The organism is Actinomadura sp. WMMA1423 (assembly GCF_006547145.1).
GTDB lineage: Bacteria > Actinomycetota > Actinomycetes > Streptosporangiales > Streptosporangiaceae > Spirillospora.
Genome location: NZ_CP041244.1, coordinates 1,283,220 through 1,340,890, shown reverse-complemented (window position 1 = coordinate 1,340,890; position 57,671 = coordinate 1,283,220). Strand labels below are relative to the sequence as shown.

The 57,671-nt window shown below is 69.9% G+C and carries 50 protein-coding genes (2 of these 50 cut by a window edge); 24 read left to right on the top strand and 26 right to left on the bottom strand.

Translation table 11 applies throughout. The features are described from left to right. Window positions 1-374 carry the 5' end (the start) of a molecular chaperone DnaK gene (dnaK, locus tag FKD65_RS06510; protein WP_141576621.1) on the bottom strand. 1,504 nt of this gene lie to the left of the window's left edge, so the window shows 374 of its 1,878 coding nt (coding positions 1-374); its start codon is at window positions 372-374; its stop codon lies beyond the left edge, outside the window. A gap of 348 nt (window positions 375-722) precedes the next feature. Here dnaK and FKD65_RS06505 point away from each other — a divergent pair, with 348 nt between their 5' ends. The 10 genes from FKD65_RS06505 to FKD65_RS06460 all read left to right on the top strand — a co-directional run bounded on the left by FKD65_RS06505 (window position 723) and on the right by FKD65_RS06460 (window position 12,772). Further along, on the top strand, window positions 723-1,172 hold the full coding sequence (locus tag FKD65_RS06505; protein ID WP_141576620.1) for a DUF1931 family protein: 450 nt from the start codon (window positions 723-725) through the stop codon (window positions 1,170-1,172). 138 nt (window positions 1,173-1,310) lie between these two features. Further along, entirely contained in the window at window positions 1,311-4,184 is a 2,874-nt protein-coding gene (locus FKD65_RS06500; protein WP_141576619.1) for an AAA family ATPase, read from the top strand. A gap of 257 nt (window positions 4,185-4,441) precedes the next feature. Beyond that, window positions 4,442-6,016, top strand: a complete 1,575-nt coding sequence (locus tag FKD65_RS06495) for a Na+/H+ antiporter (RefSeq protein ID WP_141576618.1) — start codon at window positions 4,442-4,444, stop codon at window positions 6,014-6,016. Between the two features lie 103 nt (window positions 6,017-6,119). Then, a complete protein-coding gene (locus tag FKD65_RS06490; protein ID WP_141576617.1) occupies window positions 6,120-6,569 on the top strand; it encodes an Hsp20/alpha crystallin family protein in 450 nt (149 codons plus the stop codon). Window positions 6,570-6,648: 79 nt separating this feature from the next. After that, window positions 6,649-7,035: a thioredoxin gene (trxA, locus tag FKD65_RS06485; RefSeq protein WP_240809993.1), complete on the top strand. Its 387-nt coding sequence runs from the start codon at window positions 6,649-6,651 to the stop codon at window positions 7,033-7,035. Next, complete coding sequence (locus tag FKD65_RS06480) at window positions 7,019-8,611, top strand: FAD-dependent oxidoreductase (protein ID WP_240809992.1); 1,593 nt, start codon at window positions 7,019-7,021, stop codon at window positions 8,609-8,611. Before trxA ends, FKD65_RS06480 begins: the two co-directional genes overlap by 17 nt. A 19-nt stretch (window positions 8,612-8,630) precedes the next feature. Next, window positions 8,631-9,869: an aromatic acid exporter family protein gene (locus tag FKD65_RS06475; RefSeq protein WP_141576615.1), complete on the top strand. Its 1,239-nt coding sequence runs from the start codon at window positions 8,631-8,633 to the stop codon at window positions 9,867-9,869. A gap of 830 nt (window positions 9,870-10,699) precedes the next feature. Continuing rightward, complete coding sequence (locus FKD65_RS06470) at window positions 10,700-11,914, top strand: pentapeptide repeat-containing protein (RefSeq protein WP_205718570.1); 1,215 nt, start codon at window positions 10,700-10,702, stop codon at window positions 11,912-11,914. A 4-nt stretch (window positions 11,915-11,918) separates the two neighbouring features. Next, on the top strand, window positions 11,919-12,296 hold the full coding sequence (locus tag FKD65_RS06465) for an MMPL family transporter (protein WP_168220880.1): 378 nt from the start codon (window positions 11,919-11,921) through the stop codon (window positions 12,294-12,296). A 275-nt stretch (window positions 12,297-12,571) separates the two neighbouring features. Next, a complete protein-coding gene (locus tag FKD65_RS06460; protein ID WP_141576613.1) occupies window positions 12,572-12,772 on the top strand; it encodes a hypothetical protein in 201 nt (66 codons plus the stop codon). 47 nt (window positions 12,773-12,819) lie between these two features. On the opposite strand, the gene FKD65_RS06455 is transcribed toward FKD65_RS06460, so the two are convergent. Beyond that, entirely contained in the window at window positions 12,820-16,116 is a 3,297-nt protein-coding gene (locus FKD65_RS06455; protein ID WP_168220957.1) for a tetratricopeptide repeat protein, read from the bottom strand. 11 nt (window positions 16,117-16,127) lie between these two features. After that, complete coding sequence (locus tag FKD65_RS06450) at window positions 16,128-16,580, bottom strand: hypothetical protein (RefSeq protein WP_141576611.1); 453 nt, start codon at window positions 16,578-16,580, stop codon at window positions 16,128-16,130. Window positions 16,581-16,771: 191 nt separating this feature from the next. Between FKD65_RS06450 and FKD65_RS06445 the strand changes: the two genes are divergently transcribed. After that, complete coding sequence (locus FKD65_RS06445) at window positions 16,772-17,383, top strand: hypothetical protein (protein ID WP_141576610.1); 612 nt, start codon at window positions 16,772-16,774, stop codon at window positions 17,381-17,383. Window positions 17,384-17,450: 67 nt separating this feature from the next. Here the strand turns inward: FKD65_RS06445 and FKD65_RS06440 are convergent, their stop codons facing one another. Continuing rightward, window positions 17,451-17,645: a hypothetical protein gene (locus tag FKD65_RS06440; protein WP_141576609.1), complete on the bottom strand. Its 195-nt coding sequence runs from the start codon at window positions 17,643-17,645 to the stop codon at window positions 17,451-17,453. 856 nt (window positions 17,646-18,501) lie between these two features. Here FKD65_RS06440 and FKD65_RS06435 point away from each other — a divergent pair. Next, a complete protein-coding gene (locus tag FKD65_RS06435; RefSeq protein ID WP_141576608.1) occupies window positions 18,502-19,092 on the top strand; it encodes a hypothetical protein in 591 nt (196 codons plus the stop codon). Between the two features lie 352 nt (window positions 19,093-19,444). Here FKD65_RS06435 and FKD65_RS06430 read toward each other — a convergent pair whose 3' ends face one another. The 8 genes from FKD65_RS06430 to FKD65_RS06395 form a co-directional block, all read right to left on the bottom strand. Further along, complete coding sequence (locus FKD65_RS06430) at window positions 19,445-19,711, bottom strand: hypothetical protein (RefSeq protein WP_141576607.1); 267 nt, start codon at window positions 19,709-19,711, stop codon at window positions 19,445-19,447. A gap of 53 nt (window positions 19,712-19,764) precedes the next feature. Continuing rightward, on the bottom strand, window positions 19,765-19,875 hold the full coding sequence (locus FKD65_RS46555; protein WP_141586456.1) for a hypothetical protein: 111 nt from the start codon (window positions 19,873-19,875) through the stop codon (window positions 19,765-19,767). A 1,273-nt stretch (window positions 19,876-21,148) separates the two neighbouring features. Beyond that, on the bottom strand, window positions 21,149-22,363 hold the full coding sequence (locus FKD65_RS06420) for a cytochrome P450 (protein WP_141576606.1): 1,215 nt from the start codon (window positions 22,361-22,363) through the stop codon (window positions 21,149-21,151). A gap of 31 nt (window positions 22,364-22,394) precedes the next feature. Then, on the bottom strand, window positions 22,395-22,619 hold the full coding sequence (locus FKD65_RS06415; RefSeq protein ID WP_141576605.1) for a ferredoxin: 225 nt from the start codon (window positions 22,617-22,619) through the stop codon (window positions 22,395-22,397). Further along, window positions 22,616-24,577 (bottom strand): NAD(P)/FAD-dependent oxidoreductase, encoded by a 1,962-nt coding sequence (locus FKD65_RS06410; protein WP_141576604.1) that lies wholly within the window; start codon window positions 24,575-24,577, stop codon window positions 22,616-22,618. Before FKD65_RS06410 ends, FKD65_RS06415 begins: the two co-directional genes overlap by 4 nt. 236 nt (window positions 24,578-24,813) lie before the next feature. Next, window positions 24,814-25,233, bottom strand: coding sequence for a nuclear transport factor 2 family protein (locus tag FKD65_RS06405; RefSeq protein ID WP_141576603.1), 420 nt, complete (start codon window positions 25,231-25,233; stop codon window positions 24,814-24,816). Further along, window positions 25,233-26,393 (bottom strand): serine hydrolase, encoded by a 1,161-nt coding sequence (locus tag FKD65_RS06400; RefSeq protein WP_141576602.1) that lies wholly within the window; start codon window positions 26,391-26,393, stop codon window positions 25,233-25,235. Before FKD65_RS06400 ends, FKD65_RS06405 begins: the two co-directional genes overlap by 1 nt. Window positions 26,394-26,452: 59 nt before the next feature. Continuing rightward, window positions 26,453-27,325 (bottom strand): SDR family NAD(P)-dependent oxidoreductase, encoded by an 873-nt coding sequence (locus FKD65_RS06395; protein ID WP_141576601.1) that lies wholly within the window; start codon window positions 27,323-27,325, stop codon window positions 26,453-26,455. A gap of 219 nt (window positions 27,326-27,544) precedes the next feature. Here FKD65_RS06395 and FKD65_RS06390 point away from each other — a divergent pair, with 219 nt between their 5' ends. Beyond that, window positions 27,545-28,159, top strand: a complete 615-nt coding sequence (locus FKD65_RS06390) for a TetR/AcrR family transcriptional regulator (RefSeq protein WP_141576600.1) — start codon at window positions 27,545-27,547, stop codon at window positions 28,157-28,159. Here the strand turns inward: FKD65_RS06390 and FKD65_RS06385 are convergent. Then, window positions 28,147-29,028 carry an IclR family transcriptional regulator gene (locus FKD65_RS06385; protein WP_205718568.1) on the bottom strand — a complete coding sequence of 294 codons (882 nt, stop codon included), beginning with the start codon at window positions 29,026-29,028 and terminating at the stop codon, window positions 28,147-28,149. The two genes, FKD65_RS06390 and FKD65_RS06385, sit on opposite strands and share 13 nt — an antisense overlap. 153 nt (window positions 29,029-29,181) lie before the next feature. Beyond that, complete coding sequence (locus FKD65_RS06380) at window positions 29,182-29,811, bottom strand: TetR/AcrR family transcriptional regulator (protein ID WP_141576599.1); 630 nt, start codon at window positions 29,809-29,811, stop codon at window positions 29,182-29,184. A gap of 327 nt (window positions 29,812-30,138) precedes the next feature. On the opposite strand from FKD65_RS06380, the gene FKD65_RS06370 reads away from it, so the two are divergent. The 5 genes from FKD65_RS06370 to FKD65_RS06350 all read left to right on the top strand — a co-directional run bounded on the left by FKD65_RS06370 (window position 30,139) and on the right by FKD65_RS06350 (window position 38,615). Then, window positions 30,139-31,440 (top strand): MFS transporter, encoded by a 1,302-nt coding sequence (locus tag FKD65_RS06370; RefSeq protein WP_205718567.1) that lies wholly within the window; start codon window positions 30,139-30,141, stop codon window positions 31,438-31,440. A 21-nt stretch (window positions 31,441-31,461) separates the two neighbouring features. Then, window positions 31,462-33,951: an alpha-L-rhamnosidase gene (locus tag FKD65_RS06365; protein ID WP_141576598.1), complete on the top strand. Its 2,490-nt coding sequence runs from the start codon at window positions 31,462-31,464 to the stop codon at window positions 33,949-33,951. Window positions 33,952-33,982: 31 nt separating this feature from the next. Then, window positions 33,983-36,199, top strand: coding sequence for a glycoside hydrolase family 3 C-terminal domain-containing protein (locus tag FKD65_RS06360; RefSeq protein ID WP_141576597.1), 2,217 nt, complete (start codon window positions 33,983-33,985; stop codon window positions 36,197-36,199). A gap of 194 nt (window positions 36,200-36,393) precedes the next feature. Continuing rightward, complete coding sequence (locus FKD65_RS06355; RefSeq protein ID WP_240809991.1) at window positions 36,394-37,572, top strand: Rieske 2Fe-2S domain-containing protein; 1,179 nt, start codon at window positions 36,394-36,396, stop codon at window positions 37,570-37,572. 2 nt (window positions 37,573-37,574) lie between these two features. After that, window positions 37,575-38,615 carry a ferredoxin--NADP reductase gene (locus FKD65_RS06350; RefSeq protein ID WP_141576596.1) on the top strand — a complete coding sequence of 347 codons (1,041 nt, stop codon included), beginning with the start codon at window positions 37,575-37,577 and terminating at the stop codon, window positions 38,613-38,615. 92 nt (window positions 38,616-38,707) lie between these two features. On the opposite strand, the gene FKD65_RS06345 is transcribed toward FKD65_RS06350, so the two are convergent. From FKD65_RS06345 to FKD65_RS06325, 5 genes are all read right to left on the bottom strand, one after another. Next, complete coding sequence (locus FKD65_RS06345) at window positions 38,708-40,381, bottom strand: FAD-binding protein (RefSeq protein WP_141576595.1); 1,674 nt, start codon at window positions 40,379-40,381, stop codon at window positions 38,708-38,710. Window positions 40,382-40,482: 101 nt separating this feature from the next. After that, on the bottom strand, window positions 40,483-41,334 hold the full coding sequence (locus tag FKD65_RS06340) for an IclR family transcriptional regulator (protein WP_141576594.1): 852 nt from the start codon (window positions 41,332-41,334) through the stop codon (window positions 40,483-40,485). 13 nt (window positions 41,335-41,347) lie between these two features. Further along, entirely contained in the window at window positions 41,348-42,154 is an 807-nt protein-coding gene (locus FKD65_RS06335) for a MaoC/PaaZ C-terminal domain-containing protein (protein ID WP_240809990.1), read from the bottom strand. 47 nt (window positions 42,155-42,201) lie between these two features. Continuing rightward, window positions 42,202-43,422, bottom strand: a complete 1,221-nt coding sequence (locus FKD65_RS06330) for an acetyl-CoA C-acetyltransferase (protein ID WP_141576592.1) — start codon at window positions 43,420-43,422, stop codon at window positions 42,202-42,204. 38 nt (window positions 43,423-43,460) lie between these two features. Continuing rightward, the gene (locus tag FKD65_RS06325) at window positions 43,461-44,369 is read right to left on the bottom strand and encodes an SDR family oxidoreductase (RefSeq protein WP_141576591.1); all 909 of its coding nucleotides are present in this window, start codon (window positions 44,367-44,369) and stop codon (window positions 43,461-43,463) included. A gap of 137 nt (window positions 44,370-44,506) precedes the next feature. On the opposite strand from FKD65_RS06325, the gene FKD65_RS06320 reads away from it, so the two are divergent. Further along, a complete protein-coding gene (locus tag FKD65_RS06320; RefSeq protein WP_141576590.1) occupies window positions 44,507-45,277 on the top strand; it encodes an enoyl-CoA hydratase family protein in 771 nt (256 codons plus the stop codon). A gap of 222 nt (window positions 45,278-45,499) precedes the next feature. Further along, window positions 45,500-46,285, top strand: a complete 786-nt coding sequence (locus tag FKD65_RS06315) for an SDR family oxidoreductase (protein ID WP_141576589.1) — start codon at window positions 45,500-45,502, stop codon at window positions 46,283-46,285. Between the two features lie 26 nt (window positions 46,286-46,311). Here FKD65_RS06315 and FKD65_RS06310 read toward each other — a convergent pair whose 3' ends face one another. Next, window positions 46,312-47,916, bottom strand: coding sequence for an AMP-binding protein (locus tag FKD65_RS06310; protein ID WP_240809989.1), 1,605 nt, complete (start codon window positions 47,914-47,916; stop codon window positions 46,312-46,314). A gap of 137 nt (window positions 47,917-48,053) precedes the next feature. Between FKD65_RS06310 and FKD65_RS06305 the strand changes: the two genes are divergently transcribed. Beyond that, window positions 48,054-48,680: a TetR/AcrR family transcriptional regulator gene (locus FKD65_RS06305; RefSeq protein WP_141576587.1), complete on the top strand. Its 627-nt coding sequence runs from the start codon at window positions 48,054-48,056 to the stop codon at window positions 48,678-48,680. 20 nt (window positions 48,681-48,700) lie between these two features. Here FKD65_RS06305 and FKD65_RS06300 read toward each other — a convergent pair whose 3' ends face one another. Beyond that, the gene (locus FKD65_RS06300) at window positions 48,701-49,456 is read right to left on the bottom strand and encodes a CoA-transferase subunit beta (RefSeq protein ID WP_205718565.1); all 756 of its coding nucleotides are present in this window, start codon (window positions 49,454-49,456) and stop codon (window positions 48,701-48,703) included. A gap of 2 nt (window positions 49,457-49,458) precedes the next feature. Further along, complete coding sequence (locus FKD65_RS06295; RefSeq protein ID WP_141586446.1) at window positions 49,459-50,337, bottom strand: CoA transferase subunit A; 879 nt, start codon at window positions 50,335-50,337, stop codon at window positions 49,459-49,461. A 126-nt stretch (window positions 50,338-50,463) separates the two neighbouring features. Between FKD65_RS06295 and FKD65_RS06290 the strand changes: the two genes are divergently transcribed. After that, complete coding sequence (locus FKD65_RS06290) at window positions 50,464-51,588, top strand: nitronate monooxygenase family protein (protein WP_141576586.1); 1,125 nt, start codon at window positions 50,464-50,466, stop codon at window positions 51,586-51,588. On the opposite strand, the gene FKD65_RS06285 is transcribed toward FKD65_RS06290, so the two are convergent. From FKD65_RS06285 to FKD65_RS06270, 4 genes are read right to left on the bottom strand one after another with little or no spacing between them, the layout of a single operon-like run. After that, complete coding sequence (locus tag FKD65_RS06285; protein WP_141576585.1) at window positions 51,585-52,745, bottom strand: acyl-CoA dehydrogenase family protein; 1,161 nt, start codon at window positions 52,743-52,745, stop codon at window positions 51,585-51,587. The genes FKD65_RS06290 and FKD65_RS06285 overlap by 4 nt on opposite strands. A gap of 10 nt (window positions 52,746-52,755) precedes the next feature. After that, complete coding sequence (locus tag FKD65_RS06280) at window positions 52,756-53,760, bottom strand: acyl-CoA dehydrogenase (protein WP_141576584.1); 1,005 nt, start codon at window positions 53,758-53,760, stop codon at window positions 52,756-52,758. Further along, window positions 53,757-54,941: an acyl-CoA dehydrogenase family protein gene (locus FKD65_RS06275; protein ID WP_141576583.1), complete on the bottom strand. Its 1,185-nt coding sequence runs from the start codon at window positions 54,939-54,941 to the stop codon at window positions 53,757-53,759. Before FKD65_RS06275 ends, FKD65_RS06280 begins: the two co-directional genes overlap by 4 nt. After that, a complete protein-coding gene (locus FKD65_RS06270) occupies window positions 54,938-55,822 on the bottom strand; it encodes an enoyl-CoA hydratase (protein ID WP_141576582.1) in 885 nt (294 codons plus the stop codon). The genes FKD65_RS06275 and FKD65_RS06270 overlap by 4 nt, the downstream gene beginning before the upstream one ends. Window positions 55,823-55,963: 141 nt before the next feature. Between FKD65_RS06270 and FKD65_RS06265 the strand changes: the two genes are divergently transcribed. Both FKD65_RS06265 and FKD65_RS06260 read left to right on the top strand, forming a co-directional pair. Next, the gene (locus tag FKD65_RS06265; RefSeq protein WP_141576581.1) at window positions 55,964-57,142 is read left to right on the top strand and encodes an acyl-CoA dehydrogenase family protein; all 1,179 of its coding nucleotides are present in this window, start codon (window positions 55,964-55,966) and stop codon (window positions 57,140-57,142) included. Further along, window positions 57,139-57,671, top strand: partial view of an SDR family oxidoreductase gene (locus FKD65_RS06260; protein WP_141576580.1) — the 5' portion only. It continues 271 nt past the right edge of the window; only the first 533 of its 804 coding nucleotides appear in the window; the start codon lies at window positions 57,139-57,141; its stop codon lies beyond the right edge, outside the window. Before FKD65_RS06265 ends, FKD65_RS06260 begins: the two co-directional genes overlap by 4 nt.

Genomic DNA, 57,671 nt, shown 5'->3' with positions numbered 1-57,671 from the left:
GCGTCGTCCGCCAGCTTGCGCAGCACCAGCGCCGAGATCTCCTCCGGCGCGTACTGCTTGCCGCGCACTTCGAAGCGTGCCGTCCCGTCGGAACCTTCGACCACGTCGAAGGAGACCGCGTCCTTCTCGGTCTCGATCTCGTCGTAGCGTCGTCCGATGAAGCGCTTCGCCGAGGTGATGGTGCCCTTCGGGTTCATGATCGCCTGCCGCCGGGCCAACTGCCCGACCAATCTCTCCCCCTGTTCGGTGAAGGCCACCACGGACGGGGTCGTCCGTGCCCCCTCCGCGTTGGGGAGGACCCGAGGTTCACCGCCTTCCGTCACCGCGATGACCGAGTTGGTGGTGCCGAGGTCTATGCCGACTGCTCTACCCATCAGGTTCCCTCCGATGGTCCTCACCGCGCACTCCAGTGAGGTGGCGTACATCGTTGCCGGAGATGGCAATGCCTTCACCCCCACGTTGCGCCGTCAGTCGGTCCACCGCATCCACTGACTGGGTAGGTCTGAGCTCGGCGCCCACCACGGGGCGATGGCGAACTCTCCGTGAGCGGATGGCGGTGGGCAGGCGGCACGCACGGACGAATCATCGGACCGGCGCGGGCAGGCGGCCTGGTCGGGGTGAGCCGGGCCTACAAGATCTGACGATGTGACGGTCCCCCGGGGCGGGGAGGCTGCAAGGAGTTCTTCTTCTCCTCCGTCAGGAGATGTCAGGGAGGTGGATCCATGGCTGTGATGGGAATCAGCAGGTTCGAGCGCTTCTTCAGGGCTGCCGCCGGGGTGGACGTCGACAAGAACGATCTGCGGCGCTACCACGAGTTCCTTGACGCCAAGCTGTACGACCTGCTCCTCGCCGGTCAGGCCAAGGCGAAGGCGAACGGGCGCGACATCATCGAGCCGTTCGACCTCCCGATCACGAAGGGCCTGCAGGAGTGCATCCACCGGTTCCGCCGGTTGGACGACGAGATCGACGTCGAGCCGATCCTTGAGCTGCTGGCGAGGCGGCCGCCGCTGGACATCGCGGTAAGCGATGTCACCGATGAGAAGCTTCCCGAGATCGCGGGAGGTCTTTCCTACGCTCTGTCGCAGGCCTTCCGGATCGTGTTCCCGGACCGCCGCAACCCGCAGACCGCGCATTGGGAGCGTGTCCAGCGCATGTTCGACCTGCTCTTGTGAGCAGGACTGCCGCTTTCTGATTCGCGGTAGACGCGCAGACGGTATGGCTTTATTTAATTTTGACCTAATTTGTCCAAGGATGAGACGGTGGTGCGTTGACGGTCGCGTATCCCGCCCGATGATGGGCACGTTGCCTGCATGGATGGCGGGCCGTCGAGGCCGGGGGTGACGTTCGGTCGCCAACGGGAACGGGCGAGCGTTGACGAGTTGCTGACGCGCGTCGACGGCCCGAGGGTCATGCTCGTCGAGGGGGAGACGGGCATCGGGCGGAGCCGCCTGCTTGAGGAGGCAGCGCGGACCGCCGCCGACGAGGGTTTCTCGGTGGTGGTCGCCGATGCAAGCCCCGAACTGCGTCGGCCCGCGGACCTGGAGTTGCTGCTGTCGGTACTCGACGAGCCCGGTCCGCTCTCGCCCGCGCCGTCGGCCGGCGGACGGGACCGTCCGGCTGAGCGGCTGCGGGCAGCGCTGGAACGGCGGGCCCGGTCCACCTCGCTGCTGGTCGTGCTGGACGATCTGGAATGGGCCGATCCCGCGATGCTCCTCGCGCTGCGGACGCTGCCGATGCGACTCGCATCGTCTTCCGTGTGGTGGATTCTCGCACGCCGCCCCGGTTCCGGCGGCGCCGAGCCTGATCGGCTGTTCTCCCGGTTGCAGGAGCGCGGCGCCGTCCTGCTCCAGCTCTCTCCATTGTCGGATGAGGCCGTCCTCGAACTGGTCACCACCACTTTGGGTGCGTGCCCTGACGCCGACCTGCGCGTGCTCGCAGACAAGGCGGGCGGCAATCCGCTGCTGCTCCTCGAGCTGATGAACGGACTGCTCGACGAGGGCGGGGTGGTGATCTCCCGGGGCCACGCCCACCTCATCACCTCGCGGTTGCCGGAGCGGGCCCGTCTCGTCGTCCAGGGCCGCCTGGACGATCTGGATCCGGCGGCTCGGCGGCTCTTCGAGGTGGCTGCGATGCTGGGGCCCGCGTTCCACCCCCTTGTCGCCGCAGACCTGCTTGGCATCACCCCCTCCGAACTCCTGCCGTCACTGGAGGCGATCCTGGCGACCGAGCTGCTGGTAGCGCATGAAGAGGCTCTTGTGTTCCGGCACGAAATGGTGCGCGAAACGGTGATCACGGATATTCCCGGTCCCGTCCGCCAGGCTCTGCATGTGCAGATCGGCAGGACCCTGCTGGAGCACGGTGGCAGGGTGAAGGCCGCGGCGGCCCACCTCATGGCGGGGGCGGTCTCAGGCGTCCCAGAGGTCCTCCAGAGCCTGGACCGGGCAAGCGCGCAGATGCTCGACACCGACCCGGCGGTCGCCGCCGAGCTGACCCAACGGGCGCTCGACCTCACCGAGCCCGCCGATCCGCTGTGGTTCGCGCGCACGATGACGGCGATGCGGACGCTGGTCACCGTCGGTGACCTGATGGGGGCCGCGAAGTTCGCGGAGGCCGCGCTCGACCGATGCGCCTCCGGCTCGCCGACCGCTGAACTGCTGACCGCGCTGTCCTTCGTCCTGGTGCCGATGGGCCAGGCCGCCAGGGCGTCGGACACGGCGAAGGCCGTGCTGGACATGCCTGATCTGACGGACGAGGTGCGCGACCGCGCCGAACTCGCTCTCCTGCAGGCCGGGGCCGGGCTGCAGGAGAGCGGAAGCGTGCTGGACCGGGCCAGCGAGATCATCGAGGCGGGCGACGCGCCTGGCCGTGGCCTGGTGACCGGGGCGCTCATCGTCCTCGCCTTGAACGACTGGGACAAGGGCGATCTGCTCGGCGCGCTCGACCTCACGCGGACCGGTGCGCGGCAGGTGTCCAACGACGGCGTGCATGAGTGCCGGCTCCACCCAGGTCTGATACTGGCCGCATTCCTGGTGGACGTCAGGCTCATGGACGAGGCGCGGCGGACGATGGTGCTGGGGACCGGCGGAGCCGAGGGGATCGGCGGAGCCGAGGGGATCGGGCGGGACGGCTGGGCGGCCGGATCGGCGATCGTGCGATCTCGCATCGACCTCGCTGAGGGGCGCCCAGAGGAGGCGATCCGCGGGGCGAGGGCGGCTCTGGAAGCCGCCGACGCGGTCGGGGCGCGCCTGCTGGGCGCCTGTGCCCGATCCATGCTGTCCATCGCGGCGCTGCGCTCCGGCGATCTCGAGACGGCCGCTGAGCACGGCCTCGGAGGCGAGGACGCGGGCGGCCCGGCGTCCCCTCCCTTCGACCTGACCCGAAGCGAGCTGATCCGGGCGCAGGTGACCGAGGCGTGTGACGGGCCGCGGGCCGCCCTGCCCGGAGTGAGCCGACTCCTCGATGGCCTGGCGGAGCACTATCGGGTGCTGATCTGCGATCCGACCGCGGCGGCCTGGCTGGTCCGAACGGCGGTCGCGGCGGGTGAGCCCGGACAGGCCGAGAAGGCCGTCGCTGCGGCCGACCGGCTCGCCGACATGAACCCGGGGCTGCCCAGTCTGGCCGCCGCCGCCGAGCACGCCCGCGGGCTGCTGCACGGCGATCCGGACCTCCTGCAACACGCCGCGGCGGAGCACGCCGACCATTGGTCATCCGCCTCCGCATACGAGGACCTCGGCATGCTGCTGAGCGGACCGGACGGTGCGCGCGGTCGTACGGTCCAGTGGTTCGACGAGGCTCTCTCCTGCTACGCCGCGGCCGGCGCCGAGCGGGACGCGGCCCGGATCCGTGGGCGCCTGCGGGGAATGGGGGAGCGCCGCAGGCACTGGGAACGCCGCGATCGGCCCGTGACCGGCTGGGACAGCCTCACCGGGACCGAGCAGCGGATCTCCGGGCTCGTCTCCCAAGGGCTCACCAACCAGCGCATAGCCGATCAGCTGTTCGTCAGCGTCCACACCGTCGCGTTCCACCTGCGGCAGGTCTTCCGCAAACTCGCCATCCGCTCGCGCGTCGAACTGGCGCGGCAGGTCCTCGAACACTCCGACGACCCTCCAGACGCGCATACCAGGAAGAGTTCCGGCGACACGGAGGCCGACACTCCCGCCCACAGACGCCCCAGACCGGATTGAGCGCACGCAGGTCCCAAGACATGCGGACTTGAAGTCCTCCCATACTGGCGGGGGCCGGGCGGCTCCAGCTCCGGGCCGAGCAGTGGTTCCCCCGTCACGCCCGCCACACTGCGTGCCGCCGGGTGTCCTGCATCCTCCGGCCGGGTAGCGGTGCCGCTGAGCGTTGACGGCAGTGATCGTCCGCAGATCAGTCCCTCTTGGACATTTCCCTACCTGCGTGTTCGGCTGACCGTGCCCTGCGGGGGAAGGCCGCGATCATGGGCCCGGAATCCGTGTTCATCGTCGTCCTGGCCACCGCGGCCGCGGTCCTACTCTCCCGGGCCCTTTCGGCGCGTATGGGGATGCCCGAAGCGATCCTGCTCGTCGTGCTCGGCGCGGCGATCGCGTTCCTGCCCGGCATGCCCGAGATCGAACTGCCGCCGGAAGTGGTGCTGCTCGGGTTCCTGCCCCCGCTGGTCTACTACGCAGCGTTCTTCAGCGCCCCCCGAGAGGCGAAGGCGGACGCAGTGCCGATCACGGCGCTCGCGATCGGCCTGACGGCGGTGACCACCTTCACCGTCGCCGCGGTCCTGCGGTGGGTTCTGCCCGACCTGGGCTGGGCGGCGGCCATCGCCCTCGGTGCCGCCGTCGCCCCCACCGACCCCGTCGCCGCAATCTCGATCATGAAGCGGCTGAACGCGCCGGTTCGGATCGTGACCATCATCGAAGGGGAGAACCTCATCAATGACGCCGTCGCGCTCACAGCCTTCGTGCTGGCCGTCGAGGCGCTGACGACGCCCTTCACCCTCGGCCACGGCATAGCGCGGCTGGCCGGAGTGGTCGCCGGCGGTGTGGCGTACGGCCTGGCAGTGGGGTTCATCGCGTCCCGCCTGCGCCGCCGGATCCGCGATCCCGGCAGCCAGATCATCGTCTCCCTGCTGACGCCGTACCTCGCGTTCGTCCCGGCCGACGAGCTCGGCTTCTCCGGGGTACTCGCCACCGTCTGCGCGGGCTTCTACCTCGGCACGCGCGGAGAGGGCGTGCTCCAACCGGCGTCCCGGCTGCCCGGTCATCTGTTCTGGCAGGTGCTGGTCTTCCTCCTGGAGTCGGCACTGTTCGTGTTGCTCGGCCTCGAGATACGCGTGATCGTGCGCGAGGTGACCGGCACCGCATGGCCGTCGGCATTTCTCGGCGCGGCCGCGGTCACGGCCGTCATCGTGGCCCTTAGGCTGGCCTGGACGCAGTTCGTGTTCCCGCTCTCCCGGTATCTGCCCGGCCGGCACATCGCCTTCGATCATCTGCCCTGGCGCGACCGGCTCGCCATCGGCTGGAGCGGCATGCGAGGCGCGATCTCACTGGCGATCGTGCTGTCCCTGCCGGTCTCCGCGCCGGGCCTGCCGCCGGAACGGCGCGGCGAGCGGCTCTTCGTGACCGGCGCCGTCGTGTTCATCACCCTGATCGGATGTGCGACCACGATGCCCGGGCTGCTGAGACGGCTCGGCCTGGCTGAGTCCGACCGCGTCCGGATCGAGTACCAGGAGGCGAAGAAGGCCGTGGTGGAAGAGGCCCTGGCCCGGCTCGACGAGCTCATCGAGAACGGCGAGGTCGATGGTCGCACCGGCAGGACCTTCCGCCAGTTGTACGAGGACCTCCTGGACCAGATCCGCACGGAGTTCGACGAGGACCTCGACGAGGAGGTGACCGACTCCCTCGGCCTCCGCCGCGAACTGGTGCGGACGCAGCGAGAGAAGCTGCGCAGGCTCTACTCCAAAGGCAAGATCAGCGCCGAGGGTCTCCGGGCCGTAGACCGATGGCTCGATCTAGAGGACCCCGACATCCGGGAAGTCGGATGACCGGGGGACCTGCCCACACCTGTCAACTCTGAGGATGTGCCGGACCGGACGGCGGAGCAACCCTCGGTCTAGGGAACGTCCCGACGATACGAGAGGTCAGAACATGACACTGCCCAGTGTCCGCCGCTCCGGAGACACGATGCTCACACCGAGGCCGCGGGCGTTCGACGCCCTCTACGAGCAGATGGAACAACTGGTCAACGCGGCCTTCGCCGGCACCCCCACGGAGTTGCCCTGGGTGCCCGCGGCGGACGTCGGCGAGACCGACGACGCTTACATGATCGAGGCCGAACTACCCGGCCTGAAGAAGAACGAGGTCGACGTGTCGCTGCACGACCGGGAACTGACGATCACGGGGGAGGTCAAGGAGCGGGAGCGCCGTGGACTGCGGCATCGCAAGCAGCGGCGCACCGGCCGGTTCGAGTACCGAGTGTTCCTTCCCGGCGACATCGATGCCGACCGGGTCGACGCGAACCTCGCCGACGGCGTGCTGACCGTGACGGTCCCCAAGGCCACAACCGAAAAGGACCGCCACGTCGAGGTCAAGGACTGACCCCGACAAGGCGCTTCGACCACATCCGCTGGAGGAGCCGGTGATCGTCCGTTGTGAACACTGCGGAAAGAAGAACCGTGTGCCGGCAGCCGCCGACGGCGGTCCGGTCTGCGGGAACTGTCACCGGCCGCTCCCGTGGATCGCAGAAGCCGGAGACGAAGACTTCGCCGAGGTCGCCGAGCGCTCCGCGGTGCCGGTGATCGTCGACCTGTGGGCGACCTGGTGCGCGCCATGCCGGACGGTCAGCCCGGTACTGGAGCGCCTCGCCCACGAACTGGCGGGGCGGATCAAGCTCGTGAAGATCGACATCGACCGGGCGCCGAAGATACAGGAGCGTTTCGCCGTTCGTGCCGTTCCCACGCTGCTGCTGATGCGGCACGGGAAGGTGATCGACCAGAGAGCGGGCGCCGTGCCCGCTGGTCCGCTCCGAACGTGGGTGGAGGAGACCCTTGGAAGAGACACCTGATCTGAACGGCGCCTACCCCCGGCTCGACCGCGAGCAGATGGGGCTGGTCGCGGCATACGGCGAACAACGCCCGACTCGCCGCGGCGATGTCCTCTTCTCGGAAGGGGACCGGGACTACGGGTTCTTCCTGATCCTGGCCGGGACGGTCGAGATGCTGGACAAGGGCGAAGTCAACAGCGTGCATGGCCCAGGACGCTTTCTCGGCGAACTGGGCCTGCTGACGGGTCAGCCCACGTTCCTCACAGCCCGCGTCGCCGAGCCGGGCGCGGTGATCGCGGTGCCGCCCTGGCGCCTGCGCGAGTTGGCCGGCCGGGAACCCTGGTTCGGCGATCTCGTCCTGCGCGCGTTCCTCATCCGCCGTTCGCTGCTCATCGCGCAGGGCGCCGGGCTGCGGATCATCGGCTCGCGGTTCTCTACCCGCTGCCGGCGACTGCGCGACTTCGCCGTGCGCAACCGACTGCCGCATCGATGGATCGACGTCGAGGACGACGAGGACGCCGAAACGCTGCTCAGGGGGCTCAGCATCCCGGTGTCGGAGACACCCGTCGTGATCCTGGACGGTCAACGGGTGCTGCGCAATCCGGGGGACGACGAACTCCCCAGGCTTCTCGGGCTACCGCCACCGGCACCGGCCTCCTCGGCGCACGACCTTCTCGTGATCGGCGCGGGTCCGGCCGGGTTGGCCGCGGCCGTGTACGCCTCCTCAGAGGGCCTGGACACGATGGTCGTCGATGCCGTCGCCACCGGAGGACAGGCCGGGACGTCATCCAAGATCGAGAATTACCTCGGTTTCCCCGCTGGCATCTCGGGCGCGGAGTTGACCGATCGGGCGGTCATCCAAGCCGAGAAATTCGGGGCGAGGCTGCAGGTGCCCGGCGACGCCACGGGACTTCGGGCACGCAACGAGCGGTATGCCGTCGACCTCGGCGGAGGCGGCGAAGTTTCGGGCCGCACGGTCGTCATCGCGACCGGTGCCCGCTATCGCCGGTTGGACGTCCCGCACCTGGAGGACTACGACGGCGCCGGGGTGTACTACGCGGCAACCCAGGTCGAGGCGCTGCAATGTCGGCACGTGCCGGTGGCCATCGTCGGCGGTGGCAACTCGGCGGGTCAGGCGGCCGTATTCCTGGCTCGGCACGCCACCCGGGTCCTGCTCTTCGTCCGGGGTGCGGAGCTTGGCGAGAACATGTCGCGCTACCTGGTCGACCGGATCGAACACTGCCCCGAGATAGAGGTGTTCCTTCACACGGAGATCCGTGAGGTGCACGGACACGGATTTCTGGAGGAGGCCGTGGCGGAGAACAACAGGACCGGTGAAGTCCGCCGATTCGACGTGCGCGCGCTGTTCGTCTTCATCGGAGCCGTCCCTTGTGTCGACTGGTTGGCGGACACGGTCGAACTCGATGACAAGGGATACATACGCACCGGCGGCCCTCAAGCCCTGCCACTGGAGACAAACCTGCCCAGCGTGCTGGCCGTTGGAGACGTGCGGAGCGGTTCGGTCAAGCGGGTCGCCTCGGCGGTGGGGGAGGGGGCGATGGCCGTCCGCCTGGCATTCGTGCGCCTGAACCGATAATCGGCTGTGGGGGCATGAGATGAGCAGTGACCAGCGAATACGCGCAGCGGCGCAGAGCGCCGTCACGCCGGCGCGAGTGGGCCTGAGGCGGCTTCAAACGCAGCCAAGGGGCTTCGAGATCGCTCGCCTGGTCGTGGCAGCGGTTCTCTCGTTCGAGTTCGCGTCGTGGTTGCCCGACACCAGCCCAAGGCCCGTACTCGCACCTCTGACGGCAATCCTCGTCCTCCAAGTCACGCTGTTCCAGACCATTCGCCATGTCTGGCAGCGCGTCGTCAGCGTCGTGGTCGGTGTGATAGTCGCGGCGCTACTGTCGAGCCAGGTGGGATTCAGTTGGTGGAGCCTGGGCCTGGCCATCACTGCAGCTCTGATCTGCGGATTCTTGATGCGGCTGGGCAACTACATCCTCGAGGTGCCGATCAGCGCCATGCTCATACTGTCCCTCGGAACCGGTGCTGCGGCCACGGGGCGGATCGTGGAGACCCTCGTCGGCGCGCTCACTGGCCTGGTCGCCGGAATCCTGACCTCACCCGTCAAGATACAAACAGCAGAGGAGGCTCTAGAGGGCCTTAGCGGCACCATGGCCCGCCACCTCCATGACATCGCCGAAGCGGTGGAAAAGCGCCCCGAGCCGCGCACGTTCGGCGAATTGCTCTCCCAGGCCCGCTCCCTCAGCCGGGATGTCCAACACGTCGACGGCGAACTCGCACAAGCTGAGGAGAGCATCCGCCTCAACCCGCAAGGCATCGGAATGTTCCGGGCAATGGTGGCGCTACGGGAGACCCTGGCCGCCTTGGAGCACTGCGGGATCACCATCCGCGGCCTGGCGCGCTGTCTCGCCGATCACGCCAACGAGCCTGAGCCAGACCGTGAGGACCCACTGTCCAAGAGCGAGGCTCGTAGCCGGCTGGCCACGGCACTTGGACATCTGGCCTCGGCGCTGGGCACCTACGGGCGGATGCGGCGCCAGCAGTTCGCCACAGGAACGACCGACCTCGAGGACCCGCTCACCTATCACCTGGGCGCCGCGCACGAAGAGCGCGTGAAACTGGGCGAGTTGTTGTGGGCCGACAGCCCCGATTGGCCGCTCCATGGTGAGGTCCTCGTTCATCTCGACCGCCTGAGAACCGAACTGGAGGCCGGGCGGCGAATGCGAACGCAAGGGCGCCCGACTCGCCGACTCCGCATTCCCAAGCCTTCGCCGCCCGCCACGCTCAGCCCGATCCGGCGGCGAACGGACCTACGCCGAGCACGCTCCTGACCGACCAGCCAACCGGGTCAGCCACGAAAGATCGAAGCTAGACCGTGGGCGAAGAGGACTTCTTGACCGGTGGCACAGCAGACCAGTCGATCAAGGTCGATGGAAGTCGATCGGGGGGCCTCTCACCTGCGGAAACGTCCGGGGGAGTCGTGGCAGATCTAGATGGGGCCGACCACGGTGGCTCCCTGATTGGCTCCCCGACGCCCCAGCCTACTGGGCTCCTACTACCAACAAGATCACAGGCCGAGGCCTCTCCGCCTCTGAAGGAACACGGTGTTCGTCGGTGCGTGTCGATGGAGTTTGGATGCTGCAGTCCCATTACCATGGTCTCCGGGAGGCGGACGCTGTGGGTGAGGAGGTCCCGACGGCTCTACACCCCGCGGATTAAAAGTCCGAGATTGTCATATCAGTATGGTGCTATCGATGCCGTTCCATACCCGGCCTGTCCGTATCGAGTTCGATTTTCACGGCGGACAATGCCGCCGCGTGCCGATCTGTTTCGGAGCCACAGAGCCGCCAACGAGTCGCCATAGGCCGTGGAAGCCCCTGCGATGTCCTGGTTCAGCCGTCGGTCCCCTCGTGACGTGCGTGGACGGAGTTTTAGAGAAGACCTCATCTTGCTGGCTGACGACAAGCGGTGTTCGAGAAACTCAGGCCGCGATCCGCAAAGGTTCCTGCCCCGATGTGGCCATCCGGTGGCGAGGGAGTGGATCGGTCTCGTTGACTGATCGGCTGTGAACGGACGAGCGGGACGCGGGGTGGAGCCGGTATCGCGGCACTGGGCCCGGGCGCGGGAGGCACGCGAGCGCAACCCTCCGCGGGTGCGGCCGTTGGCAGCCGGATTCTGGATGCTGGCGGCCGCCTGTGCGGCTGCGCTGGCGGTCTGGCTGACCACTGCCTGGCTTCTGGACGTCGCTGACGGTGCCCCGGCTGCCGACAAGGCGAAGATCCGAGTGGACGCGGTCCGGACCGGGCTGGCCGCCGGCGCCGGGGCGGGCGCGGCGGTCGGGTTGATGCTGGCGTTTCGCCGGCAACGGCACGCCGAGCTTGCCACCGCGCTCGATGAACTGGACGCCGCTGAGCGCCGCCGCGATGCTGCCGAGCGGCGGATCACCGAGCTGTACAACGCCGCCGCCGAGCAACTCGGTTCCGACAAGGCCCCCGTCCGGCTCACAGCGCTGTACACCCTGGAACGCCTGGCCAACGACAACCCGCGACACCAGCAGACGATCGTCAACATCATTTGTGCCTACCTGCGCATGCCCTACACCCCGCCCCCGGCCGATCGCCCCGGCCCAGAGGAGGAACACCGGGAACGGACCCGCCGCAACGCAGCCCGCTACCGCGCCGCCCGCGATAACCGACCCATCCCCGCCGCCCCCCTACCTCACGGCCCGGATCCGCACGAGGAACACCAGGTTCGCCTCACCGCCCAACGCCTTCTGCAAACCCACCTGCATCCCACCGCCGAACACCATTGGGCCGATATCGACCTGGACCTGACCGGCGCCACTCTCACCGACTTCTTCCTCATTGGCTGCACTATCCACCACGTCGACTTCACCAACACAACGTTCTCCGGGGATGCCGTGTTCGGCGGGGCGACCTTCACTAGGTATGCCATATTCCGTGGGGCGACCTTTTCCGGGGACGCCGTGTTCGGCGGGGCGACCTTTCCTGGATCCGCCGTCTTCACCGAGGCGACCTTTTCCGGGGACGCCGTGTTCCTTGAGGCGACCTTCACGGGGCACGCCGTGTTCTTTTGGGCGTCTTTCTCCGGAGATGCCGAGTTCGACGCGGTGAGCATTTCAGGGGACGCCAGGTTCAGTTGGGCGACCTTCTCCGGCTTGGCCGATTTCGGCGGGGCGATCTTCTCCGGGCATGCTGAGTTCGAGGATGTGCGGTTCGAGGCCGTGGTCGAATTGGAGTCGGCCACGGTGGCCGATGCTGCCAGAGTGCATGTACCGCCACCGGGCTGGAAGATCGAGACTGTTGAAGGAGGGACGGGCCGCTTCGTACCAGCGCCCTCACCAGGCAGCGGGTGACGCCATGCTCGACGACGTTGCCGGGCTGCCCAAGGTCGGCCAGGTCCGCAGCCCGTACCAGGACACGGCCGCCATCAGCGAAGACGGCACGATCGGCTACGCCACCGTGGTGCTGGACGTTCCGTCGCAGGAGATGCCTGAGGCCGACACCCAGCGCATCTTCGACGCCGCCCGGAAGGTCGAGGGCGGCGGACTGAGGGTCGAGTTGGGGGGGCGACGCGGCCCGGCCGCTGGGCCAGGGCGGGACGAACGCGGCGGAGGGCGAGGCCTGGTGAAAGCCGCGGGCGCCTGCCGGGCGCAATGGCCCGGCAGGGTGTCCCGGTCCCGGTCCTGGAAATCGAACCCGAGTGGCTCGCCCCCTGGCACGGCTGCTCAGCGGTAGTGCGCTGGGCGGTATCGACGGCATGGTCGTCTGGACGCGCCCGGCAAGGTCGGGCACCGCGTCTCCGGACGCTCCCGCGGGACGGGCCGGAGCCCGTCCCGCTTCCCGGTGACTAGGACGCCGAACCGGCCGAGAGGGTCGCGGCGTTCCGCACTGCATCCCCGCAGGCGTACCGGCTGGTCGGCTACCTGTCGGCCGTCCCGCTGCCCTCCCGATCATGCGTCTGGTCCAGCAGTTGATTGCTTCCGGGCAGTCGGCCGTCCCATCTGGCGGAGGTGTTCGACAGCGGGCTGCTGCGGATAGTCGGTGAACCGGCGGCTGACCCCGAGGAGACCTGCTACGCGGTCAACGACGGCGTCGCCGAGGTGCTGCAAGGGACCCTCCGCCGCTCCGAGGCCGTCCGGATCGGCGAGGAGGTCAAGGCGTTCGTCGAGGCGAACGGTTTCGTCGCTGGTCGCTGGAGTGCAGAAAAGTAGAAGTTTCCCGACGGCGGCCCTAAGGAAACGGACTGGCCAATGCTCCCTCAGTCCTTTGGAACTGCGGGGGGTTGTTTCAACCAATCTGGTACATCATGGTTGGTGACCGCCCGGTAAGTTCTAGCTGTTGCAGCGGCATCCTCGGCATGACACTCGCGCAGAAGATCAATGATCGTGCCGAGGATTCCCTGGGCGTACTCGGGAAGCTCTTGCCCCGCCTTTAACGCCTTGATCAGGAGAGCGACCGCCTCACCCCACCGAGCATCCTGCACCAGCAAATGCCCCATCGTCGTGAGACTCTTGGTGTAGCCGGAGAGATAGGCGGCGCGGTTTGCCACCGCCAGGTCCCGATAGGCGTCGACGGCTTCTCGGGAGATCGAGACGGCCTCCTTGCGACGCCCCATCTTCGCCAGGAAGAGCGCGTGGTTGTTCAACGAGCCGGCCAGGCGGGGCAGGTAGGCGGCGCGGTTTGCCACCGCCAGGTCCCGATAGGCGTCGACGGCTTCTCGGGAGATCGAGACGGCCTCCTTGCGACGCCCCATCTTCGCCAGGAAGAGCGCGTGGTTGTTCAACGAGCCGGCCAGGCCGGGCAGGTAGGCGGCGCGGTTGGTCGCTGCTAGGCCTCGGCGTAACTCGAGCGCTTCCTGGGAGATTGAGACGGCTTCCTCTAGACGCCCCACCTGTGCCAGAAGGGTGGCGTTGTTGCTCAACGACATAGCTAGGTCGGGTATATGGGCGGCGCGGTTGGTCGCTGTCAGCTCCCGGCGCATCTCGACGGCTTGTTGGGAGATGGGGACGGCTTCGTCCTGTCGGCCTACCTCCGCCAGCCGTACCGCATGGTTGCTCAACGACATCGCCAGGTCGGGTAGATGGGCGGCGCGGTTGGTCGCCGCTAGGTCCCGATAGGCGTCGACGGCTTGTTGGGAGATGGGGACGGCTTCGTCCCGGCGTCCTACCTCTGCCAGCCGAAGGGCGTGGTTGTTCAACGAGGCGGCCAGGTCGGGCAAATAGGCGGCGCGGTTGGTCGCTGCCAGCTCCCGGCGCATCTCGACGGCTTGTTGGGAGATGGGGACGGCTTCGTCCCGGCGTCCAACCTCCGCCAACCGAAGGGCGTGGTTGTTCAACGACATCGCCAGGTCGGGTAGATGGGCGGCGCGGTTAGCCGCCGCTAGGTCCCGGTGCATCTTGACGGCTTGTTGGGAGATGGGGACGGCTTCGTCCCGGCGTCCTACCTCTGCCAGGAGGTCGGCGTGGTTGTTCAACGACATCGCCAGGTCGGGTAGATGGGCGGCGCGGTTGGTCGCCGCTAGGTCCCGATAGGTGTCGACGGCTTGTTGGGAGATGGGGACGGCTTCGTCCTGTCGGCCTACCTCCGCCAGCCGTACCGCATGGTTGCTCAACGACATCGCCAGGTCGGGTAGATGAGCGGCGCGGTTGGTCGCCGCTAGGTCCCGATAGGCGTCGACGGCTTGCTGGGAGATGGGGACGGCTTCGTCCCGGCGTCCTACCTCCGCCAACCGAAGGGCGTGGTTGTTCAACGACATCGCCAGGTCGGGCAAATAGGCGGCGCCGTCCGGGGCAGCCGTGAGTTCTCGGCGTATGTGCAGGGCAGTACTGCTCTGGGTTAGGGCGTGGTCGTGTTGGCCAGCGTAGGAAAGGCGGATTGCGAGGACGTCGTGGATGCGGGCGCGTTGGGCGGGGGCGGTGGTGGCGGCCAGGCGGTGTTCTGCGAGCCGTTTGGCCAGGGCGGCAGCAGCGATGTCCAGATCGATGTGCCGGTTGGGTAGGAGGTTCTCGATGGCCTCCAGCAGTGCCGGATCCGCATCCTCCAAGCTGGCAAGGGCGGCCAAGGCAGTGCCTCCGGCCTCCAACGCCAGATAAGGACGAGCCCTCAGCAGTGGGTAAAGCTGCAGGTGGGCCAGATGCGGCCACCGGGCTGCGGCCTCGATCAGGGTGGTCAAGGCGTGCCGAGCCCATACTGGCGGGGTTGGACGCCTGGTGGAAGGTGGCAGCGCCGACCTCCCGGGCTCGGTCCCGGCTGGTGCTGCGAGGAGCCGCGAGAGCGCGTTGTCCGCCCACATGTCACAGGGGAAGTCGTGGGCGTGGCCGCAGGTGAGCAAGGCGAGGTAGTCCTCGCCGAGCCGGTCGGGATACAGCGGTTCCAGCATCCTGGTTGCCAGCGCTGTGGCTCTCGGCACCGTCGTAATGCCCTCAACGGCTGCGTCGTCGGCGGGGGGCGGATAGCACAGCGCGTGGTCTTTGAGGAGTTGGCCAGGGTGTTCCCGGGACTCGATGGCGGCCCATTCCAGGGCGTTGATGGCGTCGGTGTGGCTGAGCGGACCAGCCAAAGTGGCAATATAGACCACTTGTGCCATTGCGTCGGGGGTTGTCGCTAACGGGGCGTCAGTGCGGGCGTGCAGGTCCTGCCAAAAAGCGCGTTCACGGCCCAGCAAGAACTCCGACACCTCTACCGGATCAGCGGGCGGGGCACCGGAACGGTCATGGCCCAGCACGGTGGCCAGCGCGGCCATGTGCACGGCCAGCACCAGCCGGTAATCTTCGTGATCGGCCAACGCCGTCGGCGGAGCAATGCCTTTGGCGGCGGGGACCTTCAGCAGGTCGGCGAACCGGTCCCGCGCCGCGGTGAACAACCCCTCCCGCGTAACCGCTGGATCGTTCTCCAAAGGTCTCAACTCGGTCCGGGTGGCTGTCAGATCTAAATCATGCTTGATGCGGTACTGCAGGGTCTGCCACCAGGTCCCCGCTGGCCGCGCCAGCAGCAGCACCCGCACGGCTACGCCCGCACCGGCACTGATCCGGGTGTCGTGCAGCAAAGTCAACAGATCGGCGATGTCCCACCGTTCCGCGTAGTCCACCGCCACCAGCACCCCTGCCGCACCCTCTAGCCGCGGCGCCTGAAACACAGTGGGGCCCTGACGGTCGCGGCGGTGGTAGGCGCCCATCACGACCCACCCCTGCGCCGCCCACTCACCAGCGACCTGCCCGGCCAGCCGGGTCTTGCCTTGCCCGCCCGGTCCGTGCACCAACCGCACCGCCAACCCTGCTGGCCCGTCCCGCCACTGCAGCAACCGCTGTCGCTCATCGGCGCGGCCAGTGAATCCGACCAGCGCGTTGGACGCTTGCAGCAGCACGCTCGGCTGCTCCCACGCATCCACCCCTGTGGGCGTGCCCACCTGCGCGCTGGCGGGCGCATTGATGCCCTGAGCGGGCCAGCATCCGAGGCGGTAACACTCAGCGGCCTCGTAGACGATCAAGTTCCCGGCGGCCTGGAACACCCGCGCGAACCCCGAGGCGACCGCATGCTGGTTGACGCCGTCCCCCATCCCCCGGCCTGTCATCGCCCGCTGATCGTCTGATCCTGGCCCGCTTGGTAAACCCGACCCGGCCCCAACGCGGTGGCGTGCTGAGACACACTGGTCGTGCCGTCGCCAGTGGAGACGGTCGCGGAGTTGTTGCCACCGATAGCCACCAAGCACTCGCCCGACGCCGTCGATCCGCCTTCGTGGTGCTGCAGATCCCCTACCAGGAGGCGCAGCCGCTCGCCGAAAGCGGGATCGGTCTCGACCGCGTCGGTAACCCGACGTACCGCCTGGTCACCTACCTGTCTGCCCGGGGACTGTTCAGCCAACGCCGCAAATGCCGGATCGGCGCCAAGCTTGCCGGTCACCAGGTCGTGTACCGCATCCATCCCAGCGTCTAACGCACGGTCCACCTCGGCGTCCGCACGGCCAGCTACCCGCCGCAGATACCCGACCGCCGCCTTTGCAACCAACTCGTTCCCGGTCACCGATCGCCTCCCTCACCGCCGACTGCCCAGATTGGACAGAACCCCTTGGACGCACACCCCAACTTGTCAGACGCGCGGCAGCACACCAAGGATTCATGCCGGAACCCGGTAGGTGTCAGTCCCTATCCCGTCTTCGCCAGCGCTGGGCCTCGCCTGTCGCGCACTGTCAGCCGACCGCTGGCCGGGATGAGTTGACGCCGGAGGAGCGCCAGGCGTTCTACGACGATGCGGCCCGTCCCGCGGCCTTCGCCACCGCCCAGATTCGGCGGCACCTTGTCACCAACCCGCATGCTGCGCAGGACGCCTGCTGGGCGGCCTCCGATGCCCTTCACGTCGCAGCCCGAGTTACCGGTAACCGTCACCTCCACCGCGCCGCCAATGCCTACGACCGCGCGGCCCGCGCCCCCTACGGCCGTATCCCCACCCCGACTCCGGCAGGCAACGCGCTGCGCACCACAGCCCGCCTGCTCGCGCTCACCGGCACGGCGAAGGACCGAACGGTGGTATCGATGATGCTGCTCGTCGCCAACTTCATCAGCCTGCTCGACACCGTTGCTCAGCTGCGCAGCCTCCAGGAGCGTCACGCCCAGGCCGACGCTGCTCGAAGAGCCGTCGTGCACACGCGAGAAGCACGCCCAGCGGGCGGCGCTCCCTCACCCCCACCGGCTGGCCCGAGCCCGCAAGCGCGCCTGGCCATGGCCGCCTTCCCGAACGCGTGGGCTCCGCTGCCGCAGGATGCACAGAGCAGATCAGCGCCGTCGGCTCCTACGGGTCCAGTGCGCTCTGGTCGTCGACGTCCGTGATCGAACGGCTCTTGATCGCGCGGCCTGCCAGCACTTGCCGCACGGAGGGGTTGCTCTCACCAGTCGCTCATTTCCGCCCTTCGAGCTGGCGGAAGGCGCGCTCGAAGGCTTCTGGGTCGGCGGTGTGGAGCAGGTCCATCAACCCGTCCAGGTCGGACGCCGAGATCAGGACGCGCCCCGTCGCCCTCCAGATCCCTTCTCGATCCAGCGTGATCGACCATTCAGGGAAGAGATACGGCAGTAGCAGCAACGTGACTCGCATCGTTTCCTCACACGAAGCGTGGCCTCTGGCTCCTCGTGCCGGGGACATCGCAGCGTCAGGGCAGCGCGAGGTGAGCCGTCGGCGAGGTGCCAGCGTGGGGCTGGTCCTTTTCCGACGACCTCCTCCCGAACCCGCCGTGCAGCTTTCACTGCAACGGGCTCTCCGGTGGCTGCTGCATGGTTGCGGTGGACTATCCGGTGTGGACGAGGTCGTGGCAGGATTGGCAGACGATCAGTGTTTTTTCCTCAGCTCAGGCACCGTCTATGACGAACAGATCATCGGCTCGGCGGCTCGATGTGGCGCCAGGCGTGGTTTGCGTCGAGGAGAAGGCTACCGACTGGTCCGGCCGAGCGGACCGGGTGCTGGCTACCGTCGGCACTTACTCCCAGGCGTTACTGGCACGACCTTCGGAGTGCCGCGTCCATGACATCAGCAAGAGGGAGTGGCCCCGAACTCGCGTAACCAAGCCGAGGGGCTCCTGAACGGTATCCCCAACATTTCCGCCCTTGTCCGACAGCGGCCGTTCCAATTTTACTACATGAATTCGGCAGTCATTCATTGAAACGCGACGTTTCGGAATCGTGCGGTAGTTTCATTTTTCCACGTGCCCCGGCAGGTCAGGGGATATCGCCGGAGCCCCCGCCGCAGTCGGGCGCGACAGGTACCTCCAGTCGCCCCTTCGCGCCTTCGGCCCAGTGGCCGGCCGTCCGAGCCGGGCTCTTACCCTCGATCAGGCCCCCCGCCGTGCTGTAAGCGGCCCAGCATCTCGACCGCACGCCCGCGCTGGCTCAATCTGGTGCTACCGTTGACGGCTCCCAGTTCAGGGGTGGTCCCAAGGACTCGCCTTGGAGGATGTTTGGGTGCCATTGAAGTCACGCATGAGGCGCTCAACGCACGCTTGCGGGACGCGACTCCGGACTCGGCCCTGGCCTTCGGCGCGAGCTGCCTGTACCGGGTCCTGCCACTGATAGACGCGTGTTCCACCAGCCGGGTGGACCCTGCGTCGAAAGAACGGCTTCTGGCGCCGGGGCTGGACGAGAAAGGCATGCATGGCTGCCTGCGCGAGCTGGGGAACACGGTGCAGGAGCCGTCCTTCCCGGTGGGATGCGAAGAACTCGGCGACGCTCCAGCCATGGCCGGTGAAATCGTCTTGCGCGGGCTGGCGCCCGGGTTCGTTCTCAGGGAGTGGGCTGATTGGGCCTCGACGCTCACTCTGGATATCAGCCAGGAATTCGATGCGATGCTAGACGAATCGGATTCCCATGGTGTCGTTTTCCGTCCGGCGGGAGAAAACGCGGATCTCACACCCATGGAATTCGCGGAACTGCACGAGCAGGTGCGGACACTGTCCCTTCTCGCCGAGCGGCCGCGGGACGAACCCGAGTTGGACGAACTGATCCGCGCCGGCGCCCGCCGCACCGCCGACACGCTCACGCATCTGACGTAGCCGGTACGCGTGGCGGCGGACGCGCGGGCCCGGTAGCGGATAGAGGCGTTGGTTCCTTCGCGGCACGCTGTGTCCCGGGTTTCGAGCGTGCGGAGGTGGGCGGCGGTCATGCGGCGAGCCTGCAGGACTTGTTTAGCCGGTGGCGCCAGGTGAGGTCCCCAGGGAGATGGGGTGGAGGGAGGAGCCCCATCGCCTCGGCAAGGTGTTACGTGGTGGCTGGTGCTTGCCGACTCCATCAATGCGTTGCCGAACGCGTTGCCGACGGTGCCGGTGGAGGCGTCGATCCCGACGTCGATCAGGTGGGTGGTGAACCGGGAAGACGTGTGTTGCGACCTGGCGTCGCTGTGGTGCATCAGGCCGGGCCGCCGGGTGTTTCGGCCCGGTCGAGCCGCCACAGCGTCATGTCCAGGGCGTCCAGGACCAGCCGGGTGCGCTTGTGGGACGCGTCCGCCCATCCGACGATCGGACGCGAGAAGATGACGATTACGAACCCGACGTAGACGACGGCGGCCCAGGTGGTCACGTGCGTGAAGTCGGCCACCGCTTGGCGGTTCGGCGGGGTCGCGGTGAAGTCTCGGCGCAGCAGGTCGGTCGCACGTTCGTGCCCATCAGCGCGCACGGTGGCGCGAATCTTGCGGCCGCAGCGGGCGCGGTGCAGGCCGGGTTAGCGCATCAGGCGCTCCTCACCGGGCAGCCTGCCACCTGGTAGCCCTCGCGCTGTAACTGCCGCCAGACCTTCCGTGCGCCATAGACCCGATAGTCGGCCTCGAAGGTGAGGGTGATCTCGGTCCTGGGCCACCGTCACGGACCGCCTGGGCGATGCCAGACGAGACTTGGCGGCGCGGTAGGTGAGCGGCGATCTTGGTGCCTTGCGGAGACAGCACCCGGCAGATCGGCTCGGCCCCGAACAGCTTCTTGAATGCGTCGACGAACGCGATCAGTACTTGTGCGGCCGGTCGAGCTCGACCGCGAAGACGCCCGCCGCGGCCTTGAGCCTCTCGTTCGCTCGCCGCACTGCGCACCGTCTCGGTCGAGAGATGACTCCCAGCTTGGCTGCGACGGCCTCATCGCCGACCACTCACTCGGGTAGTCCGGACGGACCTCGGCCATCATGCGGACCGCACGCCTGCGCAGCTCAGGGGGATATGGGGGCGCACGTGCCATGACTCGCTCTACGCAGGGAGAACGAGCCTCCATCCCATCCGGGGCGTTTCATATTCCTCGTCCCGGGCGCCTGTCGACGGCTGGGAGGCTCGGCTGGCTCAGCGAAGGATCTTTGGATGTTCACCTGGGCGGACAGCGAGGACTTCTTGACCGGTGTCATGTGCCTGACACGCATTTCCGGCCAACGTGATCTATCCACTGAGACGAAAGCCGCTTTCTGGGCCCGAGCCTGCGGGCGTTGGCTCCCTCTGTGGCTCCCCACCGCCGTTGGGGGAGCCACGGAGCGACTCAGGTTTAGCCCTCTGACCTGCATAAACTCTGTCGGGACGGCGGGATTTGAACCCACGACCCCTTGACCCCCAGGCACAGCAGACCAGTCGATCAAGGTCGATGGAAGTCGACAGGGGAGCCTCTCACCTGCGGAAACGTCCTGGGGAGTCGCGGCAGGTCCGGGGGAGCCCGACCACGGTGGCTCCCTGATTGGCTCCCCGCGGCTCGCCTCAACTCGTGGGGCTTCCTCGGAGACCGCCTGATCGAGCATCCGGCTCGATCAGGCGTCAGTCGTTGGTTCGCGTCGAGGAGTGAACTACTCAAGGAGTAGCGCGCCACACTCCCGCCTGGGATTGGGCGGCACCCACAGCCCTGCACACTCCGAGGCTGGGACACGGCGTATGGTTCTTCCCCCGAGAACGTGCGCACCTGTAGGGGGCGGTGTCGTAGCCGATCAGGATGACTCGGTCGCCGCTGACCGGCTCCTTGCCCGCCCTATCGCCTTCTTCACCGCCTTGACGCGCCGCTCTGTTTCGGCCTGGAACGCCTTGGCGTCCGCGCATAACCCCGTCCCCTGCGTGGGTGGCCGAGCCGCTGGTCAGGTGTGCGGCGGATCCTGGAGTTACCAGCTGATGGGGAGGTCGGTCATGCCGCCGGTGAGGACGCCGTCCAGGTAGACGGGTTCGCCGGCGAGTTTCAGTTCGGGCAGCCGGCGGAAGAGGGTGGCGATGCCGACCTGAAGCTCCAAGCGGGCGAGCGGGGCGCCGAGGCAGTGGTGGATTCCGTGGCTGAGGGTCAGGTGGGGGTTGCGAGCCCGCGTCACGTCGAACGCGTCGGAGCCGGTGAAGACGTCGTCATCGTGGTTGGCGGTCGCCAGGTCGACGGCGACCGCGTCGCCGGCTTTGATAAGGACGCCGTGGAGTTCGACGTCCTCGGAGGCGACGAAGGGGACGAGGCCGGCGAAGCCGCTCATCTCGCGGCCGAGCGCGAAGCCGCCGTGCCGCAGGATCTCCTCGACCGCGGTCGGGATGACGCCGTCGATGTCGGCCATCAGGGCGGCATGCTGGGCGGGATCGGCCAGCAGTGCCTGCACGCCCAGTTCGATGAAGTTCGCGGTGTTGTCGAAACCGCCGCCGACCAGGAGCATCGCGATCTGGATGATCTCGTCGTCGGTGAGCCGGTCGTCGGCGTCGCGGGCGGCCACCAAGGCACTGAGCAGATCGTCCTGCGGGTCGGTTCGCTTCCGCGCCATGAGCTCCTGCAGGTAGAGGTAGAGCGAGGTCATCGCGTCGGTGACCTCCTCCGTGGTCATGCCGGACGTGGCCAGCATCGCGTGACTCCACTGGACGAAGTTCGCCCGGCCCTCTTCCGGTACCCCGAGCATGTCGCCGATGACGCGGATGGGGAGCCGGAGGGCGAAGGAGTCGACGAGGTTTGCGGGCGGACCCGTGTCGACCATCGCGTCGACCAGGTCGTCGGCGACTTCCCGTACCTTTCCGCGCAGCTGCTCGACGCGCCGCAGCGTGAACGCCTTCGAGACCAGGCGCCGGAACCGCGTATGGTCGGGCGGGTCCATGAACTGCAGCGTCTGCGTGAGGAATGCAGGGAACTCGAAGGCGTAGGGGACCGGACGGCCGTCGGTGAACGGCTTGCGTACGAAGCGGCGGTCCTCGAGAACGGCCCGGCATGTCTCGTGCCGGTGGATCATCCAGCAGTCACCGCCGATGGGGAAGGAGACCTTCGTCATCGGACGATCGCTGCGGATCGCCCGCATGATCTGCAGGGCCTCGGCCGGGGGAACCGGGCCGAAGGGGAACTCGGCTTTGGCGGCGCTCATGGTGGTGTTTCTCCTGGTTCTGATGCGAGGGTCAGCTGGGCTCGACGGGAGCGCCGCTCTCGTCACGGATGGTGATGGCCGAGTTCGGGCACAGTTCGAGGGCTTCGAGGACGCCGTCGGAGGGCGCGATCCATGCGGCGACCGGCCGGGACTTGCCCTCGTCGAGGGCGAAGTAGTCGCCGGCGACGTTCACGCACATCTGGTTGCCGATGCAGCGCTGCCGATCGACCTCGACGGTCCACCGTGGCTCGCTCATGACGGCTCCTCGGTAGTCGTGTCGAAGAAGATGTGGTCTTCGGGGACGGGGGAGCGGAGCATCGCCCAGTAGTCCACGAGCCGCCACGGGCAGCTGATCCACGCGCGGCCGGACTCGTTGCGGTAGTAGCCGTTGGCCGTGCCGCCGTGACGCCAGACCGTCTTGTCGAGTGCCTCGTCGACCCTCCGGTTGTACTCGTCCGTCACGTCGCGCCGGGGCTCCATCGCGGAACGGGAGTTCTCGATGAGGTACTGCAGGCACTCGATGACGTAGTGGACGTGCCCTTCGCTGACCGAGTTGTGCCCGCCGCCGTGGTTCGGAGCGGAGTTCGGGCCCGCCGTGACGAAGAAGTTCGGGAATCCGGGAACGGTGATGCCGAGATGGGCGCGGGGGTCGTTTCCGGCCCACTCGTCGGCGAGCTTTCGCCCGTCCCGGCCGATCACGTCCATGAAGGAGAGGAATTCGAGTTTGAATCCGGTCGCGAAGATGATGACGTCGGCCTCGATGAAGTCGCCCTCGGTGGTCACCACGCCGTTCGGTTCGATGCGCCGGAACGAAGCACGGTGCAGGGAGACGTTGTCGCGGGCCAAGGCTGCAAGGAACCCCGGGTCCTTGACGATGCGCTTGGCGTACGGGGGGAAGTCGGGAGTGAGGGCCGCTCGGATGTCCGGACGGTCGGGGAATGTGCGTTCCAGGTGGTCCAGGCATGCGCGCAGGACGATGTCGTTGGCGGCGGAGACGGACGGACGGTCCGCGTCCCAATCGGGATCGATGCGCGGCTTGTCCCATCCCTTGTCGCCCGCGTACCAGTACGTCTTCACACGGAACCACTGTTGGTAGTACGGGATGTTGGCCATGGCCCAGCGCGCTGCCTCGGGCACGGCCTTGTCCACCATGGGCTCGGCGACCATCCAGTGCGGCTGGCGAAACACGACGTGCAGGTCTCCGACCTCACTGGCCAGGCTCGCGGCGACCTGGACGGCAGTGCAGCCAGTGCCGAGCATGACGACTCTCTTGCCTGTCAGGTCCACGGCCGGATCCCACTCGGCCGTGTGCATGACGGTGCCCGTGAAGGAGTCGCGGCCGTCGATGTCGGGCTCCGAAGGTGCGTTGAGCATGCCCGTGGCGGTCACGACCGCGTTCGCCTCGTGCACCTGGACGGAGCCGTCGGCGGCCTGGACCGTTACCCGCCAGCGGCAGGACTCCTCGACCCATTCGCAGCTCAGGACCTTGGTCCGGAATGCGATGTTGCGGCGGAGGTGGTACTTGTCGACGACGTGTCGCATGTACTCCAGGTACTCGGGCCCGGTCGGGTAGTACATCGACCAGTCCGGGTTCAGTTCGAAGGAGTACGAGTAGAAATGGCTGGGGGTGTCGACGGCCGCCCCGGGGTAGACGTTGCGCGACCAGGTGCCGCCGATGTCGTCGCGCTTTTCGAAGATCAGATAGTCGAAACCGGCCTCCGCCAGTTTGACGCCCGCATTCAGCCCGACCATTCCCGCGCCTATGACGATGACGCGGAAACCGTCCGGGGGTGCCTTTGTGACGGGCACGTGCCGCCGGGCCGGCTCGAAGCCGCACATTTCCCGCAGGTGCGCCGCGAACTCCTCCCCGACGGCGTCGTCCACGCACACCTCGGCCATGCGGCGGAAGAGATCGTCGTCGGGAACCGTCAGCCGAGGTGCCATTCCGCCTTCGAGCAGCGCGAGCGCCCGCGCGCGGACCTCGGCGGCGACCGCCTCCGGGTACCGGCCCGCGACCGTCCGAGCCTCGCCGCGCTCGGCGTCGAGCATGGCCCGGAACTCCGTCAGCAGCGAGACATCGCCGGTGGTGTGGACCAGGGCCATCAGGAGCGGGCCGGGTTCGGCGGCGGCCACCGCCGCCCGCAGCCGGCCGCGGTCCACATCCGGCACCGGCTGCACGACGTAGGTGGGATCGGTCGGTGAAATGACGGTCATGGGCACCGGTTCCTTCATTCATTCGGTGAGCCGCGCGTGCACCACCGGCGTTGCGGTGTGCGGTGGGGCGCTGACCATCAGGAAAACGCCTTCGGGCGTGGCTGCGCCCCTCTGCCGCCCAGTGAGTGGAACACTTCACCTGGGCGTTCGCCGAAAAGCTCGGATCCCTTGGAAATGATGTGGGAACGCCTTTAGCCCTCGGATTTCGTTCCGAGGGCTGAAAGAGCCGGATCAGTTCAGACGACCACGCGACGGCGGGCCAGGCGCCAGCCCTCGCCGTCACGATGCAGGTCGTCGTGGTACTGCCCGAAGGCGAGCAGCCGGCCGGCGCCGTCCTCGCCGCGGCCGATCAGGGTCCAGTAGCAGCGGGACCGCGCCGAATCGGGGCCGTCGAAGTCGACCTCGATGTTCGTGATCATGTGCCGGGTCCCCGATTCGGGCCCGGCCACGCCCTTCTCGCGGTAGCCGGTCAGCGCCCGGGTGATCTCCTCCGGCCCGTGGAAGGTGCTGTCATGGGTCTCCCACATGCCGTCCGGTGTGAACAGCGCTCCCGCGTCGGCCGGGTCCCCCTCGTCGGCGAGAAAGGCGAAACGGGACAGCAGGTCGGAGATCTCCGCGCGGTCGTCGCCGCGGCCGGTTCGGTTCGACACGGTCATCAGCTCCCCTTCTTGAAGTCGGCGGCGACGGCTCGGACCGCCTCCGCGATCGGGACGAACGGGTGCCCGGACGCCTCGAACGGGCCCTCGTGCATGCGGTTGTGGCAGATCGACACGGCGAGGCCGGTGTCGAGCTCCGCCCAGGAGATGGACCCGCCCGCTCCGGGGTGGTGCAGGATGCGCGGATCCGGGCCGATGGCGGGGTTCGCCGCGGGGCTGGAGCCGCCCAGCCAGTAGCCGAACGCGCTCACGTGCGCGACGCCGCCGAGATAGCGGTCGGGGACGCCGGCCTCGTCGCGCGGTTCGGCGAATCCGTCCACGCGGTCCGCGGGCAGGAGCCGGACGCCGTCCAGCTCGCCGTGCCCGGCGAGCATGGCGAAGAACCGGGCGAACGACCGCGCGTTTCCGATCGCGCCGGCACCCGGGTTGACCGTTCGCCGCGCCAGTTCGGTGTTGTAGATCGTCGAGCCTGGGAACACCTGGCGCGGCATGCCGCGCAGGTAGTCGGCGGGCGCGTCGGGTCCTGGATCGCCGCCGATCAGGCGGGCGACGCGTGCGTCCTCCGATTCCGGCAGGGGCAGAAAGAGGTCGGTGATGCCGAGGGGCTCGATGATCTCCTCGCGGATCAGCGCGTCGATGGTCCGGTTCGCCGGGTCGGCGCGCCGCGCGATCTCCCCGACGATCCAGCCCCAGATCAGCGCGTGGTAGGCGTTGGTCCGGCCGGGTTCGAACGCCGGCTCCATGTCGGCGATGGCACGGACCATCCAGTCCCAGTCGGCCTGTCTTTCGGGGGTCACCGCTTCGGGCATCCAGGGGATGCCCGCTCGATGGCTGAGGACGTCCCGGACGGTGGTGGCCTCCTTGCCGTTGCGGGCGAACTCGGGCCAGTAGCGTCCGACCGGCGAGTTGTACTCGACCAGTCCGCGCGCGGCCAGGATGTGCAGCGCCGTCGCGGTGACGGCCTTGGTCACCGAGAAGACGTTGAACAGGGTCGAACCGTCGACATCGCGTCCGGTATCCGGGTCGGCCGACCCTGCCCACGCGTCGACGATGAGTTCGCCGTCCAGGTAGGCGGCGATCTGAAGGCCCTCTTCGCCTAGCTCGCGTGCCCGGTCGAGGGCGTCGGCGATCCTCGGATCCCAGGCTGGTGCGGCACCCATGCTGTGCCCCTTTCTCGGTGGAGGATGACGGAGGGCGGGCCGGAGCACGCCCGCCGGAGTCAGTAGGAGCGATCGCCCGTCAGGACCTCGAACATCTCCCGGGGGTCCTGCGGCTCGGTTCGCCGTGTGAGATGGTCCGCGCGCTCCCGCAGCGCGTCCGCTCCGCGTGCGTCGTCGGAGAAGACCCAGAAATGGCCGGCTGCGATCTGGTCGAGCATGTGCCGGGCGGCGGCGACCGGGTCGAGCCCGCTCGCGACATTGGCCTCCTGCATCCAGGCGAAGAGGCGGTCGGAGTCGGGATCCCCGGCCGGCGCCGCCCGCTGCGCGTCGACGAAGATGCGGCTGCGCACCGAGTGCGGCAGGACGGCGCAGACCTGGACGGGCGCGTCGGCCACGCGCAGTTCCTGATGCAGGCATTCGGTCATCGCGAGGACGGCGTGCTTGCTGACGATGTAGGGGGCCTGGAACGGCACGGTCCGCACTCCGCCCACCGACGACAGGTTGGCCACGACTGCCGGGCGTCCGGCGGCGAGCATGCGCGGGACGAACGACCGCACGCAGTGGTACACCCCGTCGACGTTGACGGACATCACCTGCCGCCAACGCGCGACCGGGACGTCCCACAGCCGGCCGGCGGTCTCGATCCCGGCGTTGTTGATGAGCAGCTCCAGGCAGCCGAACTCCGCGAAGACGTGCGCCGCCATTCGCTCGACGGCATCGTCGTCGGTGACGTCCACCTCGTAGGGGAGGGCTCGGCCGCCGGCCTCGCGGACATCATCCGCGACGGCTTCCGCGCGAGAGCGATCGAGGTCCGCGACGACGACCCGCGTGCCGAGCGCGGCCAGACGGCGGACGAATCCCTCTCCGATGCCGGCGCCGCCGCCCGTCACCAGCGCCGTTCCGTTCCCGAACCGTTCGGCTGCACTCGCCATGCGTCCTCCTGCGGGCTCTCCGGTGTCGCGGCGCCCGGATCGGCCGGCCGCGCACCGGCCCACGCTGGCCGATCGGCCCAGGCGGCGGGGAGTGTGTCTCCCACTGGGCGGACGGTTCGTCCCGGTGTTCCGGTCGGTGGACACCGTGGGCACGGCGATTAGGCTGGTTGCCTAAGCTCGGAACCGCGTTCAAGGTGCACGACAGGAGAGGGGACCGGTGTGAAGACCCCGGTGCGGCGGACGCTGACCGAGCGCCGATCCGATGAACTGCGGATGTCCGTGGCGCTGGCGGCGCGGGACCTGTTCGTGCTCGACGGCGGGACCGGGCCCACGGTCGACGACATATGCCGGCAGGCCGGGATCTCTCAGCGGACCTTCTACCGGCACTTCGCCGTCAAGGAGGACGTCGTCGTGCCGCTGTTCGAACGGGCGGCGGAGCTGATCGCCGAAGCGCTGGAGGCGACCCCCGAGGGGGGCGACGTCATTACCGACCTGGCCCGGGCGTTCTGCTGGGGCGTGTTCGAGGAGAGCGCCCCCGGAGAGCCGTGGAGCGGGTTCCTTTCCGTGCTCATGGACTCGTCGGAGTACCGGCTCCGCTGGCACGCGATCGACGAGCCGCTGACCGAGCCGGTCGCCGCGTTCTTGCGGCGCCGCGGACTGGGCGGCGACGGGCAGTTCGAGGGCACTTTGCAGGCTGGGCTCATCCTGCAAGGCGTCCGGCTCGCCTACCACTACTGGATTCGCACGGACGCCTCACAGGATCTGGACAAGCTGCTGGAGCAGGCGCTGACGACCGTGGTGTCGGCCTGGGAGGGCATCGATCAGCCGCGCTGAGGGGCGCCCGCGGCCCGATGGGCCCCAGCCCGGACGGCGTTTCTGGAGCGGCCCCCGGTCGCGGCCGCCCAGATTTCGGCCGCGGTGCCGCGGAGCGCGCCTCCCAGCCGCTCCGGCTTCAGCACGCTGATCGGGCCGGTGATCGACAGTGCAGCTGACGCGCGGTCGATCGGACCGATCGCGGCGGCGATCGAGGCGAATCCGGGAACCGTGCCATGCGCGTCCACGGCGACGCCGAAGTCGCGGACTTTGTCCAGTTCTCGTTCGAGTTCAGTGAGCGAACGCGGTCCGTAGGCGGTGGGCGGCGCCGATAGCTCGGTGTCGGGCCGGGCCGCCGGTGCGAGCCCGGCGAGCAGGATCCGACCGGCAGCGGTGTGCTGGGCGGGCTGGCGGGCGCCGATCTGCCAGCACTCGCGATCGTCCGGACGCCCGCCGATCCGCTCGATGTGCAGAATGTCGGCCTCGCGCAGGACGCTCAGATGGACCGTGAGCCCGGTTTGCAGATGCAGTTCCTGCATGAAGGGGACGGCGACGCGACGTACTCCGTCTTGCCGGACGACCAGCGAGCCGAGTTCGAAGATCCGCAGCCCGAGCCCGTATTCGAACCCGTGCCGCTCCACCCAGCCGAGCTCGACGAGCCGCTGCAGGATCCGGTGCGCCGACGATCGGGGCAGGCTCGACCTGCGGGAGATCTGGGCCAGCGTCAGCCGCCGCGAACCGTCGAACACTCCGAGGAGCGACGAGACACGGTCGATCATCGCCGCCGGCGCCTGTTCGGCCTGCGATGTGGTCATGGCACCTCCCAGCACATGCTGTGGCAGATACTGCTGACGTGGCAGATTCTGCCATGATGCTGTGATGCTATTCACCGTTCACATGGCTGTAAAGGCATCCGAGCACGCGATATCGCCTGGTGACGGTGGGATCGCGCCCGTTGGCGGGCGGCAACCGCGCCGAGGATGCGTTATGGCTGGGCGGTCAGGCGGAGTGGCGCAGTCGGGCGCGCCCTGAGGAAATCCCGGTCACCGGGATGCTTCCGGCTCCCCGGAGTCTTCGGTGTTGTCGCCGGCGGTGGCCAGGCACATCCGGTTGAAGGTCTCGATCACGTCCGCCATGTCCAGTGAGGGGTCCAGCATCCACTGGAGTTGGAGGCCGTCCATGACGGCCAGCAGGAGGCGGGCCATGTGCTCGGCGGGCTCGTCGGGACGGACCCGGCCGTCCTGCTGACCCTCGCGGAACCCCTGGGTGATGAGGTCGGTGAGATTGCGGTAGCGATCAGTGAAGAAGTCGTGTGCGTGATTGCCGCGTTCGGTGGCCGCCGAGGACAGTGCGATGAACAGCTTGACGAGCCCCGGCTGCTCCATGTTGTGGCGAACCGTCTGCAGCACCGCATCGCCGGGGGTGCGGGCCTCGCCGGTCATCTCGGTGTCCAGCCTGTCCCGGCGTGACAGGACCGCGAGCAGAAGCTCTTCGCGGGATCCGAAGTAGTGCAGGACACCCGCCTGGGTCAGTCCCACCTGGTCCGCGATCTCCTGCAGGGAGGAGCCCCGCTCCCCGTGCCGAGCGAACACCTCGAGCGCCGTGTCGAGGATCTGCTCCCGTCGCTCGATCCCCTTGCGGTAGGGGCCTCGGGGCTTCCGTGGGCTCGTCACCTGCAGAACCGTACTCCAGGCCGGATGATCTCCGGAAACCCGGTACGGACCGCATGCGGCCGAGCCGCTCGAGCGGGCGCGGGCGACGCGGCCTGGACATGAAAACCAAGTATCGCTAGGTTTTGGCGTGAAACGCTCCCCGTCCGGAAGACGAGCCGCTGCGGCCGCCGGGCGGACGAGGCACGCCGGCCTGCGAGCCGAGTCGATCCGGAAGGCCGTCCATGACCCGATTTCCCGAAGGCTTCCTGTGGGGCGCCGCGACCGCCGGTCATCAGCTTGAGGGCAACAACACGCTCAGCGACCACTGGCCGATGGAGCATGCGCCCCGTGCCGGCTAGCGGCCGGGTGCGCAAGCCGCTCCCAGCACACGCGGCAGACCTCGACGCGGAGGAGTTGCCACCGGTCGGCGCCTCCTACATCTGGCTGATGGTGCTCGCCCAGTTCGGCGTCTGGGTCGCGTTCATCACCCCGCTGGCGATCTCGCTTTCCGTCAGGATCGACAAGCTGGCACCGGGGCACGAGGAGTACCTGGGGTACGTCACCGGTGCGGGCGCCGCCTTCTCCGTCCTGACCGCGCCGCTGCTCGGGGTGCTCAGCGACCGGACCCGCTGCCGGCTGGGACGGCGCCGCCCGTTCATGATCGGGGGGATGGTCGTCGGCGTCGTCTCCCTGGTGGTCATGGCGCTCGCCGCGAACGTCCCACTCCTCGGGCTCGGATGGATCCTGGCGCAGCTCGGATGGGGCTCGGTGGTGGGAGCCCTGGTCAACTCCCAGGCCGACCGCCTCCCCGAGTCGCAGCGCGGCAAGGTCGCGGGCCTCGTCGGATTCACTCAGCAGATCGGGCCCGTCCTGGGCGTGGTCATGGCGGGAGCCATCACAGGCAACGCCCTGCTGCTGTTCCTGGTGCCGGGGATCTTCGGCGTCGTCCTGGCGACGTTGTTCGTCGTCTTCGTCCACGAGGAGGACAGCCGGACGATGGAGGCCGGCGAGCCGTTGACGGCCCTGTCGCTCGCCCGCAAGTACGTCTTCGATCCGCGCAGGTACCCCGACTACTTCTGGAACTGGCTCGGCCGGTTCCTGTTCTACTTCGGGCTCACCTTCAACACGACGTTCACGGCGTTCTTCTTCGCGTCGCGGCTCGGGGTGAGTGTGGAGGAGGTAGCGGGCACCATCGCGGCCCTCGCCGGCCTGGGGGTGGTCGCCACCGCGCTGGGGGCGGTCGGAGGCGGTTTCCTCTCGGACCGGCTGCGGCGCCGCCGCGTGTTCGTGCTGGCCGGGGCCCTGGTGTTCTCGGTCGGCGCCGTGACGATGGCGTTGGCCACCGCCGTTCCGGCGCTGTTCGCCGGCTCGCTCGCCTGTTCGCTGGGGATCGGGGCGTTCGCCGCGGTCGACCAGGCGCTCCTGCTGGACGTGCTGCCCGAGCGCGGCACCGAGGCCGGGCGATACACGAGCATCTTCAACTTCGCCGCGACGATCCCGCAGGCCGTCGCTCCGCTCATCGCGCCGGTGTTCCTCGGGATCGGCGTGGCGGCGGGGGAGGGCAAGAACTATTCGCTGCTGTACATCGTCGCGGCCGCTTGCACCCTGGCCGGCGGCCTGATCGTCCTGCGCGTCCGGGCCGTCCGCTGATCCGAAGAGGGGAACGTCTCCATGTCACGAACCTGGTCGGCAGCCTTCATCACATCCCCGGCGCCTGGAGCGCCCGGCGGACCGGCGCCCTATTTCCGCCGCGAGTTCACCGTGGACGCCCGCCCGCACCGCGCCATGCTGTACGCGACGGCGCTCGGTATCGTGGAGCCGCACCTCAACGGAACCCGTGTCGGTGATGAGGTCCTCGCGCCCGGATGGACGTCGTACCGTCATCGGCTGAACATCGACCGTCACGATGTCACGGACCTGATCGAACCGGGAGCGAACGCGCTCGGCGCGATCGTCGGCGAGGGCTGGGCGGCCGGCCGTCTCGGGTTCGAGGGAAGATGCGCGCACTACACCGACCGTCCGGCGCTCTTCCTGCAACTCGAACTCGAGTTCCGCGACCGTACCGAAGTGATCGGGACGGACCGGTCGTTCACCGCCGGAACCGGTGCGGTCCTGGCCAACGGCCTTTACGACGGCGAAACCCATGACGCGCGCCTGGAGCCCGAGGGCTGGAGCCGTCCGGGTTTCGACGACGGCTCCTGGATGCCGGCGGAGCTCTTCGACTGGGACACGGGCACGCTCGTCACCCCGGTCGGTCCGCCCATCCGCCGGATTGAAGAGCTGTCTCCCGTCGCCGTCTCGACGAGCCCTTCCGGCAAGACGATCGTCGACTTCGGGCAGAACGTCTCCGGGTGGACCCGGCTGACCGTGTCCGGCGAGGCCGGCCGCATGGTGACGCTCCGCCACGCGGAAGTGCTGGCCGGCGGCGAACTGGAGACGGAGACGCTGCGCACGGCGGAAGCGACGGACCGCTACATCCTGCGCGGAGACGGTCCCGAGGTGTGGGAACCGCGCTTCACCTTCCACGGATTCCGGTACGTCGAGGTCGACGGGTATCCCGGCGAACTGCTCCCCGGCGCGCTGACGGCGATCGTCGTGCACAGCGACATGGTCCGCACCGGATGGTTCGAGACCTCCGACGAGCGCGTGAACCGGCTGCACTCCAACGTCGTGTGGTCCATGCGGGACAACTTCGTCGGCGTGCCGACCGACTGCCCCCAACGGGACGAGCGGCTGGGGTGGACCGGCGACATCAACGCCTTCGCCCCGACCGCAGCCTTCCTGTACGACGTCCGCGGCGTTCTGGGCTCCTGGCTGGCGGACCTGGCCGCCGAGCAGAACGAGAAGGGCCACGTGCCATGGGTGGTGCCCGACGTGCTGTCCACGCCGTCACCGCCGACGGCGCTGTGGAGTGACGCGGCCGTGGGTGTCCCCTGGAGCTTGTACCGGGAGTACGGCGACCTGGAGATCCTGCGGCGGAGCTACGCGTCGATGACGGCGTTCGTCCGCAGCGTGGAGGCGCTGCTGGACGAGAACTCCCTGTGGAGCAGCGGGTTCCAGTTCGGCGACTGGCTCGACCCCGACGCGCCCGCGGACAACCCGGCAGGCGGAAAGACCGACCGGCACCTGGTCGCGGCGGCCTACCTGTGCCGGACCGCGCGGCGCCTGGCCGACACCGCCGCCCTGCTCGGCGACGAGCAGGATGCGGCGCACTTCGCCCCGCTCGCCGACCGGGTACGGGAGGCGTTCCGCCGCGAGTACGTCACACCGGCCGGCCGGGTCGCCGGCGAGACGGTCACGGCCTACTCCCTGGCGATCCTTTTCGGCCTTCTGGACGCCGGCCAGCGCGAGCGGGCCGGGAGGCGGCTGGCGGCGCTCGTGGCCGAGGCGGGATACCGGATCTCGACCGGCTTCGCAGGGACGCCGCTCGTCCTGCACGCGCTCAGCGACACCGGCCACCTGGACGAGGCGTATCTGCTGCTGCTCGAGACCGGCTGCCCGTCCTTCCTCTATCCGGTGACGATGGGAGCGACGACGATCTGGGAACGGTGGGACTCGATCGGTCCGGACGGGACCGTCAATCCCTCGGGGATGACGTCGCTCAACCATTACGCGCTCGGTGCCGTCGCCGACTGGCTGCACCGTGTCGTGGGCGGGTTGACCCCCCTTGAACCCGGCTACCGGACCATGCGCATCGCGCCGCGACCGGGTGGCGGCCTCACCTACGCGACCGTCCGCCACGAGACGGCGCAAGGCCGGGTCGAGGTCGCCTGGCGGACGGCCGACCGCCGCATGCACGTCGACGTCGTCGTACCCGACGGTACGGAGGCGACGGTGGTCCTGCCGCTGCATCCGGCCTCCCTCGTCGAGACCGTGCGGGCGGGGAGCCACTCCTGGAGGTACGACCTGCCGGATGAGCCCGGCGGCGGCGCCGACTACGACCTCGACACTCCGCTCCGGACCCTGGCCGGCGACCCGGCCGTCTGGCGCCGCCTCACCGGCGTCTTCGCCAAGCACTTTCCCGGTGTCCCGATCGACGGCACCGCGCCGGAGGCCGCCGCCGTCTCCCTCAACGTCCTCATGGAGTACGTCCCCGGCGCATCCGGCGAGCTGAAGGCGGACCTGGAGGCCGCGATCGCACCCGCCGCCCGGCGGCCCTGACCATTCGACCGCTCATGAAAGGAACGTGGTAGTGCCGCGCATCGACCCTCGCGACCTCACCCTGGAGCAGAAGGCTTCCCTGCTCTCCGGACGGGACTTCTGGACCACCGAGCCGCTCGACGAGGCGGGCGTCCCGTCGCTGGTGCTCACCGACGGCCCGCATGGAATCCGCAGGCAGCCCGGTGACGCCGACCACCTCGGCATCAACGAGAGTCTGCCCGCGACCTGCTTCCCGCCCGCGGTGGCCGTCGGCTCCAGCTGGGACGCCGACGTGGCCGCACGCGTCGGAGCCGCCGTCGGACGGGAGGCGCGTGCCTTCGGCGTGTCCGTCGTCCTCGGCCCGGGAGTGAACATCAAGCGGTCGCCGCTGTGCGGCCGCAACTTCGAGTACTACTCCGAGGACCCTCTGATCTCCGGCATCCTGGGCGCCGCGCACGTCCGCGCCGTGCAGGCCGAGGGACCGGGCGCCTCGGTCAAGCACTTCGCGGCCAACAACCAGGAGACCGAGCGCATGCGGATCAGCGCGGACGTCGACGAGCGGACGCTGCGCGAGATCTACCTGCCCGCTTTCGAGCGCGTGGTGACCGAGGCGGCTCCCGCGACCGTGATGTGCTCCTACAACAGCGTCAACGGCGTCCCCGCGGCGGAGCACCGGTGGCTGCTCACCGACCTGCTGCGCGCCGAGTGGGGATTCGGCGGCGCCGTCGTCTCCGACTGGGGCGCGGTCGCGGACCGGGTCGCCTCGCTGGCCGCCGGTCTGGACCTGGAGATGCCCGGTACCGGCGGCGCCGGAGACCGGGCCATCGTGGCGGCCGTGCGCGACGGCGACCTCGACGAGGCCGCCGTCGACGAGGCGGTCCGCCGTGTGCTGGCCCTCGCCGACCGTGCGGTCACGGCGACCGGGGACGTCGACCTGCACGGGCATCACGCCCTGGCACGGACCCTTGCGGCGGACTGCGCCGTGCTCCTGAAGAACGACGGGCCGGTCCTGCCCTTCGCGTCGTCGGTGCGGCGCATCGCGGTCATCGGAGAGTCCGCGACCTCGCCCCGGTACCAGGGCGGCGGCAGCTCGCACGTACACGCCGCGCGCGTCGACACGGCGCTCAAGGCGATGCAGGATCTCGCGGATGCCCGGGGACAGACGGTGGCCCATGCTCGCGGGGTAGGCTCCGGCGGGCGTGAGGAGGCGGTGCGGGTCGCAGCGGACGCCGACATCGCGATCGTCTTCGCGGCCTCCGAACCCGAGACCGAGGGCATCGACCGCGAGACCCTTGAGCTGCCCGCAGACCAGGTGGAGCTCATCCGCGCCGTCGCGGCCACAGCCCTGCGCACCGTCGTCGTGCTGTCCAACGGCGGTGTCGTATCCCTGGAGGGCTGGCACGACGGTGTCGACGCGATTCTCGAAGGATGGCTGCTCGGACAGGCGGGCGGGAGCGCCATCGCCGACCTGCTGTTCGGTGTCGCCAACCCTTCGGGACGGCTCGCGGAGACGATTCCGCTGCGGCTTCAGGACAACCCCAGCCACCTCAACTTCCCGGGCGAGCAGGGGCACGTCCGGTACGGCGAAGGAGTCATGGTCGGCTACCGCTACTACGAGACCGTGGACGTCCCCGTCCGCTACCCGTTCGGTCACGGCCTCTCCTATACGTCCTTCCAAACCCGGGACCTTGCCGTCACGCGCACCGGTGACGACACCGCCACCGTCTCCCTCACGGTCACGAACATCGGAGAGCGAGTAGGCAAGCACGTCATCCAGGTCTACGTCGCCACCGATGCGGGACCCGTGCGGCGGCCCGCTCGCGAGTTGCGGGCCTTCAGCAAGGTCGCCCTCGAACCGGGGGAGTCCCGCCGCGTCGAGTTGGAGCTGGACCGCCGGGCGTTCGCGTACTACGACATCGAGCTCGGGCGCTGGACGGTCGCCGCCGGCGAGTACACCGTTCAGATCGGCGAGAACGCGGCGCGCACCATCACGGAACAGACGATCACCCTGCCCGGCGACACCGTCGCCACGGTGCTCTCATTGGACTCGACCGTCGACGAGTGGTTCTCCCACTCCGCGGTCGGTCCGGCGCTTCTGGAACTCCTCAGCGCGGGAATGACGGAGGAGCAGGCCGGTGCGTCCGAAGAGAACGCCGATCAGCTGCGCATGATCGCCTCCATGCCCATGCGGCGCTTCCTGAGCTTCACCGGCTTCGCGATCGACGATGACCGGCTGGCCGAGCTGATCGAACTGAGCCGGACCGTGTGACCACAACCCCTCGCTCTCCGCAGCGGTGAACACCCCCGACGATGGAGCCTCCCGCCCATTGGGAGGTTCCATGGCCGCCCGCCGCACCGCGACCTAGCGTCGTTCTCCAGGAGATGCACGTCACAACCGGACGGTGATCGCACCGCATTCCCGCCCTGTCCGGCTCCGCCGGGCCCCGATCCTGGAGTTCTCCCGTGACCACATCCCAGCACGCCCTGGACGACGAGGTTCGCGTGATCGAGGCGGCCGCACCGCCCACCCGGTACGCGCGCGGCTGGCACTGCCTCGGCCTGAGGGACCGGTTCGACGACGGCAAGCCCCACGCGGTGGAGGCGTTCGGAACCATGCTAGTCGTCTTCGCCGACAGCACCGGCAAGCTCAACGCGCTGAACGCCTACTGCCCGCACATGGGCGGGGACCTCACTCAGGGCGAGATCAAGGGTGACGCGATCGCCTGTCCCTTCCATGACTGGCGCTGGGCCGGCAACGGCCGGTGCGCCGGAATCCCCTACTCCCGCCGGGTGCCGCCGCGGGCGCGGACCAAGGCCTGGACAACGCTGGAACGCAACGGCCAGTTGTTCGTGTGGAACGATCCGCAGGGCAATCCGCCGCCGCCCGAGGTGACCATCCCGGAGATCGCGGAGGTGGGCTCGGACGAATGGACCTCCTGGACGTGGGACAGCGTCCTGATCGAGGGCTCCCACTGCCGGGAGATCGTCGACAACGTGGTGGACATGGCCCACTTCTTCTATGTCCACTACTCGTTCCCGACCTATTTCAAAAACGTCTTCGAGGGCCACATCGCCAGCCAGTACATGAACGGCAAGTCCCGTCCGGACGTGGACCTGGGGACGCACTACTCGGGCGATGAGCGGACGAACCTCTCGGAGGCCTCCTACTACGGGCCGTCCTACATGATCAATCCGATGACGGGCACCGGCGGCGGTGTGACCACCGAGTCCATTCTGATCAACTGCCACTACCCCGTTTCGCCGACCAGCTTCGTCCTCCAGTGGGGCGTGATGGTCAAGAAGCAGGAGGGCGTGACGATGGACGAGGCCGAGCAGATGGCGGAGGGGTTCGCCGCCGGCGTGGAGAAGGGCTTCCTCCAGGACGTGGAGATCTGGCGGAACAAGGCCAAGATCGACAATCCGCTGCTGTGCGAGGAGGACGGGCCGGTCTACCAACTGCGCCGCTGGTACGAGCAGTTCTACGTCGACGTCGAGGACGTCACCGCTGAGATGACACGGCGGTTCGAGTACGAGATCGACACCGAGCGGGCCAACGAGTTCTGGGAGCGGCAGGTGCAGGAGAACATCGCCGCCGGTCGCACCGTCAAGGTCGAGCCCAAGCCCGTGAAGGCCGAGAGTTGACCGTGACCGATATCGGGGCCTGCACGGTGACGGTCCTGGACGTCATCGACGAGACCCGGGACGCCCGGTCCCTGGTGCTCGAAGCGCCCGAGGAAGTACGCGACCGGTTCGACCACCGGCCGGGCCAGTTCCTGACGGTGCGGATACCGGCCGCCGACGGCTCGGGGACCGCCCGCTGCTACTCGCTGTCCAGCGCACCGGGTGTGGACCCGCACATGAAGATCACGGTGAAGCGGGTCTCCGGCGGAACCGGGTCGAACTGGATCTGCGACCACGTCCGCCCGGGCGACACTCTCCAGGTGCTGCCCCCGGCGGGCCTGTTCACGCCGGAGCGGCTGGACGGCCGCCTCCTCCTCTTCGCCGGCGGCAGCGGCATCACACCGGTGATGTCCATCATCAAGGCGGTACTGGCGCGCCCCGAGGGGAGCGCGGTGCTGTGCTACGCCAACCGCGACGAGTCATCGGTGATCTTCGCCGCCGAACTGCGCCGGCTGGTGGAGCGCCATCCCGGGCGGCTCCAGGTCGTCCACTGGCTGGAGAGCGTCCAGGGGCTGCCCACGGCCCCCGCCCTGGCCGCTCTCGCCGCCCCGCACGCGGACCGGGACGCCGCGTTCGTCTGCGGTCCGGAACCGTTCATGGACGCGGTCGCGGACGCGATGCGGGTCGTCGGCCTACCACGGGAAAGAGTGATCGTGGAGCGCTTCCACTCACTCACCGGCGACCCGTTCGCCGAGCCTGCACCGCTCCCCGCGGCGTCCAGCGGCGACGCGGACGCACGGATGACGGTCACCATCGACGGCGAGCGGCACTCCCTTGCCTGGCCGTCCGGGACCCGGCTGCTCGACGTTCTGCTGGCCAACGGCGTGAGGGCGCCGTTCTCCTGCCGCGAGGGCGCGTGCAGCGCATGCGCCTGCCAGGTGGTCTCCGGCGAGGTGAAGATGCTGCGCAACGACGTCCTCGAAGAGGAGGACCTCGCCGAGGGCTGGGTACTGGGCTGCCAGTCCCTGCCCGTGACCGAGGACGTCGAAGTCACCTACGACTGAACGAGACCGACGAACGCAATCTCCCGGGCGGGGGAGTGGGGAAGGGCTCGGCGGCACTGCCGCCGAGCCCTTCTGTTCCGGGGAGCGGGCCGCTACCGCGTCACGGCGGGACGAGCCGCAGCGTGGCGGGCGGCGACGTAGCCGAAGGTGATTGCGGGACCGATCGTGGCGCCGGCTCCGGCGTACTCGTTTCCCATCACCGCGGCGGACGCGTTGCCGGTGGCGTAGAGCCCCTCGACGGCCCTGCCGTCCGCGCGCAGCACTCGGGCATGCTCGTCGGTAACGAGGCCGCCCTTGGTACCCAGGTCGCCGACCTCGATGCGGACCGCGTAGTACGGGCCGCCGCCGATCTCGTCGAGGTTGGGGTTCGGCAGTGTCGGGTCACCGTAGTAGTGGTCGTAGGCGCTGTCGCCGCGCCCGAAGTCCTCGTCGCGGCCGTTGCGGGCAAGAGCATTGAAGCGCCGCACGGTCGCCTTGAGGGCGTCCGCCGGCACGCCGATGCGCCGGGCGAGGTCGCCGAGGTCGTCGGCCTTGGTGACCAGGCCGCTGGTGTACCAGTCGCGGGGGAACGGCTGCCCCGGCATGATCCCGGCGAACTGGTAGCGGCTGCGCGCCTTCGCGTCGAAGATCTCGTATGCGGGGACGTGGCCTCCCTCCAACTGCGCGTGCACGAAGTTGACGTAGGGCGCCGCCTCGTTCGTGAACCGCTCACCCTTCTGGTCCACGATCACCATTCGGGGAATGCACCGCTCGGTGACCAGTGGGAAGACCGAACCGCCGGGCAGCCTGACGGAGGGCATCCACCACGCGTCGTCCATGAGGTCCAGCGCGGCTCCGGCCCGATGCCCGATGCGGATGCCGTCGCCGACGTTGCTGCCGGCCCCCGCGCTGAAGTCCTCCCGGCCCAGTTCCGGGAGGTGCTCCTTACGCAGGTCGGCGTCGTGGTCGAAGCCGCCGGTGGCGATGACGACACCGCACCTGGCCCGGACGCGCAAGGGGCGGCCGTCGCGCTCGACCACGGCGCCGATCACCTGGCCGTCCTCGACGACCAGGTCGGTGAGCGGAGTGTTCAGCCACAGCGGTATCCGCAGGTCCTGCATCGTCAGCCGGAGCCGGACGACGAGCGAGGCACCGAGGGTCTTCATGTGGCGGCGACGCACGAGATTGCTCAGCACCCGCCAGGCGGCGATGCGCAGCATCCACTTGCCGGACCAGGTGCGCCGGAACATCATCAGCTGCCGGCCCTCGTACCCGGTGAACCACAGGCCCATCGGGGACGGCAGGTCCGCCTCCAGTAGGAACTCCTCGTCCGGGCCGAGCCGCCGCGCGTCGATCGGCCGCGGCTCGATGGTCCGCCCGAGCGGCCGCCCGCCCGGCGCCTCCGGATGGTAGTCGGAGTAGCCGGGACACCAACTGAAGTCCATATGCCGGCTCACCCGATGGAGCGCCTCCATCGCCGCGGGGCCCTGGTCCACGTAGGCGTCCAGCCGGGCGGCGGGCACGCGGCCCCCGATGATCGCCCGCAGGTACCGGCGGACGTCCTCGGGGTCGTCCTCGCGGCCCAGCCGCTTCAGCGTGGGGTTGTTGGGGATCCAGATCCCGCCGCCGGACAGGGCGGTCGATCCGCCGTAGCGGGGCGCCTTCTCGACGACGAGCGCGGACAGTCCCGCGTCGTGGGCGGCGATGGCACCGGCCATCCCGCCGGCGCCGCTGCCGGCCAGCAGGATGTCGACCTCGTGGTCCCAGCCCGGGGGACTGGACGTCATGGGGGTGCCTCCGATCAGGCGTCGCGAGAATCCGGCTCACCATCGATTCTTCGCAGGTGAGAGCACGGGGACGATGCGCTCTCCCGATCATTGGAACGCCGTCAGAACCAGTCGGTCAGCCGCGGCCAGGTGGCCCACGCGTCCAGCGCTCCGGTCGGCCAGCCGCCGGCGCGGGGGCGTTCGGCGGCGTGCGGTCGGTCCTGCACCGGGAGGGCACCGGCCGCACGCCAGACCCGCTGCGCCGCGTGCTGCACCGCCGGGGTGAGCCGGCCGAAGTCCATCCGGCGGATCGGCCCGCACACCGACAGCGCCGCCACGGGAGCACCGGGCCCGCGCACGGCCGCGGCGACGCAGCCCACACCCCGGACCGCCTCCTCCCGGTCGAAGGCGGCCCCGCTCTCGCGCACCCGCCGCAGTTCCCGCCGCAGCCGGACGGGGTCGGTGACCGTGAACGGCGTCCGCGCCCGCAACCCGCCGTCGATGACCCGCTGCACGGCCTCGTCGTCGGCGTACGCGAGCAGCGCCTTCCCCACGGCGGTGCAGTAGGCCGGGGCGCGGCCGCCCGTCCGCGAGGGCAGACCCGCTCCGTGCGAAGCGCCGATCTTCTCCAGATAGACGATCTCCGTTCCGTCCAGGACGGCCAGATGCACGACGTTGCGGCTGGCGGCGGCCAGCTGATGCATGAAGGGCGTCGCGGCGTCCCGGATGCGGTCCTGCTGGAGGACCAGCGACCCGAGCTCGAGCATGCGGAGCCCGAGCCGGTACCGGTTCCCCTCCCGGACCAGCCAGCGGACGGCCACCAGGCGTTCGAGGATGCGGTGGACGGATGAGCGCGGCAGGTCGGTCCGCCGCACCACCTCGGCGAGCGACAGGTGGGCCGGGCCGTCGAAGGCGTCGATGACGCACACCACACGGTCGATCATGGACGCCGGAGTCGCGCTGCCGGTTCTCATCCGCTCCGCCCCCTCATCCGTCGCCGAACCGGGCCAGACCGGAGCCGAGCACGATCGCGGCGCCCATGCCGACCTCGAAGGCCGCGGTCGCTCCCGACGTGTCGGCCGTGAGCTCCAGAACGTCCCCCGGGACGACCGGGGAGGTGAAGCGGCAGCTCGCGGCGCGCAGGTCGGCCGGGTGCGCGCCGATGCCGCGCGCGAGGACGAGCAGGCTTGCGGCCATGGTGCACAGGCCGTGCAGGATCGGACGCTCCCCGCCGATCGCGCGGGCGGCGTCCGGATCGATGTGGATCGCGTGCCGGTCGCCGCACAACCGGTACAGCGCCGCCTGCTCGGCGAACGTCTCGACCGGCAGGGTGTGGGTCGCGTCTCGCATCGGGACGCGCGAACCGCCGGGCCCGCGTTCCCCTCCGAAGCCCCCCGCGCCGGGAGCGAAGATGGACCAATGGGCGACGAAGCACTCGCTGTCCACCCGGACCTCGAAGACCGCGGCCGAGCCCTTGTCCCAGACGGCCTCCACACAGGCCGACATCGTCAGCTCGCCGCGCGGCGGCAGCGGCGCCAGCACCTCCAGTCGCTGGGCGCCGTGCAACCCGCGTGAGGTGTCGAACGCCCCTGCCTCGCCCAGCGCGTCCGGCCCCCACTGGGCGAGCGTCAACCCGAAGGTGGGCAGCGTGCGGAGCCGGTCCTCGTAGACGAGGTCGAGTTCCGTCGCCTTGGCCCCGACCGCGAGCGCGTACAGAACGGCGTCCCGCTCGGTCCACGCGACCGTGCGCTCGCCGAGTGATCGCCCCACCCAAGCGTCCGCGTTCTCGGTCAACGGGTCCTCCCTCACCGTGCCGGGCCCGGTTCCGTCCACGGCGGCCATCAGGACATCCGCTGCAGGATCAGTGCCATGCCCTGGCCGCCCGCCGCGCACATGGTGACGGCGCCGAACTCCCCATCGCGCCGGCGCAGCCCGTTGACGAGCGTGGTGATCATGCGTGCCCCGGTCATGCCGAACGGATGGCCGAGCGCGATCGCACCGCCGTGCGGGTTGACCGCGTCCAGGTCCAGGCCGAGGTCGTCGCACACCGGGAGCACCTGCGCGGCGAAAGCCTCGTTGATCTCGACGAGATCAAGGTCGGACGCGCGCAGGGCGGCGTGGCCGAGCGCCCGGGTCATCGCCTCGGTCGGGCCGAGCCCCATGATCTCCGGAGACAGGGCCGACACCCCGGTGGACACGATCCGGGCCAGCGGTGCCAGCCCGAGGTCGCGGGCCCGCTCGGCGGACACGACCACGAGCGCGGCGGCGCCGTCGTTCAGCGGGCAGCAGTTCGCCGCGGTGACCGTCCCGTCCGGGCGGAACACCGGAGTGAGCGCCGACACCGATTCGATGGTCACTCCCGCGCGCGGGCAGTCGTCACGAGCCACGACCGTGCCGTCGGGAAGGGTCACGGGCGTGATGTCGGTGTCGAAGAAGCCGTCGGCGATCGCCTTCTCGGCCAGGTTCTGGCTCCGGACCGCGAACTCGTCCTGGCGCTCTCGGCTCACACCGCGCAGCACCGCGACGTTCTCCGCCGTCTGCCCCATGGCGATGTAGGGGTCGGGGAGCTCGCCGTTGCCGCGCGGGTCCGTCCACGGCGGTGCGCCGGCGCCGGACCGGGCTTCGGTCCGGGCCGACGCGTCGGCGTACCGGGGGTTGCGGGTGCCGTCCATCCCGTCCGCCTTGCCCCTGCCGAACCGGGAGACGCACTCGACGCCGGCGGCGACGAAGGCGTGCCCCTCGCCCGACCTGATCGCGTGCAGTGCCATCCGCGTCGCCTGCACGCTCGACGCGCAGTACCGCTGCACGACGGTCCCGGGGACCTCGTCGAGCCCCGCGCCGACGGCGGCCTGCCGGGCGATGTTGTAGCCCTGCTCACCGGCGGGCTGGGCGCACCCGACCACCAGGTCGTCCAGGGACGCAGGGTCCAGCGCGGGGGCCTGGGCGAACGCGGCGGCGAGCATCTGACCGAGCAGGTCGTCGGCGCGCATGTCCTTCAGCGAGCCCTTGAACGCCCGGCCGATCGGCGACCGGGCCATGGCGACGATGACGGCGTCGGACATGACTACCTCCCTGGTAGAACCTGCGATGGCGGAACGGGTCACTTGGCGCCGTAGACCGGCTCGGGGGCGGGGGAGCCGTCGATGAGGCCGCGCAGCGCGGCCCCGACGCCGGCCGCGTCCCACCGGCGGTCGAGCGCGGCGGCCGGGCCGTGCCGCCACCCGTCCTCCAGGCAGATCCGGCCGCCCTCGACCTCGATCACCCGGCCGGTCACGTCCGCGGACTCCTCGGTCGCGAGCCAGGCCACGACCGGTGAGACGTTCTCGGGGGTCATGGCGTCGAACCCGGTGTCCGATGCGGCCATCTTCTCGGCGAACGCGGTCTCGGTCATCCGGGTCCGCGCCGACGGGGCGAGCGCGTTGACGGTGACGCCGTACCGGCCGAGCTCCTCCGCCGCGACCAGGGTGAGCGCCGCGATCCCGGCCTTGGCCGCGCTGTAGGCCGCCTGGCCGACGCTGCCCTGCAGGCCCGCGCCGGATGTCGTGGCGATGACGCGCGCGCTGCGGGCCCGTCCGGCCTTGGACTCGGCGCGCCAGTACTCGGCCGCGTGCCGCAGGGTGGCGAAATGCCCCTTGAGGTGCACCCTGACGACGGCGTCCCACTCCTCCTCGGAGGTGTTGACCAGCATCCGGTCGCGCAGGAACCCGGCGTTGGCGACGAGGACGTCCAGCCCGCCGAACGTGTCGATCGCCTGCCGGACGAGCCGCCGGGCGCCGTCGAAGTCGGCGACGTCCTCGCCGTTGGCGACGGCCTCACCGCCCAGGGCCCGGATCTCCTCGACGACCTCCTGCGCGGGCCCCGCCGACCGCCCGCCGCCGTCCAGTTCGGCCCCCAGGTCGTTGACGACCACCCGGGCGCCCTGCCGGGCGAGTTCGAGCGCGTGCGCCCGCCCCAGCCCGCGTCCGGCGCCGGTGACGATGGCGATCCTGCCGGTGCATATTCCGCTCACAATCTCTCCTCATCCGTGGGGCGCGCCGGCGATCGCTCGCGTGCCCGGGGGTGGTGGTGCACCGCGATGCTAAGTTACCTAACAAACATTTGGCCAACAAGAGCGCCCGCAGGTCGGCGCGCCGAGAGGGGCGGAACATGGGCATCACGTCGGTCGCGCAGGGCGGCATCCGCGTCATCACGATGGACTTCCCGCCGGTCAACGCACTGCCGGTGGCGGGCTGGCGCGACCTGGCCGCCGCCGTGGCGGAGGCGGGCCGGGACGAGGACGCGCGGGTCGTCGTGCTCCGGGCCGAGGGGCGCGGATTCAACGCCGGGGTGGACATCAAGGAACTGCAGCGGACGCCCGGTTTCGAGGCGCTCGTGGGAGTCAACCGGCAGTGCTACGCGGCGTTCAAGGCCATCTACGAGTGCGCGGTCCCGGTCGTCGCCGCGGTCCACGGCTTCTGCCTCGGCGGCGGCGTCGGCCTGGTCGGTAACGCCGACACCATCGTCGCTTCCGAGGACGCCTACTTCGGGGTGCCCGAGGTCGACCGCGGAGCGCTGGGCGCCGCCACGCACCTCGCCCGGCTGGTGCCCGTCCACCTGCTCCGCACGCTGTACTACACGAGCCGGACGATTCCGGCCCGGCAGCTCCTGCAGTACGGGTCGGTCCTGGACGTGGTGCCGCGCGAGCGGCTCGACGACGCGGCCATCGCGGTGGCCCAGGAGATCGCCGCGAAGGACACGACCGTCGTCCGGGCGGCGAAAGAGGCGCTGAACGGCATCGATCCCGTGGACGTCAACCGCTCCTACCGGTTCGAGCAGGGCTTCACGTTCGAGCTCTCGCTCGCCGGCGTGGCCGATCGGCACCGGGACGCCTTCGTCGCCACCGGCGAGCCGCTGAAGGGCGATCAAGCGCACTCCTGACACGGGATCCCGGCCCCGGCCGCCCTAGGGCGGCCGGGGCTTCCCTTGACGATGTGATCCAGGTCATCCTAGCCTCCCGAGGCTAACAAATGTTTGTTTTAGCCGCAGCCGCAGCGGACGGGCGGAGGCAGAAGCGCGCCGTGCTCTGCCGGCGACATGTCCGGCGGGCAGCAGCAGATGCCGGCCATCGGGCAGGCGCTGATGCTTAGGAGGGAATGAGAGTTGGCGCTGACGATCGATTTCGCGGGCCGGGTCGTCCTGGTGACCGGCGGAACCCGCGGCGTCGGGGCGGGAATCGCCCGGACCTTCATGGAGGCCGGGGCGGCCGTGGAGGTCTGCGGCCGTACCGACCCCGGTGGGGACGCGTCTGGACCCGCGTTCACCCGTGTCGACGTCCGGGACGAGGAACAGGTCGCCCGGTGGGTGGACGCGGCGGCGGGACGGCACGGCAGGATCGACGTCGTCGTGAACAACGCCGGGGGAGCGCCCTTCACCGCGTTCGCCTCCGCCTCCCCGCGCTTCCACCGCCGGGTCACCGACCTGAACTTCCTCGCAGGCGTGTTCCTGGCGCAGGCGGCGCATCCGGTGATGAACGCGCAGGAGTCCGGCGGCGTGGTCCTCAACATCACATCCGTCAGCGCGCGCCGTCCCAGCCCCGGCACGGCGGTGTACGGGGCGGCGAAGGCGGCGCTGGAGAGCCTGACCCGGAGCCTCGCCGTCGAGTGGGCGCCGCGGGTCAGGGTCAACGCCGTCAGTTGCGGCCTCGTCGAGACGGAGGGGGCGGCGGACCACTACGGGGACCCCGCGCGGATGGAGCGCGTGGCCGCGACGATCCCCCGCGGCGTGTTCGCCGCGCCGGCCGACGTCGGGCATGCCTGCGCTCTGCTCGCGTCGCCGCTCGCCGCCCACGTCACCGGCGCCGTCCTCAATGTGGACGGCGGCGGTGAGTGGCCGGCCTTCCTGCAGTACGCGCCGGGCGTCGAGATGCTCCGGGAATCGGCGCCCTGAGCACCGGCCCGGCGCGGACGCGGGCCTCAGCCGCCGGCCGGTCGGCCGCCGTCCCGGCTGGCGGCGGCCCGCAGTTCCGTCTTGAGTATCTTGCCGGCGGCGTTGCGCGGCAGGCTCCCGGTGAGGACGATCTCGCGGGGCGCCTTGAAACCGGCCAGCCGGGACCGGCAGTGCGCGATGAGTTCGCCGGGATCGGGGACCGCCCCCGGACGCGCCACGACGTGGGCGACCGCGACGGACCCCATGCGCGCGTCGGGCCGGGCCACGACGGCGGCCTCCGCGACGTCGGGGTGCGCTGCCAGCACGTTCTCCACCTCGGCCGGATAGACGTTGAACCCGCCGACCGTGAACATGTCCTTCAACCGGTCGGTGATCTTGAGACAGCCGTGCTCGTCGAGACGCCCGACATCACCGGTGCGCAGCCAGCCGTCCGGGCCGACCGCGTCGCGGGTGGCCTCCTCGTCCTCGAAGTAGCCGAGCATGGTGTTGCGCCCGCGGACCAGGATCTCGCCGTCCTCGCCGGGCGGCACTTCGGTGCCGTCGCCGCCCACCAGGCGGAGCTCCACTCCCGCGACCGGCGGTCCGGTCGTCTCGGCGACGTGCCGCGGGTCCTCGTTCGGCCGGGACTGGGTGACCATCATGCACTCTGTCAGGCCGTACGCCTGCGCCACCTGGGCGAACCCGAGCTCCTCCCGCATCCGGGTGAAGAGGGTCTCGGGGACGGTGGCCGCGCCGGCGGTGGCGAAGCGCAGCGAGGAGAGGTCGTGTTCCTTGAGGCGGGGATGGGCCAGCAGGGACAGGAACAGAGTCGGCGTCCCGGGCAGCACCGTGATGCGCTCGCGCTCGATCAGTTCGAGCAGGCGGTCGCCGTCGAACACTGGCACCGGGTGGACGGACGCTCCTGCGGTGAGGGACGTGATCACCCCGGCCTTGTACCCGAACCCGTGGAAGAAGGGGTTGACCACCGCGTAGCGGTCCTCAGGGGACAGACCCGCGCCCGCGGCCCAGATGCGGGCGACGTCGACCGTCTGGCGGTGGGCGCTCATCACGCCCTTCGGCCGTCCGGTCGTTCCCGACGTGTACAGGATGTCGCACAGGTCGTCGGGCCGCACGCGGTCGGCGGCCTCCTGGGCGGCCTCCGCCGGCACCTCGTCCCCGCCCGCGAGGAAGTCCGGCCAGGGCAGCGCATCGGCGGGCGCCCGCCCGGCGGGCACGTCGACGACGGTGCGCAGGTGCGGCAGGCCCGGGACGGGACCCGCGCCGCGCGGGCCGTCGGCTTCGGCGGCCGCCGTTCGCAGCATGCCGGTGAGGCCGAGGTCCAGGAAGCCGTTCGAGGCGACCAGTGCGCAGGCGCGGGACCGCGCCAGGATCGCGGCGGCCTCGTGGCCCCGGTAGCGTGTGTTCATCGGCACGACCACCGCGCCGAGGGACTGCGCGCCGAGCATCGCGACGATGAACTCGTACCGGTTCGGCATCCAGATCGCCACGCGGTCACCCGGCCGTACGCCGAGCCGCAGGAACGCGCGGGCGGCGCGTTCGGCGAGCCCGGCGAGGTCCCGGTAGCTCAACCGGACGCCTCCGTCCGCGACGGCGAGGCGGGCACCATGGTCCCGCACGGCATCGCGCAACATTCCGGGGATGGTCATCGACGGGGTCACGGCGTGCATGTCACTCCAGGGGAACGGGGCGGGTTCGGGGTCGGCACGAGCCGTGCGCGACACTGGACGGCGCAAGCGAACAAACAGTTGGTCAAGACGAGGAGACGCACATGACGGTGGCGAGGGCGGGCGGCCGACCGCCGAAGAAGGAGGCGGTCCGGGCGGACGGCATCGACAGGCGCGCACGCCTGCTGGCCGTTGCGGCCGAGCTCTTCGCCACTCAGGGGTACGCCGGGACGACGGTCCGCGATATCGCCGACAAGTCCGGGATACTTCCCGGGAGCATCTACCATCATTTCAGCTCCAAGGAGGACATGCTCGACGTGATCCTCCGGGACTTCCTCTCCCCCCTCTACGAGGGGTTCTCGGAGATCGAACGGCAGGGCGATGACCCACGCGAGGCACTCAGCAAGCTGATCCGCGTATCCTTCGCCTGGATCGTCGAGGCGCCGCACGCGGTGGCCGTGTACCAGAGCGAGAGCGACAACCTGATCGGGCAGGAGGCGTTCGAGTACGTCGCCGACTACAGCCTGAAGATCGAGCAGATCTGGCTGCGGGTGCTCACCGCGGGCCAGACGTCCGGCGTCTTCCGGCCGGACCTCGACATCAAGGTGTCCTACCTGTTCATCCGCGACTCCATCTGGTCCAGCGTGCGCTGGTACCGGCCCGGGGGGCAGCTGACGTCCGAGAGCGTCGCCGAGGAGTTCCTCGCGCTGGCCTTCCACGGACTGCTCTAGGAACGCCCGCCGCCCTCCGCTCAACCGGCGACCTCGCGGGTCCGCGCCGACGATGGGTCGATCACTTCGCGGATCAGCCGCAGCTCCTCCGGCGTGGGCGCGCGGGTCTCGGTCGCGTCCGTCCCGTCGATGGCGAAGCCGGTGCTGCGCTGGACCTCCTCGACGGTGACGCCCGGGTGGACCGACCTGATGCGCAGTGTCCCATCGGCCGCGTAGTCCAGTACGCCGAGGTCGGTGATGACGACGCCGAGATCATGGAACCGCAATGCGGCGCCACCGGCCTCCCGGGCCCGGTCGTTGCCCACTCCGGACACGATGTCGACCCGCTCGACGAAGACCTTGGGGGAGTGGCGCGCCACCCAGTAGTTCGTCCGGTGGTTCACGGTGTTGCCGGGCGCGCCGCGCACCCCGATCAGCTGCCGCTTCGGCCGTCGCCAGTCGCCGATCGCGGAGATGTTCTGGTTGCCGTACCGGTCGAGTTGGCTCGCCCCCATCATGCTCTGGCGGCGGCCCGACTGCAGCACGTCGAAGACCCTGCGGAAGGGCACCCACGCCTCGATCACGCCGCCGGCCGCGGCGGTCCGCCCGAGGGGCGGGGGCTCGGCCATGAAGAACGCCTCGCCGTCGGACAGCACGAGGTCGGGGGAGTGGGTCATGCGGGCCAGCCGGGCGCCGACGACGGGCACCGTGCCCACCGCGTGCGCCAGCACCTCTCCGGCGTCGCGCCAGGAGTCGGACGCGGCGGCGATGCACACCTCGGCTCGGGTGAACTCCATGGTCAGGCATTCCTCTCGTCGGCGCCGACCGCCGCCCGGCCGGCGATCGCGGCGCGGTAGGCGTCCTCGCCGCCGCGCAGGTAGGTCTGCTCGAATGTCCGCCAGGCGTCCGGGTCCTTCGCGGCTGCGGCGTACTCCTTCTGGAACGCCTCGTCGCGGTCGTAGTCGGGGACGCAGGACGTGAAGTGGGCGCCGTCCGGGGCCTCGATCACTCCCGTGACGTATATGCGGCCGACCAGGAGCGACTGCACCGGAGCGCTGCGTCCATCCTCGCCCGGTGCGAGGAGCCGCCCGGTGGGCACGACCTCCTCGCAGCTCAGGAAGCAGCGGTCCGCGCCCATGGCGTAGAGGTCGTCGAAATAGGGGTCGGGGCCGAGGTACTGCCCGTTGCCCGCGGCGTCCGCCCGGTTGAGGTGGATCAGCGCTACGTCCGTCCGCAGCGCGGGCATCGCGACGTACTCCTCCTCGCCGTAGGGGGAGGCGACGGTCCGCAGATCCGGGTTCATGGTGAGGACGTCCGATGCCAGGCCCGCCCGGGTCGGCAGGAAGTCCAGCCGCTGCGCCGCGGCCCGCAGCCCGGCCACGTACATGCCCTCGTCGTACTCGGCGACCTCCACGGCACCGCTCTCGCGGGCCGCGCGGAAGTGCGGATCGAGGGGGATGCTGTCCAGGGAGACGAAACCGTAGACCAGCTTGCGCACCTTTCCCGCCGCGCAGAGCAGCCCGACGTCGGGCCCGCCGAGGCTCACGACCGTGAGATCGCGCACATCGGTCCGCAGCAGTGCGCGGACGAGCGCCATGGGCTTGCGGCGGGAGCCCCAGCCGCCGATGCCGATGGTCATCCCCGATTCGATCGTCCCGGCGAAGTCCTCCAGGGACATCGTCTTGTCCTTCAACGCGGTCGTTCCTCCTCGGTCCGCGGCGCCGCGCCCTTGCCGGTGGGCGCCGTCTCGCGCATACTCGTCGAGCCGTAGTAAAACAAACATTTGTTAGAGAGGGAAGTCCGCATGGCACAGCAGCCCGACACGCTCGCCGCGAGGTCCGGTTCGAACGCGGCGGGGAGGCGGCGGCACCCCGCGCTGCAGACCCGGGCGACCGAACTGTTCGGCGTCGAGTACCCGATCGTCCAGACCGGCATGGGATACGTCTCGGACGCCCGCCTCACGGCGGCGACCGCCGAGGCCGGAGGACTCGGGGTCCTCAGTGCCGGGCTGCTGTCCTATGAGGAGCTCTTCCAGGCCGTCGACACCGTGCAGTCGCTCACCGACCGGCCCTTCGGCGTGAACATCCGCGCGGACCAGCCGGACGTCGTGAAGCGCGTCGACCTGCTGATCCGCAAGAAGGTGAAGGTCGCCTCCTTCGCGCTGGCCCCGCGCGAGGACCTGATCAAACGGTGCAAGGACGGCGGGCTGGTGGTGATGCCGTCCACCGGCGCGCGCCGGCATGTGGAGAAGGTGGCCGCCTGGGGCGCCGACGCCGTCATCGTGCAGGGCGGTGAGGGCGGCGGGCACACCGGCCAGGTCCCGACGAGCCTGCTGCTGCCCCAGGCCCGCGACGCCGCCGACATCGTCGTCCTCGGCGCGGGCGGCTTCTTCGACGGCCGCGGGCTGGTGTCGGCGCTCGCCTACGGGGCCGACGGGATCGCGATGGGCACCCGCTTCCTGCTCACGGCCGACTCCCCGGTGGCGCAGGCGGTCAAGGAGGAGTACCTCCGTCGCGGCGTCGAGGACACCGTGCTCACGCTGCAGATCGACGGAGTGCCGCAGCGGGTCGTCCGCGGGCGAACCATCGACCGGCTCGAGCGCGGCACCGCCCCCGGGCGCCTGCTGCGGGCGGCTGGAAACGCCGTCGCCTTCCAGCGCTTGTCGAAGACTCCCTGGAAGGACATCGTGCGGGAGGGACTGGCCATGAAGCGCCATCACGGCCTGACCTGGAGCCAGGTCGTGATGGCGGCGAACGCGCCCATGCTCTACCGGACGGCGCTGCTGGACGGCCGTCCCGACATCGGCGTCATGGCCACGGGGCAGGTCGTCGGGCTCATCGACGACCTGCCGAGCTGCCGCGAGCTGATCGCGCGCATCGTCGACCAGGCCGTCGAGGTCCTGGAGCGGTTGGAGGGCGGCGGGCGCTAGGGCGGTGCCGGGGCGGCCGCGGCCGCCCCGGCACCCGCGCGCGACTTCCCCCGGTCCGCCGCCAAGAGGCGTCGGCGCTGCTCGTGCGGCTGCCCGAACAGCTGGGACGTGGCGTGCGCGCGCTTGAACAGCAGCTGAGCGTCGTGCTCCCAGGTGATGGCGATGCCGCCGTGCAACTGGACCGTCTCGGCGGCCACCGCGTTCAGCGCGTCGGAGCACCACGCCTTGGCCATCGCCGCCTTCTCCCCGAAGTCCGCCGACCCCTGCGCCGCGGACCAGGCCGCCGCCCAGGACAGCGTCCGGGACGTCTCGACGTGCACCAGCATGTCGGCCATGCGGTGCTTGAGCGCCTGGAACGAGCCGATCGGACGGCCGAACTGCTCGCGCTCCTTGGTGTACGCCACCGTCATGTCCAGGCCCCGCTGGGCCGCCCCGACCTGCAGGGCGGTCACGGCGACGGCCGCGATGTCCCGCAGTTCGGCGAGCTGCACGCCTGCGTCCTCGCACAGTGGGCGCGCGGGCGCGGCCTGGAAGTCGATCCTGGCGAACCGCAGGGTGAGGTCCAAGCCCGGCATGGGAGTACGGCGGACCCCGCCCCCTTCCGGGGCGACCTCGTACAGGCCGGGCCGGCCGTCTTCGCGCACGGCCACGACGAGTAGGACGTCGGCGTGTGCGCCGTCGAGGACCAGATGGGCCGAGCCGGTCAGGGTGCTGCCGTCGCCGGCGTTGGCGGCGCGCACGCCGGAGCGGTCCGGATGCCAGTGGCCGTCGGGGGCTGCCCAGGCCAGCGCGGCCACGGTCGTGCCCGCCGCGATGTCCGGAAGCAGCCGCGAGCAGGCGTCGGCGCTGCCGGATCGCAGGATCGCCTGTGCGCCCAGGACCGCCGAGCCGAGCAGCGGAGACGGTGTGAGCGCGTAACCCAGTCGTTCCAGGACCACGTGGGTCTCGAACAAGGAGAACCCCGCGCCTCCGTACTCCTCCGGAATTGCCAGGGCGGCGGCGCCGATCTGCTCGCAGAGCGTCGCCCACAGGTCCGGATCGTGGCCGCGCGGGCTCTGCAGCGCCTGGCGGACGGCCTCCCCGTCGCTGCGCCGCTCCAGCAGGGACCGGACGGTCGCGTCGAGCGCGGCCTGCTCCTCGCTCAGTGCAAAGTACACAACAGTCTCCTCAAGCGAGCGATGCGGGCGCCGGTGACGCGGCGGTGATGGCGGCGAGCACCCGGGACCGGTGGAACCCGGCCGTGCCCCAAGCGGAGACGAGGGCGCGGATCTTCGTGATCCACAGGCCCAGGTCGAACTCCTCGGTGTAGCCGATGGCGCCGTGCGTCTGGAGCGCGGTGCGGGACGCGCGGTAGGCAGCCGCCGAGACCGCCGCCTTGGCCGCCGAGACGTCACGGGAGGCGTCGGGCGAGCCGGCGCCGAGCGAGACGGCGGCGCCGTACACCAGCGGACGGGCGAAATCGAGGGCGACGCGGATGTCCGCGAGGGCGTGCTTGATCGCCTGGTACTCGCCGATGGCGCGCCCGAACTGCCGCCGCGACCCGGCGTACTCGACCGAGTCCGCCAGGACGCGCTCCCCGGCACCGAGCAGCTGGGCGGAACAGGCCAGGACGGCGGCGTCGAGCGCTCGCGCGACCTGGCCGGGTTCGACGGAGCCCAGCTCTTCTCCGGAGGAGGCCTCGAAGAGGAGGCGGGACCTGTCGACGGATGCGCGGGCGTCGCCGGTCCGCGCCGAGTGCAGCGCCGTCCCGTCAACGAGCAGCACGCGGTCCGCCGCATGCGCGTCGAGGGCGAGCGGCGCCATGGGCGGCGCGGCGGCGGTCACGATGATGCTCCCGTCGGCCATGCCCTCCAGGGACGCCTCGTCGCGGACGGCCGCGAGCAGCACCGGTGCCAGGACCGCCGACTCGACGTACGGACCGGGTACGGCATGGCGTCCGATGGCCTCAAAGGCGACCACCGCGTCGGCGGGGGCGGCGTCGAGCCCGCCATGGGCGTCGGGCATGCAGAGCGCGGTGACCCCGAGGCCGGCCAGTTGCCTCCACAGGTCCCGGCCCGGTGCGGGGTCGCCGTCGGCCCAGCGGCGCGCCGCGTCCGGAACCCCCGCGTCGGTGAGCAGGGCGTCCAGCGCCCGCGAGAACGCGCGCTGCTCGTCGCTCAGGGCGAATCTCATCGGCGTCCTTTCGGCAGGCCGAGCAGCCGCTCGGCCACGATGTCGCGCTGGATCTCGTTGGTCCCCGCGTAGATGGGCCCCGAAATCGCGAAGAGGTAGCCGTCCATCCACGAGCCCCCGGCGGCCGCGCCCGCGCCGCGCAACTCCGATCGGGCTCCGAGCAGGTCCAGGGCGGTCTCGTGCAGCCGCACGTCGAGCTCCGACCAGAAGATCTTGTTGACGCTGCCGTTCGCCCCCACGGCGCCGCCCTCGACGAGGCGGCTGAGGGTGCCGAACGTGTAGAGGTGGTAGGCCTGGGCCGCGATCCACGCGTCGGCGACGTCCTGGCCGAGTGCCGCGGTGTCCGGGGACGCGGTCTCGGCGCCCGCGCCGTTCGCCCGCCACAGGTCGAGGAGCCGGTCCGCCGCTGCGCAGAAGCGCCCGGGGGAGCGCAGCGACAGGCCGCGCTCGTTGCCCGCCGTGCTCATCGCCACCCGCCACCCGTCGCCGGGTGCGCCGAGCACGTCGGAGTCCGGTACGAAGACGTCGGTGAAGAAGATCTCCGCGAAGCCCGGGTGTCCGTCCAGCTTGCGGATGGGGCGTACGGTGACGCCGTCCGCGTCCAGGGGGAACATGAAGTACGTCAGTCCGCGATGGCGTCCGGCCTCGGGGGCGGACCGGAACAGCCCGAACCCGCGGTGCGCGAACGCGGCGCGGGAGCTCCAGGTCTTCTGGCCGTTGAGAATCCAGCCGCCCCGGGACTCGTCGCGGACGGCGGTGCTGCGCAACGCCGCCAGGTCGCTGCCGGCCTCGGGCTCCGACCACGCCTGGGCCCAGATCTCCGTACCGTCCGCCATGGGACGCAGATAGCGCTCCCGCTGCTCGGGGGTGCCGTACTCGAAGAGGATGGGCGCGAGCAGCGAGATCCCGTTCTGCGCCACCCGGGCCGGGCCGCCGGCCCGGTAGTACTCTTCCTCGAAGAGCACCCATTCGAGAAGTGACGCTTCCCGGCCGAGGTAGGCCTCCGGCCATGCCACGACGGACCAGCGGCCGGCGGCCAGCGTGGCCTCCCAAGCGCGGTGGGCTTCGAAGCCTTCGGCGGTGTCCATGTCCGGCAGGGGGGCGGGCGGAACGTGCTCGCGCAGCCAGGCACGGGCCTCGTCCCGGAACGCGCGTGCGCGGTCGTCCAAGTCGAGGTTCACCGGCCGTTCCCCCCGTTCGAGTCGCGCATCGCGCGGGCGTCCATGCCGGCCAGCGAGTCGACGCCGACCTCGGCGTTGTGCGCGTGCGCGGCGTGGTGGAGGCCGAAGACCGAGTCCATCCCCGACCGCATGCCCTGCAGGTCCTCGGCCTGGTTGATCGCCTTCTTCGTCAGTGCCAGCCCGAACGACGGCATCTGGCTGATCCGCTCGGCGATCGCCAGGGTCTCCGCCTCCAGGTCCGCGCGGGGCACCACGTGGTTGACCATGCCGAGCTCGCGGGCGCGTTCGGCCGGGAAGCGATCGCCCGTGTAGAGGAACTCCTTCGCGGCCCGCGGGTTCATCACCCACGGGTGGGCGAAGAACTCGACGCCCGGGATGCCCATGCGGACGACGGGATCGGAGAAGAAGGCGTCGTCGGCGGCGACGATGAAGTCGCAGGACCATGCCAGCATGAGCCCGCCGGCGATGCACGCCCCCTGCACCATCGCGATCATCGGCTTGGGGATCTCCCGCCACCGGCGGCACATTCCGAGGTAGACCTCCGCCTCTCGCGCGAGCCGCCGGTCGACGCCCTGCTTGCGGGTGTGGTCCCACCAGATCACGGCCTTGCGCTCGAAGGACTCGTCGATGTCCCGGCCGGGGGTGCCGATGTCGTGCCCGGCGCAGAAGTGCCGCCCGTTGCCGGCGAGGACGATGACCTTCACCTCGTCGTCGTCGACGGCGCGGGTGAAGGCGGCGTCGAGGGCGTAGGTGACCTTCGAGTTCTGGGCGTTGCGGTACTCGGGGCGGTTGAGGGTGACGATCGCCACCGTCCCGCGCCGCTCGTAGGTGACGACCTCCTCGTCGGGCCGGTCCACGGCGGCTGTGTCCGCGTTGCTCATTTCGTCTCCTGCCGACGTCCAGTGAGTGGCACGCGCTCTTGCGAACGCAAGCCTAACAAATGTTTGATTTTCATTGCTATGGTGCAGTCCGCGGCGGACGGCCGCAACCCGGGGATCGAAGCGCACGGCGGAGGGGCGGATGTGGATCTGACGTATTCGGCGGAGGACGAGGGCTTCCGGCGCGATGTCCGGGACTGGCTCGAAACGCACCTGCACGGCGACTTCGCAGGGCTGCGGGGGCTGGGCGGCCCCGGCAGGGAGGACGAGGCGTTCGGTGAACGGCTGGAGTGGGACCGCTACCTCGGCGCGCACGGCTGGACCTGCCTCGGCTGGCCGGTCGAGCACGGCGGGCGCGGGCTGGGCCTGGCGCGCCAGATCATCTTCCACGAGGAGTACGCGCGCGCCGACGCGCCCGCCCGGGTCAACCACCTCGGCGAGGAACTGCTCGGTCCGACGCTGATCGCGCTCGGGACCCGGGAGCAGCGGGGCCGGTTCCTGCCGGCCATCGCCGCCGTCCGTGAACTGTGGTGCCAGGGCTATTCCGAGCCGGGAGCGGGCTCCGATCTGGCCGCGGTGTCGACCAGGGCGCGGCGCGACGCGGACGAGTGGGTGATCGACGGCCAGAAGGTCTGGACCTCACAGGCCCACCACGCGGACTGGTGCTTCGTCCTGGCCCGCACCGTTCCGGGCTCCCGCCGCCATGACGGATTGTCGTACCTGCTCGTCCCCATGCGCCAGGACGGCGTTGAGATCCGGCCCATCGACCAGCTCACCGGGACGTCGGAGTTCAACGAGGTGTACTTCGACGGCGCCCGCACCGAGGCGTCCCTCGTGGTCGGAGCGCCCGGCGACGGCTGGAAGGTCGCCATGGCGACCCTCGGCTTCGAGCGCGGCATCTCCACCGTGGGACAGCAGGTCGGATTCGCGCGCGAACTCGACGCCGTGGTCGCCCTCGCCCGCCGCAACGGCGCCTTCGAGGACCCGGTGATCCGGGACCGCCTCGCGCACGCCCGCACCGGCCTGGAGGCGATGCGCCTGCACGCCCTGCGCACCCTGGCCGGGGACGGCTCCACCGGGCCGATGCAGGCGTCGGTGTCCAAGCTGCTCTGGGCCAACTGGCACCGCGACCTCGGCGAGCTCGCCATGCAGGTCGCCGGGGCCGCGTCGCTGGTCGTCGAACGTGCACCGTACGAACTCGACGACCTGCAGCGCCTGTTCCTGCACAGCCGCGCCGACACGATCTACGGCGGATCCAACGAGATCCAGCGGAACATTCTCGCCGAGCGGGTGCTCGGCCTGCCCAGGGAGGCCCGCCCGTGACCGCAGCCAAGACCGAACAGCCCGTCCCGCCCTACGTGCCCGGCCACGGGCTCCTGAACGGGCGGACCGTCGTGGTCACCGCCGCCGCTGGAGCGGGCATCGGCTCGGCGGTGGTCCGCCGGTGCCTGGAGGAGGGCGCCCGCGCCGTCGTCCTCGGCGACACGCACGAGCGGCGGCTCGCCGAGGCGCGTGAGGCGCTCGGCGCGGAGTTCGGGGCGGAGCGGGTGGCGGCGGTTCCATGCGACGTGACCGACGAGGCCCAGGTGGGTGCGCTGCTGGACGCGGCCGAGGCGTTCGGCGGCGTCGACGTGATGATCAACAATGCCGGGCTCGGCGGCACCGTCTCCCTCCTCGACATGACCGACGAGGAGTGGAGCAAGGTTCTCGACATCTCCCTGACCGGGACGTTCCGGTGCATCCGCGCGGCCGGTCGCCGCATGGTGGAAGCCGGACGGCGCGGTGTGATCGTCAACAACGCCTCCGTCATCGGATGGCGCGCCCAGGAGGGCCAGGCTCACTACGCCGCGGC

Excerpts from the sequence above, each read along its gene's own strand:
- FKD65_RS06300 (WP_205718565.1), bottom strand. The coding sequence starts at position 49,456 with ATGGAGTTCACCCGAGCCGAGGTGTGCATCGCCGCCGCGTCCGACTCC.
- FKD65_RS06395 (WP_141576601.1), bottom strand. The coding sequence starts at position 27,325 with ATGGCGAGTGCAGCCGAACGGTTCGGGAACGGAACGGCGCTGGTGACG.
- FKD65_RS06455 (WP_168220957.1), bottom strand. The coding sequence starts at position 16,116 with ATGGGGGACGGCGTCAACCAGCATGCGGTCGCCTCGGGGTTCGCGCGG.
- FKD65_RS06475 (WP_141576615.1), top strand. The coding sequence starts at position 8,631 with ATGAGCAGTGACCAGCGAATACGCGCAGCGGCGCAGAGCGCCGTCACG.
- FKD65_RS06305 (WP_141576587.1), top strand. The coding sequence starts at position 48,054 with ATGACGGTGGCGAGGGCGGGCGGCCGACCGCCGAAGAAGGAGGCGGTC.
- FKD65_RS06465 (WP_168220880.1), top strand. The coding sequence starts at position 11,919 with ATGCTCGACGACGTTGCCGGGCTGCCCAAGGTCGGCCAGGTCCGCAGC.
- FKD65_RS06505 (WP_141576620.1), top strand. The coding sequence starts at position 723 with ATGGCTGTGATGGGAATCAGCAGGTTCGAGCGCTTCTTCAGGGCTGCC.
- FKD65_RS06290 (WP_141576586.1), top strand. The coding sequence starts at position 50,464 with ATGGCACAGCAGCCCGACACGCTCGCCGCGAGGTCCGGTTCGAACGCG.
- FKD65_RS06410 (WP_141576604.1), bottom strand. The coding sequence starts at position 24,577 with ATGACCGTCATTTCACCGACCGATCCCACCTACGTCGTGCAGCCGGTG.
- FKD65_RS06330 (WP_141576592.1), bottom strand. The coding sequence starts at position 43,422 with ATGTCCGACGCCGTCATCGTCGCCATGGCCCGGTCGCCGATCGGCCGG.
- FKD65_RS06405 (WP_141576603.1), bottom strand. The coding sequence starts at position 25,233 with ATGACCGTGTCGAACCGAACCGGCCGCGGCGACGACCGCGCGGAGATC.
- FKD65_RS06420 (WP_141576606.1), bottom strand. The coding sequence starts at position 22,363 with ATGAGCGCCGCCAAAGCCGAGTTCCCCTTCGGCCCGGTTCCCCCGGCC.
- FKD65_RS06440 (WP_141576609.1), bottom strand. The coding sequence starts at position 17,645 with ATGCGAGTCACGTTGCTGCTACTGCCGTATCTCTTCCCTGAATGGTCG.
- FKD65_RS06310 (WP_240809989.1), bottom strand. The coding sequence starts at position 47,916 with ATGTTGCGCGATGCCGTGCGGGACCATGGTGCCCGCCTCGCCGTCGCG.
- FKD65_RS06415 (WP_141576605.1), bottom strand. The coding sequence starts at position 22,619 with ATGAGCGAGCCACGGTGGACCGTCGAGGTCGATCGGCAGCGCTGCATC.
- FKD65_RS06495 (WP_141576618.1), top strand. The coding sequence starts at position 4,442 with ATGGGCCCGGAATCCGTGTTCATCGTCGTCCTGGCCACCGCGGCCGCG.
- FKD65_RS06320 (WP_141576590.1), top strand. The coding sequence starts at position 44,507 with ATGGGCATCACGTCGGTCGCGCAGGGCGGCATCCGCGTCATCACGATG.
- FKD65_RS06270 (WP_141576582.1), bottom strand. The coding sequence starts at position 55,822 with ATGAGCAACGCGGACACAGCCGCCGTGGACCGGCCCGACGAGGAGGTC.
- FKD65_RS06340 (WP_141576594.1), bottom strand. The coding sequence starts at position 41,334 with ATGAGAACCGGCAGCGCGACTCCGGCGTCCATGATCGACCGTGTGGTG.
- FKD65_RS06295 (WP_141586446.1), bottom strand. The coding sequence starts at position 50,337 with ATGTCCCTGGAGGACTTCGCCGGGACGATCGAATCGGGGATGACCATC.
- FKD65_RS06345 (WP_141576595.1), bottom strand. The coding sequence starts at position 40,381 with ATGACGTCCAGTCCCCCGGGCTGGGACCACGAGGTCGACATCCTGCTG.
- FKD65_RS06490 (WP_141576617.1), top strand. The coding sequence starts at position 6,120 with ATGACACTGCCCAGTGTCCGCCGCTCCGGAGACACGATGCTCACACCG.
- FKD65_RS06400 (WP_141576602.1), bottom strand. The coding sequence starts at position 26,393 with ATGGGTGCCGCACCAGCCTGGGATCCGAGGATCGCCGACGCCCTCGAC.
- FKD65_RS06500 (WP_141576619.1), top strand. The coding sequence starts at position 1,311 with ATGGATGGCGGGCCGTCGAGGCCGGGGGTGACGTTCGGTCGCCAACGG.
- FKD65_RS06280 (WP_141576584.1), bottom strand. The coding sequence starts at position 53,760 with ATGAGATTCGCCCTGAGCGACGAGCAGCGCGCGTTCTCGCGGGCGCTG.
- FKD65_RS06365 (WP_141576598.1), top strand. The coding sequence starts at position 31,462 with ATGTCACGAACCTGGTCGGCAGCCTTCATCACATCCCCGGCGCCTGGA.